Raw genomic sequence first — 55,307 nt, forward strand, 5'->3', positions numbered from 1 at the left:
TTCTTGGTTGCTGCTAGTCATAAACACAGTCGTATGCCTACCCGTTAGTTTAAGTGGGTGACTGTGTCCGGAGATTCAGGGGGCCGCTCCATACACCGACTGCCACGTCGACGCCGCGCGACTGACCAGCCTGCAGCAGACGCTGCGCGATCAGGGTGTGACGATCATTGGGGAGCCCGCCGCGCCATGATGAAGCCAAACAGCCTGCGCGAAGCCCTGACGGCCGCCGTGCCCTACCTGGCCGCGCACCCTGATGCGCTGCATGTCTTTGTCGATGAAGGAAACGTGGTCGGCACCAGCGCGCGGTCGCTCAGCTTCGAATACCGGTACACGCTCACGCTGATCGTGACGGACTACCCAGACAGCTCCGACACCGTCGTCGTACCCGTCCTGGCCTGGCTGCGCACCAACCAGCCCGACGCCTTCACCAACCCTGACAAGCGGGAAAACGCTTTCAAGTTTGAGGCCGAAATCCTGAACCACACTACCGCCGATATCTCCATCAAGCTGAAGCTGACCGAGCGGGTCACGGTAAAGGTGGACGGCAAGGGCTACCAGGTGGAGCACCACCCGGAGCCGGTCAACGAATACGACGACCCTGCTACGTGGAGGCCTGCGTGAGCAACCTGCACGAGCTGGACGCCTACTTGCTTGGCCTGCTGGGCAAATTGGAAGCGCCGCAGCGCCGCGCGCTGGCCCGCGCCATTGCGGTGGAGCTGCGGCGCCGGCAGTCCGCCCGGATCGCCGCACAGCGCAACCCGGATGGCAGCGCATACGAGCCGCGCAAGCCGCAGCTACGGCACAAGCGCGGCGGCATCCGGCGGGCCATGTTTCTACGGATGAGGATGGCCAAACACTTGAAGGCAAAAGCAACCTCCAGCGCAGCTACGGTCGAGTTCACCGACAAGACGCAGCGACTTGCCAAGGTTCACCACTTCGGCCTGCGCGATCGCGTCAACGCGAACGGACTGAAAGCCAAATATCCTGCACGGGAGCTGCTTGGTTTCAACGACGGCGACGTCGACCACATCACATCCCTGTTTCTTGCCCACGTCGTGGTGTGAGATAGGCCAGCCCGTCCGCTAGACTGATGGCAACTGCAACGCTCTTCGGAACAGTAGCCACTCAAACGGAGAAATCGGAATATGTCGAACAAGGACCTGGCACGACTTGCTGTGTTGATTGATGCGGATAACGCTTCAGCCGCCGTAGTGAAGGAGTTGCTTGAAGAGGTTGCGAAGTACGGCACGGCAACGGTGAAGCGCGCGTACGGAGACTGGACCACGCAGAACCTCGCCGGGTGGAAAGACCAGCTTCACCGGTACGCCATTCAGCCGATCCAGCAGTTCTCTTACACGCGCGGCAAGAACTCCACCGACTCCGCATTCATCATTGATGCCATGGACCTGCTGTACGCCGGAAAGCTCGATGGCTTCTGCCTCGTTTCCAGCGACAGCGACTTCACCCGCCTCGCAACACGTCTGCGAGAAGCCGGCAAGATCGTGTTCGGCCTGGGAGAGCGAAAGACGCCAGAACCGTTTATCGCGGCGTGCGACAAGTTTGTCTTTTTCGAGGTGCTCAAGAAGACAGACCAAGCGGTCGCGGGCGTTGCAGACGTTCCGGACCTAAAGGCGCTGCTCGTCCACGCAATCAACGAAACTTCGCGCGACGGCGGATGGGCACCACTCGCTGCGGTCGGATCGTTCATCGGCAAGAACAACGCGTCGTTCGACCCGCGCAACTATGGCTTCACGAAGCTGGGCGAATTGGTGCGCAAGCAGGCGTATCTCGAATGCAGGGAAACGCCCGACGCGTCGGGCGTAATACACCACCTTCACGTCAGGCTCAGGTAGCTAGCGTCCCCGCCAGCCGTCTAGGGATTCTGTTGGGGATACACCAGCAGTTGCCAGTGGATCTGGCCCATAGAAGGGTTGTGTTGCCTATGATTTTGAGGTGGCAGCGTGTGCCCGCCGGCAATCGCAATCTCATCGCCGCACGAGGTGCATCGATAGATGCCCGGATGCGGAGCCGGTGTGCCAGGTGCGTGCCTTGTGTCGAACGCTTGGTCATTGGACTGCGACAACCGCTGTCCATTTTTATAGAGTGCCATCTGATCCCCCATCGTGGTAACTGACCAGCAGGGTTATCGCGGTCTCAGCCAAAGCGCTTCCCCTGCACCAACGTGAATAGAGGCCCAAAATCAGGCCTCGTCCACGTCGTCAGGTGTAATTCCCGGAACGCCCTATTTCAAGGAAATCGTCGCATGGCGCCGGTCTGTATACCCTTAAGTAGCGGGGCTTAGGCATTCCGTTGTAACGCTGTGATTTACAACTACTACGGCGTGACCTCCACGCGCGCGTACGGCACTCTGCAGGCATGGACCTCGCAGAACTCGCCCGCCTCATCGAAAACTTGATCCGCATCGGCACCGTGGCCGATGTGCGCCACGGCAACCCGCCGGCCGTACGCGTGCGCACCGGTGGCATCACCACCACCTGGCGCCCGTGGTGCGAACGCCGCGCCGGCACCACCCGCACCTGGAGCCCGCCCACCAAGGGCGAGCAGGTCGTACTGCTCTGCCCCAGCGGCGACCCATCCAACGGCATCATCCTGTGCGCCATTCCATCGGACGCCAATGACGTGCCGAGCCATTCGCCCGACGAAACCGTCACGCTCTACCCGGACGGCGCGCTCACCAAGTACGACCACGCGGCCAGCCTGCTTACCGTGCAGGGCGTCAAAACCGTCTTCCTGGAAGCCGCCACCAGCGTGCTGGTGAAGTGCCCAGACACCACCTTCGACGGCTCCGTCACGGTCAAAGGCCTGCTGTCCTTCATGAACGGCATCGCCGGCCAGGGCGGCGACAACGGCAACGTCATCACCGGCGACCTGACGCACCAAGACGGCAAGCTCTCGTCCAACGGCATCGTGCTCGACACGCACCAGCACGGGGGCGTCCAGCGCGGCGGCAGCGATACGGACGGCCCGAAATGACCGGCATGAACAACACCACCGGCCGCGCCGTCGCCGACGTCGCCCATATCCGCCAGTCCGTACGCGACATTCTCACCACGCCGATTGGCTCCCGCGCGATGCGCCGAGACTACGGCTCGTTGATCCCCGAGCTGATCGACCAGCCCATGAATCCGGCCACCCGATTGCGCGTCATGTCGGCCTCGGTTTCTGCGTTGGTGAGGTGGGAGCCCCGCATCCGCGTTGCATCCGTTCGCTTGGCTGTGGACGCAAAGGGCAACGCTGTCGTTGATATCGAAGGCGACCGTATTGACGGGCCGCGTCCCGAATCGCTCGGCCCGGTCTCTGTGGCGCTCCGGGGCTGAACATGGGCGCAATCGACCTCTCACTGCTGCCAGCGCCCACCGTAGTGGAAGCGCTGGACTACGAAGCCATCCTGGCGGAACGCAAAGCGTATTTCGTCTCGCTGCATCCGGCCGACGAGCAGGATGCCGTCCGCGCCACGCTGGAGCTGGAATCTGAGCCCATCAACAAGCTCCTACAGGAGAACGCATATCGGGAGCTTGTTTGGCGGCGTCGGGTGAACGATGCCGCGCTGGCAGTCATGCTGCCCTTTGCAAAAAGCAAAGACCTCGACAACCTCGTCGCCAATTTCAACGTCAAGCGGCTCACCGTTCTGCCCGCTGATGACACGACCGTTCCGCCCACAGCGGCCGTCATGGAGTCCGACGAGGCGCTGCGTGAGCGTGCTCAAGAGGCATGGGAAGGCCTGTCCGTCGCAGGTCCGACCAAAGCGTACGAGTTCTATGCGCGCTCGGCCGACGGTCGCGTAGCAGACGCTCGCGCCACCAGCCCGGCCGGGGCAGAAGTCGTGGTATCGGTTCTTTCCCACATCGGCGACGGCAGCGCAGACGAAAACCTGCTGCGGATCGTGTACGCCGCACTCTCAGGGGAAGATACCCGGCCGTTGGCTGACCGCCTCAAAGTGCAGTCCGCAACAATTGTCCCGTATCGCATTCGCGCTACCGTGTACCTGGCGCCCGGTCCTGCAGCGGAACCCATCCTCGATGCAGCTCTGAAACAAGCAACCCGCTACACCACAGCACGACGCCGTATCGGCCGCGACATCAACCGTTCGGCCATTACGGCAGCGCTCCACGTCGAAGGCGTGGAAAAGCTCGTGCTGGACGAACCTGTCGCCGACATCCCGCTCGACCTCACGCAAGCAAGCTACTGCACGGGCGTGGAGATCATCAACGGGGGTACCAGTGAGTGACGCCCCGCTCCTGCCGCCCAACGCTACACCGCTGGAGCGCAGAGCCGCTTCAACCGGCCAGTGCATTGAGCGCGTACCGGTGCCGCTGCGCGATCTCTGGAATCCGGCCACGTGCCCCGCCGAGCTGCTTCCCTTCCTGGCCTGGTCTTTCTCCGTCGACAGATGGAACCCGGACTGGCCGACCGCCACCAAGCGCGCGGTCACATCCGCGTCGTACCTGGTGCATCGGCGCAAAGGAACCATCGGCGCCATCCGCCACGCGGTGGAACCGCTCGGGTTCGAGATCCGCGTCACCGAGTGGTGGCAGACGGAGCCGCCTGGGCCCCGTGGGTCTTTCAAGCTCGATGTGGAGGTCGGAGATTTCGGCATTGACGAAAGCACGCACGTCGAGCTGGAGCGCCTGGTCAACGATGCAAAGCCATGCTCGCGCCCACTGGTCGGCCTGCAAATCAGCCTCGTCACGCGCGGCGCAGACAGCACCAGTGCAGCCGCCTATCTGGGCGACACGTTGATCGTCTACCCCTACGCACCGCCAGACATCGTCGTCACCGGCACCACCCGGTTCTCAGGCGCGACGCATCACGTCGACACCCTTACCGTCATTCAGTAACCGCTATGTCCCTGACCTTCTTTGTCCTTCCAACCGTCGCAGGCGAGGCACGCGATGCCAACGCCAAGGCGCTCGGCCTGCCACGGCGCTACACCCACATGGCCGTGGGCGATGGCGGTGGCGCGCTTCCCACGCCTGACCGCAACCGCACAGCGCTCGTGGGTGAACACCACCGCGCTCCACTCAACGCCCTATGGCAAGACCCGGGCAACCCCAGCCAGTTTGTCGCCGAGCTGGTCATCCCTGAAACGGTGGGCGGCTGGTGGATTCGCGAGCTGGGTCTGTACGACGAAGACGGCACGCTTTGCTACTACGGCAACTGCCCCGAGACCTACAAGCCACAGATGGCAGAGGGCTCCGGCCGGACACAGGTCGTGCGTATGGCAGTGCTGTCCGGCTCTGGCGCCACTGTGGAATTGAAGATCGACCCAACGCTGGTTCTAGCCACACGGCAGTACGTCGATGAGGCCGCCGTCAAGCCGATTCAATTGCTGGCGGCCAACCAGTTGCTGCACATGGCCACCGTATTGCGATCCCTCTGCGACACAAACAGGCTCGTCCTGAAGAACCACTATCTATGAAAGGTGAAGCATGACTCTTGAACAACAACTGGCAGACGCCATCGCCGCACAAAATGCCCTGACACAGGTGGTCGCCGATAAGCAGGCGCAGATCGATGGAGCGACTGCAGCACAGCAAGCTGCGTTTGTGGCATGGATGAACAACGCGAAGCATCAGTTCGCATCGAACAATCTCCGCGCCCTATTTGTAGGCGGCTCGGAGAGCAAGTGGTACCCGGTCGTTTTTTCCCTACCCGCCCGCGTGCTTGGCCGCGTCAACATCGGCCGTGGCGTGCACAACGATGCGGAGAAGTACGGCCGCTTCAACGGCTCAATGAACTTCAGCCTCGATGTCGTCAGCGGTGAATGGGGCGGCGCGCCAGGGCGAGTCATCCCGATCAGCTACCAGTATTCCTTGGGCACAAACCTCGTGAATCCCTATGTCGCCGACTTTGGGGCAGATGTGTACGGCATGGCGCTCGTCGTCTATCTGTTGGGCCAGCGCACATACGACATCTCAACATCCTGGCAAGGGGACGTGACGGCCTACACGGCAGACAAAAACAATCTGATCTATTCCGCCGAAGGCGACGAATACGCGATCTTTCGAGACGCCAAGACGGCTGTCGCCGCGTCCATGCTTCCCAACAACTATCTCCGTGGAGGTTAATCATGCAGGCACCGAACGATTCCGTTGACTTCACAGATCTGAACGCAACACAGAAGGCCGAGCTTCTAAAACAATGGGAGTCTCAGCAGACCCAAATTGCCAAAGAGCGCTTGCGCATGCAAATCGAAGGCGTAGCTGACACGAAGACCCGTGAAGGCGTCATGTCAGATGTCGTCGGCATGATGTTTGTCGGACTGGCCGAGCTCGTGGTTGCGCTGTCGAAGGCGAAGAGCATTGCAGACGTCAATTCTGCGGTCCAGCCGCTCTTCAAGATCGGCAGTGCCGTCGATACGGCGGTGAAATCGGGGACATTGAAGTTGCCCTACATGGTCAAGGATGGCGGAGCACAGGGCGTGCTGGCTGACATGACGAAACTGTCGAATGGCATCGCTGCGGTCATCGCAGCGTCCGAGCCCCCCGCCAAATAGCGGTTCTGCGCGGGGCGTGCGCGCTCTTGTTGTAACACGCTCCCCCACAACACCCAGCGCGCGACACGCTCGCGCGCGCGCCGCATCCTACCGGGACGATTCAACGTCGGCCCATCCCGGAGGAATGCATGCCCACCGACTACCACCACGGCGTCCGTGTCATCGAGAAAAACGAAGGCACACGCCCCATCCGCACCATTGAAACTGCCGTCGTCGGCGTCGTGTGCACGGCCAACGATGCGGATGCGAACGCCTTCCCGCTCGACACGCCCGTGTTGCTCACCGACGTGCAAGGCAGCATCGGCAAGGCTGGCGACAAGGGCACGCTCGCGCGCACGCTGCAGGCCATTGCCGACCAGACCAGCCCGCTGACCGTCGTTGTGCGCGTGGCTGAAGCCAAGGCCGAGGGCGAAACCACCAGCAACCTGATCGGCACCACCAACGACCAAGGCCGCTACACCGGCATGAAAGCGTTGCTCGCCGCACGCAATCGCTTCGGCGTCACCCCGCGCATCCTGGCCGCTCCTGGGGTCGACTCGCTGCCCGTCGCCTCCGAGCTGGCCTCCATTGCGCAGAAGCTGCGCGCCTTCGCCTACGTCAACGCCGCCGGCTGCAACACCAAGGAAGACGTCGTCGCTTACCGCCAGAACTTCGGCGCGCGCGAACTCATGGTGCTCTGGCCCGACTTCGTCGGCTGGGACAGCGCCGCCAACGCCGAGCGCACGCTCTGGGCCACCGCCCGCGCTGTCGGCCTGCGCGCCAAAATCGACAACGAGACCGGCTGGCACAAGACGCTCTCCAACGTGCCCGTCAACGGCGTCACCGGCCTCTCGCGCGACGTGTACTGGGACCTGCAGAACCCCGCCACCGACGCCGGCTACCTCAACTCGCACGACGTCACCACGCTCGTCCACCAGAACGGCTTCCGCTTCTGGGGCTCGCGCACCTGCAGCGCCGACAAGCTCTTCGCGTTCGAGAACTACACCCGCACCGCACAGGTGCTGGCCGACACGATGGCCGAGGCGCACATGTGGGCCAATGACCTGCCCATGACGCCCTCCCTCGTGCGCGACATCCTGGCCGGCGTCAACGCCAAGCTGCGCAACCTGGTGCGCAACGGCTACCTGCTCGGCGGCGCAGCGTGGTTCGACCCCGCCGCCAACCAAAAAGACACGCTCAAGGTCGGGCAGCTCGCCATCGACTACGACTACACGCCCGTCCCACCGCTGGAAGACCTCACCTTCCGCCAGCGCATCACAGACCGCTACCTCATGCAGTTCGCCGACGCCGTCAACGCGGCTTAAGCGGCGCACCACACAGACAAGGAACCACGATGGCACTCCCACGCATCCTCAAACACTTCAACGTCTTCGCTGACGGCAACTCGCACGCCGGCGAGGTGGAAGAAATCACCCTCCCCAAGCTCACCCGCAAGCTGGAGGAATACCGCGCCGGCGGCATGAACGGCCCGATCGATGTCGACCTCGGCAGCGAAAAGCTGGAGCTGGAAACCACCTACGGCGGACTGATGCGCGACATCCTCAAGCAGTACGGCACCACCACCGTCGACGGCGCCCTGGTGCGCTTCGCTGGCGCCTATCAGTCCGAAGACACCGGCGCCGTTGATGCCGTGGAAATCACCGTGCGCGGCCGTCATACCGAACTTGAATTCGGCAATGCCAAGGCCGGCGGCAAAGAGCCCTTCAAGGTCAAGTCGTCGCTCTCGTACTACAAGCTCACCGTCAACGGCGAAGACTGGATCGAAATCGACCACGTCAACTTCATCGAGCGTGTGTTCGGCGTCGACCGCCTGGCCGAGCAGCGCAAGGCCATCGGCCTCTGATCCTTCACCTGCCGCACAACGCGGCACCCGCCACCTTCTGAGCCCTCACCACCATGGACCAACTCACCACCAACATCACCCTCGACACCCCCATCAAGCGTGGCGACCAGGTCATCAGCGTGCTGACGCTGCGCAAGCCCGGCAGCGGCGAGCTGCGCGGCGTCAGCCTCATGGACCTCATGCGCATGGATGTCTCCGCCCTGCATACCGTTCTGCCGCGCATCACCGCCCCCACACTCACCACCGCAGACGTGAGCAAGCTCGACCTGGCCGACCTGGTCAAGATCGCCACGGAAGTGACCGGTTTTTTGCTCTCGAAGCAGGACCGGGAAGACGCCTTCCTGACCGAGTCGAAGACGCCGCCGCAGACGTTGCAGTGATCTTTGGCTTCCGCCTGGAGGAGCTGTACGCGATGAGCATTACCGAGCTGATGGAGTGGCGCGAGCGGGCGCGTGAGCGCAGCGAGGCGCAGGAATGAGCGACGCCCGCCGCCTGCGCCTGGAGGTTGTGCTGCAGGCTGTCGACAAGGCCACGCGGCCTTTGCGCGGCCTGCTCAAGACCAATAACGATCTCGCCCGATCAATGAAGGCCACGCGTGACCAGCTCAAGCAGTTGGACACTCAAAACGCCAACATTGAAAGCTGGCGCAAGTTCAAAGGTCAGCTCAAGGCCAACAGCCAAGCTCTGGCGGACACCGCTTCAAAAGCGAACGACCTTCAGCGGAAGCTCAAAGAACTCAACGCCGTTCCCGCGCAGAAAAAAACTCTGGACGCACAGGTGCGTGCCAAAGAGAAAGAGCTGGACGGGGCAAGGAAGAATCTTGCTGACCAGATGAGCCTGCGGACGCACTACAACCCTGCGCTGGTGGACAAATACGCCAAGGAGGTCAGCCAGCTCACGGGCCATCTTAAACAGCTCAAGAAGGAAAGCACTGCGCTTTCCGACCTTGAGAAAACGTCTAAGCAGAAGCTGACCAAGGAGTTCGAGGCTGCCGTCAAGAAGACCAAGCAGCTCAAGGAGGAACAGGCACAACTGCGAACGAACCTGTCAGGCGTACGAAAGCGCATGGACGAGGCCGGCATCAGCACACACGGGCTCGCCAAACACCAGGCGGCGTTGCGCAAGAGCGTCAAGGATGCCAATCAAACGCTTGAGCAGCAGAAAGCCCAACTCAAGGCGGTGGCCGACCGCCAGCGCAGGCTGGCGGATGCCCAGAAGGCCGCCGACCGCATGCGCACGCACGCCGGCACCTTCGCCGCCGCCGGCGCCGGCGCGTCCGTTGCTGGCGCCGCCACCGCCGCTCCCATCTGGAAAGGCCTCGGCGAGTCCAAACACTACGAGCTGGAAAAGACCCGCATGGGCGCGCTCGGCCTGGGCGACGCCGCTACCAAAGAATCCATCGAGTTCGCCAAGCAGATGAAGGCCTACGGCGTCAGCCAGGTCGACAAGGCCGAGCTGATGCGCGACGCCCTGAGCACGTTTGCCGATGCGCACCATGCAGAAATGGTGCTGCCCACCCTCGCCAAAATGAAGTTCGCCAACAAGGCCGTCTTCGGCCAAGCGCAGGGGGCAGACAACGAACGCATGTTCATGGACCTGCTCAAGGTGATCGAGCTGCGCGGCGGGCTCGCCAGCGAGGCGGAATTCCGCAACCAGGCGGACATGGTTCAACGTGTCATCACCGCCACCGGCGGCCGTGTGCAGGCAGACGAATGGCTCAACGTCATCAAGCGCGGCGGCCTGGCCGCCAAGGGCATGGACAGCGAAGCCTTCTACTACACCCTGGAGCCGCTGGTGCAGGAAATGGGCGGCAACACCGTCGGCACCGCCATGATGAGCGCGTACCAAAACCTCTACCAGGGCAAAACCACCAAGCGCACGCTCGGCAACCTGGACCGCTTCGGCCTCATTGCAGACCGCAGCAAGGTCAAGGAAGACAAAGCCGGCCAGGTCTCTTTCATGGACCCCGGCGCGCTCAAGGGCGCCGATATCTTCCGCAAGGATCAATTCGCCTGGCTGGAGCAGGTGCTGCTCCCGACCCTCAAGGAAAAGGGCATCACCGAGAAAGACCAGGTGCTGGACGCCATCGGCAGCATCTTCTCCAACCGCACGGCCTCAAACCTGATGTCGCAGATGTACCTGCAGCGCGATCAGATCCACAAGAACATGCGGCTGAACAAGGGCGCTGCCGGCATCGACCAGCTCGACGCCGCAGCCAAAGGCCTGCCGCAGGGCAAAGAGTTGGAAATGCTCGCCAAGGTGCACGACCTGCAGAAGGAGATTGGCGACAAGGTCTTGCCTCTCTACGCGCGTGCCCTGGAATGGGTCGCCAATGCGGCCGACCGCGTGACGAAGTTCATGCAGGAGAACCCCGGCATGGCAAAGGCCATGGCGGTGGGCGTCGGTGTGCTGGCCGCAACCCTCCTCACCATTGGCCCGATCCTGCTCACCATTGCATCCGTGCTGTGGCCGCTTGCCAAGCTGCGCACCATCGTCGCGGCGCTGACCGGCGGCGCGCGCATGGGTGCAGGCGCCACGCAACTGCTCGCCGGCGGTTTCAATCTCCTCATGCGCTGCGCGGGTGGGCTCAGCAACAGGCTGGTGAAGCTCGGGACGATCTTGCGGCCGTTGATCGGCATCTTGCTGGACTGGGCATACAAGGGCGCAATGCTGTTTGGCAAAGGCATAGGCCTCATCACGCGCGTGGTGCTGTTCCTCGGTAACGCATTCGGCCTTGTCGTGCGTTGCGTTGGCGTTGTCGGCAAGGTGCTGATGTGGGTTGCCCGTCTCGCACTCGCCAACCCGCTGCTGGCCTTTATCGCCATCATCGCCGCCGGCGCCATCTACGTTTGGCAGAACTGGGAAACCCTCGGCCCCAATCTCGCCGCCCTGTGGCAGGCCATCAAAGACGCCTTCGGCCGCGCGTGGGACTGGATCAAAGAGAAGGCCAGCGGCATTGCCGACTGGTTCACCTCCACCAAAGACAAGCTGCTCGACGCCGGCCGCGCCATGGTCGACGGCTTGCTGTCCGGCATCTCGGAGCGCTGGGCCGCGCTCAAGCAGAAGGTCGGCGAGCTGGCGGACGGTGTTGCAACCTGGTTCAAGGAAAAGCTCGGCATTCACAGCCCAAGCCGCGTTTTCGCCACGCTGGGCGGCTTCACCATGGCGGGCCTCACCCAAGGCCTGGAAGACGGTCAGAACGGCCCGCTGCAGGCGGTGCACAGCTTGGCAACCAAGCTCACCGGCATCGGCGCGGGCATCGCCATTGGCAGCACAGCAGCGGTGGCCGCACCCATTTCTTTTGACACCCGCCCACCGCTGACCACCAGCGCGGTGGCCGCGGCGCCGGCTACTGCAGCCGCGCCTATCACCATCCACATCCACCCGCCCGCCGGCGCAGACCCGCAGGCCATCGCGCGCCTGGTGCGCGACGAGCTGCGCCAGATTGAAAACCAGCGAGCCGCCCGCCTGCGCTCGCGCCTTACAGACAGGGACTGACCATGATGATGGCGCTCGACCTGTTCGTGTTCAGCCTGGACACGGCGCCCTACTCCGAATTTCAACGCCAGGTCGGCTGGCGCCACCCGAGCAACAACCGCGTCGGCCGCCGGCCGTCGTACCAATTTCTCGGGCCAGACGAAGAAACCATCACCCTATCCGGCAAGCTGCTCCCCGAGCTGACGGGCGGCGAATGGACCCTCTCCGCCCTGGAGCTGATGGCCGACAGCGGCGATGCCTACACCCTTATCGAGGGCACCGGCCGCTACTACGGCCAGTTCGTCATCAACGGCCTGGACACCACCCGTACCTACTTCTTTCAGGATGGCGCCGCCCGCGCGTGCGACTTCACCCTCAAGCTGACCCGCGTGGATGATGGCCTGCTCTCCAAGGTCGCCAGCGTCGCAACTGGCCTGCTGCAATGACGGACAACACCGCAGCCGACCTGTCGCCCCGCCCCGCCTACCGCATCAAGGTCGGCGACAAAGACATCACCGGGCGCTTCCAGGGCCGGCTCATCACGCTCACGCTCACCGACAACAGCGGCTTCGAGGCAGACCAGCTCGACATCGAGCTGGACGACAGCGACGGCAAGCTCGACCTGCCCGAGAAAGGGGTACGCCTGTCGCTCTCGCTCGGCTGGGAAGGCGCCGGCCTGGTCGACAAAGGCACCTACAAGGTCGACGAGCTGGAACACACCGGCCCGCCGGATCGGCTCGTCATCCGCGCCCGCAGCGCCGACATGGACGGCGGCCTCACCACCCGCCGCGAAGACTCCTACGCCGGCAAGACCGTCGCTGAAGTTGTCCAGGCCATCGCCCTGCGCAACAAGTTCACCTGGCTGGTGGGCAAGAAGCTGGCCCGCCAGGTCATCACTCACGTCGACCAGACCGGCGAGTCAGACGCCAACTTCCTATCGCGCCTGGCGAAAGAGTTCGACGCCATTGCCACCGTCAAGAACGGCACGCTGCTGTTCATCCCCGCCGGCGAGCCGACCAGCGGGTCCGGCTTGCCGCTGCCCACCGTCAGCATCACGCGCGCATCCGGCGACACCCACACCTTCAGCGTTGCCGATCGGGAGAACTACAACGGTGTGAAGGCGCACTACCAGGACACGCGCGCCGGCGTGCGTGGCGAGGTGGTCATCGATGCTTCCAACGCCGTGGCGACGAAGGAGCAGCGGACCACCAAAGGGAAAAAGAAAAAGAAGAAGCCGGAGACGGTGCAGGCCAGCCCGAACCCGGACAACGTGAAGGTGCTGCGGCACACGTACGCATCACGGTCCAACGCCGAGCGGGCTGCGCGGGCCGAGTGGCAGAAGATTAAGCGGGGCGTGGCGACGTTCAACATCACGCTGGCGCGTGGGCGGGCGGAACTGTTTCCGTCGCTGCATGCGCAGGTCACCGGGTGGAAGCCGCAGATTGATGGGACAGGCTGGTCGGTCGGCCGTGTTGTACACACTCTGAACGACAATGGCTTTACTACTGCGCTGGAGCTGGAGATATCTGCCGAAGGCATGAAATAGCAACGTACCGAATCGAACGGTCAGCTACATTACACACCGTCGAAGTGTTTCGAGTTGGAATCATGCGATCAGGGGAGACACATGCTCGATTTTCGAACTACGGCTGCCGGAGTGGAACTTCACTATCACGCGGAGTTCGGTCCAAATCGGTGGGTTTGGGATGAGCTGAAGACGAATGGTGAAGCGTGGGTATCCCGAGTGTTCCTATTCCAACGCTCGGACCTCCTGAACCCGCCCACTCTATCGCAAGATTTTGATGCCTACGTTTATCGATTTCGATTTTGCACGATAGCGGATGGCTACATGCACATTCCTGGCAGGGTTCTGGACATTGACAACGACGTGCTCATTGACCGAGATGTCACTCTAAAACGAGCGATCTTTGCTGCCGAGCGCAACATCTCGATTTTCGGTCGACTGTCAGATCTACTCGAACACTCGGATCCCATCGTTATCGGTGGGAGTCGTCCGGGAACCATCCCACGAGAAGCTTTCGAGGAACTACTGAGACAGTTCCCCGGCAGCCACGAGCTCGATCTGTATGCCGGTGTCCGCGTTCAAGCCATCCTTTCTGAACACCTCGACGGCATGAAGGACGCACGAGGCCGCTACGAGCAGTATTTGAACAGGAAAGCGTCGCTGCTGAACGGCGCGAATCTGGATCTGAGCAACGTGACGGCGCTCGAGGGCCAGAAGTACGCTCTGATCCGCGACTTGATCGCTGACGCACTGCAGACGAAGACGAATCTGTCTGAGCGTCAATGGCAACAACTGATGTTGCCGTTCCTCGTCTTACTCTTCCCGAAATACATCAAGGTACTCCAGAACATCACTATCCATGACTACTACAGTGATCCAGGGAAGAAGAAGAATCGTTACGTCGACATCGGCCTCGTCGATGCAAACGGCAATCTCGACATCGTCGAACTCAAAAGGCCTTTTGACGAAAAAATCTTTTGCAGAGGCCAATACCGCGGCAATAGCGTCCCCACGTCAGAGCTGAGTGGCACCATCATGCAAGCTGAAAAGTACCTTTTTCACTTGTCGAAATGGGGCGTAAGGGGAGAAGAGATTCTTTCCCGAAAGTACTCTTCGCAGCTGCCGGAGGGTATGAAGATTCGTATTTCTAACCCAAAGGCGATCATCATCGTTGGACGAGATCAGATTGGAGGTACAGCCATGAACGGCAGCCAACTTCTCGACTTCGAATTGATCCGTCGCAAGTACGCAAACATGATCGACATCATTACGTACGATGACCTGCTGCGACGGTTAAACAACACCATTGCGGCCCTCACCGCTTAATTTAGTTCGGCCTTCAGGGCTCTGGGAGGGGGGTCAACTAACAGCAGCCAGCCACTGCGACGGTCGTCGTGACGACAGTCCTTCAGAGTGCCGAAGTATCATTCGTTGACCGTATCAATCACAGACTGCGCGCAGGAACGGAGGGGATGATGGCAATCCAGGTTGTTGATTTTGCTCGTTTGTCGAAAGTGTTCTATCCGGTTGCGTATCGCAAGATTCAAGGGGCTCGGGCCAAAGCAAAATCGTTCGTCTACTACACAACCGCTGAAGTTGCGGAGAGCGTTATCAAGTACCGACAGGTCTGGATGCGAAACGCTCTGTCAATGAACGACTATATGGAGATCGATCACGGTAGGGATTGCTTGCGCGATGCGCTTGAGAGCCGTGTAGGAGTTCGGATGAAGGCGGCACTTGATGCTGCGCACGCAGGAATTTGGGCGCAAAGTTATGACAAGTTCCGCACGATGCTGCCTGGTATCAAGCGAGATACCTACATCACCTGCGTTTCCGAGCATTTGACCAAGGAGAGAACCCTTGGGCGCCTCTCAATGTGGCGCGCCTATGGAGCAAAATCCGGAGTTGCGCTCGTTCTGAACAGCGAGGCAATTCTCTCCGAAGAAAGTGTAGTGGGAGCAGTGTCGAGCCCGGTCGAGTACCTGGACTCAGCAGGTTTCCGAAGGGCAATGGCGAACGTCGCCAGCGGGCTGCATGCCGAGCGCGACTTTCTAGCAACGATTCCTCGCCCGCTACTTGAACGGTACATTTTTGAGATGCTCCGGTACGCCGTCCTGTGCGTAAAGCATCCCGGTTTTGCAGAGGAGCGCGAGTGGCGCATCTTCGTGACGAATTTCCTGCAGCATAGTGATGTGTTGGAGCGGACCGTGCATACCGTAAGAGGGACGCCTCAACATGTTCTGAAGATACCGATGTGCAAATCGGTGAACTCGAAGCTGAAGCGCTCGTTCGCGGATGTTGTCCAAGGAGTCATAATTGGACCCTGTGCGTTCCCTGACATTGCTGCGCGCGCCTTCCAAGATCTGCTGGTTGGCGCCGGCATGGACCCTGAAGATGCATCCCGCCGGGTTTCCATTTCTGGCATCCCACTGCGACATTTATAACGCGCTCTCGTGCTGCGGTGGCGCGCGAGACGCAGCCTGTGGTGTGATGTTTCTCGCCAGCGATGTGCCAACCGCGCTCATTGGCTAGCGGCCAAAGCCGACCACTAATCGCAAATCATCGTTACACCCCCACCCCAGCCCCTTCAAGTTCGTCGACCCCCGCACTAAGCTCAACGTCTAACGCGTTGCCACACTCGTTGACCCACAGCCCCGCGACTGCGCCGTAGCCTCACCACGCGGCCCGCGCGCCGCTGTGGGAGATACGTAAGTGAGCAACAAGACGAACATCAAGCAAAGCATTTCCGCCGGCAATGGCAACGTGCAAATCGGCCAGGTCATCCTTTGCGGGTCGGCCACCCGCGCGCGTTGCCCGACTCCGCCGGCACCAGCCAAAGAACGCATGACCATCGAGCAGCGGGCAGAACTCACTCACATCGCATTGCAAATCGAATTGGCAGAGGAAGGCGCCGTAGACGCAGGCACCGTTTGGAAGGCCCTGTGCAATCACCTCAACGGGCGCGGCCTGGAGGATGTGCGAGACAACACCGAGTTGTCGCACGAGCAGTATTGGGCGGCTCGGTCTTACCTGGACGGCTGGTTATCCTGCGCCCGTGGTGAAAGCCTGCCGCGTACGGGCATGATTCGGGAGATTATGCGCATGTGGGGCATTCGCGGAGGTTTGCGATATTCAACGTTGGCGCTGTGCGAGCATCGCTTCGGGAAACGAACCCTGGCCGGCCTCACGGAATGGCAGCTTCGGGCCGCGCTGTGGGTTACCGTCGCCGACTGGCGAGCATCATTTCTCCCAACGTCCGAATAAGGCGACAGGGACAAATTAATACAAACGTGGGGTTCCCCAAAATCGATACATGTGCCAAGAATATGTGAATCTTGCACAGAAAATGGTGCGGGACCCCGAAAGGGTGGGTGAGTAACGCGAAGGCTAAGGTCGCTGGCAACGTGGACGTTCCTGTCACGCGCCGGCGTACAAATGCCATCGCATTCAAAAAATACTATTTTATGGCAACCAATCGACCCGTGAGTTTCGCAAACTTCATTTGTAAGTTTGGCGAAGAAACGAACCTCTTAGATGTAGCCGAGCAAATAATTCTGCCTGCATTCCTGAAGAGCAACGAGTTCAGGCCTCGTTCATTCAGTGACACGAGATACTTCTTCCACGAACCCTCACTGGTCAATTTGGGCACGGAGAGCGCACCTCAACTGGTTATCGCGGGACGATTAATTAAGGACACGACCCTGCGAAGAGAGCAGATTTTTTCTGAGGAAAAAGGGCTCATCAGAACATTGGGGTCTCTTGAGTCCTCCCCATCGGCAATCTTCGTTCTCATTCTCAATAACCATAAATTGGTATATTGCCCGGAGACTGCCCATGCACCGTCGCTAGCAAGCTTCCGAAGCACCGCTTACAGCTACATTCGCCAAGCGCAGAACAAGTTTATCAAGGATACTTATGAAGATTTGAATGCTCGACGAGAGGCTGAAATTGAGCAGGGGTTAAACCCCTCTCCCAAAGTCACCAAGAAGGATTTGTGGGACACGTACCCAATCCCCACACTTGATGTAGTTCCGATTCCTAGCGATCTTAGTCTCGCGGAATTTGTACGGCGCTACAGTCGACTAACATCGATCTCATTGCGCGTTCTACAAACAAACAGTGAGTTAGACAACAGCAAACTGATCGATGCGGCACGCACCACGGGTACAAAACTTGGCGCTACGAACACGCAGGTTACACATTCAGCCGGCAACAAGCAGGAGGGCCTCAATAGAACTGAAGCCGTTTCGCAGTTGCGAGCCGTTGCAACTACAGGCAATGTTGAGGTCAAGCTGAGTGGAATAGATCAATCCGGAAATAAGCTTGTTGGAAACAACGAGGAATTCAAGCTGCGTGTCTACGTAGAAAGCGTTTCCCGCAACATCAAGACGGCGGCGGCCGAACTGGTTGGCGCCTTGGATCGAGAGATCAAATCGAATAATATTAGACTAGCGGTTGATGCGGATGCGAGTGGAACGATGAGAAGAATCAAAAATATTTTCAAGGCGTGGAATGGCTGAATCAGGCTTTTCATTTAGCAGAGGGGACCTCGTAAAAGAGCGTTCCCTTCTTGACGTCTACAAAATTGCGCGACTGTCGCCGGCGAATGGCTCAAACGTCTTCGTCGCAACTGTTGCCTTCTTCATCAGCGCCACGTATAGCATCATATCTTTCTCTCACCCCGTCGATGTTTTATCGTTACTGCGTCAGATCACAGGGGATGCCATTGCCTTTGCTGCCAGCATTCTTGGTTTCTTGATCGCGGGATTCACCATTTTTGTAACAAGCAGGCCAAGCATATTCTACATAATGGCCAAGAATGAGTACGAGAGCACCGGAGTAAGCTATTTAAAATACAACCTTTCGGTGTTCTTGCTGGTATTCATTCATTACCTGCTTTTTTCTATATCGTGCCTCGCGATACGGGTTTTCTTCTCAACCAATGGACCAGCATCCGTCATACTCTCCTCCATACCAGTATCGCCAGATGCATTAACAATCATAAAATCATCTGGGATATGCATTACATTCCCAATCTTTACGGCGTGGCTGTTCTATATTTTGATGCTCCTGAAGTCGTTCATTTTTAATATTTACCACATCGTTCTAACAGGAATCGCACTTACGATCGACGATGATGGGAACGAAATCAAATAGATCTAGGCGCCTGTAGGCATCACTCGCCGCCGCAGGAGGAATTGAGGTCACGCTCTCAGAAGTTCGCCAAGAATTGCTCAATGATGGATAAACGGGGCATAGCAGAACGCTCCCCTTTGGTAACTTGGTGCAGTATTAATGGGGCACCATCCGATTGTTTGATCAAGGCAACACTGTTCGATAGTGGCTCGTATATCATATATGTGCCGCCAACAAATCCCACATAGCCCAAATGGGATGACTCAGTTGCGGTTAGCGTCGCTGCTGCACCACCTCGCTCGACCCAGACATCGCCCTCGCCCGCTTTAATTCTCATCGCGTCCACCTTCCCGACGGAGACGAGCCAAAATGGCATTAAAGCAGCCCACAGCACGACCGTCTGTCTAACCATTCTCCCCGGAAAATATCGAACGCAAAATTCAGTTCGAGATAACACCAAAAGAAACGGGATAAACAAAAGAGACCCAAAACTCCATGAGTTTGGACCACCTTTTATTTGTATTAGCGCAATAGCAACCAAAGCCGGGAGCACAGAAGCCCTATCGAGGAACGTAGAGTGCGGTGGCTTTCGGCCGGTTTCTCGGGCACCTCCCCGCAGGAGGGTAGAGTTAATTGCTTGCAAGAAGGTGCCGCCGAATATCCCGACCGTCGCCAAGGCCACGGGATAGATTGCAAGCTTTGCGAAATCCGTTAAGCCTGCAAACTGAAATACATTTATCCCAAAGCTACCCCAGAACGCCATTAGATAGCAGGCTGATACAAAGAATGAATAGGAGACAGCCAAGGTCGCCAACGGCAGCTTATTGGGTAAGCCTGAACCGCTGTACATCGAACCGTTACCAGTGCGGCGCCACTTCGGTCGCACAGTGACGCCATAGGCGTTTGTCATTTTGGATTCGCCTTTTTCTCTTTAACGTAGCTTCGCACCTGCACGTTGTTAGAGCCGCCAACAATCACCTGAGAGCGCTTGCCCGCCTTAATAGGCTGCGCGTCCGTCGTATCGCCCGAAAGCCCACCGATCAACGCGAGCACACCGGCCCGGCCGCGCGCATCCAGCTCTCGATAGCCAGCCACGACGACGCCTTCCTCTGCGGAGAGCAGCGACGGCACATGCTGCCCCGTGACCACGTAGAGCACGTCCACGCCAACGTCCGCCCAAGCACGGAGCGCACGCACATCAGGAGCGCTGGCGCAGCGGATGTAGTTGCTATAGGCGCCTAGCGAGACTCCGGCCGCTTCAGCCATCTGTGCTTGCTTCAGCTTCAGGCGCTTTCGCTCCACTTCGAGCCGCGCGCCGAAATCTTCGTAAATATTCATTTGTGACAATCCAAAATACAGATTTCTGTATATTTGGGCCATGCAAGATTTTCTTTCACGAGTATATCGACCATGCCCCGTGGAAATGTCGCAAAACGTCGCGCGCCAATTGGCGTCGTGACTGACAAGCCCGTCTATATCCGCCTGCGGCCGGAGGAGCTTGAAAAGTTCAAAGCCCGCGCCGTCACTGAAGGCCGCTCACTCGGCAACATGGGCCGCGTTCTCATCCTCAGCGCGCTAGCCCAGCCGAGCCCCAACAAGCTTAAGCAAGACGTGCCCCAACGGCACGCAACATCCGTTGTGGAGGATTGACCATGCACACCCAACACCGAATCGAACACGCCTTGCGTCGCAAGCTCTCCGGCCCGTCGCGGCAAGACGTGCAGCAGACCATGGGCTGGGACAAAGGCGCCATGAGCCGCTTCCTGAGCGGCGAGCAAGGCGTGCTGATCGACAAGCTGGATACGCTCGTTGGCGTGTGCGGCTACGTGCTTGTTACGCGCAAGTACATGGATGCCGTCGCCACGCTGGGCGAGGTCGGCATGTTCTGCGAATGCGCGCGCCAAGGGCTTGGTGAGTGCAGCCGACCGCAAGGGAGTGGGAAATGAAGCGCCTGCAAAGCCGCCTCGCCCGCTTGCGTGTACGCAGCGACCGTGCACACGCCAAGTTCGACCGCGCCTTCAAGTCGTGGGTGCGATTAGACGGTGGGCCCGAAAAACTCAATAAAGCCCTGGCTCTCCTCTATGCCAGGTATCCGAGCCTGACACTCAGGGCAATGAAGCAACGTCTTGCCTTGTTCGAATTCCAGCTTCGACTTACGACCTACGTAAGCGCACGCTGCACAAACGTACACACGCCTGTCGCGCTGGCCGGGTGGAAGTGGCTCGGTAAGGCAAAGGCCGCCCAGGGGCGTCTTAAACGGTTTGTATTGGGCGAGTTCGCCCTCGCGCTCAAGCAACTCGATCAACTGCTGTCTGAGCTCCACGTTTTCCTGCTCTGCAGTGGTTACTCGCTGCAAGAGCGCCGCATTCGCCTCTTGAGGAGCACGTGCCAACTTCAAGAGCTGCATACGCTGACGCTCAAACACGTCTTCAGCCTTTGCAAGTCCGGCACTATCTTTGGCCGCAAGAGCGGTTTTGGCAGCGGCGAACGTGCTGCCGATGTGACCGAGCAAGGTATCGATTTCCATGAGGGCTCCTCTGTTGATGATTCAAACGGTGTGAGAGCCAATGAGTCTATGGCCGGGGATGTCCCTCACCCACCCTCTGTAAAACAAAGCCACAAACAGGACCGCCCATGCTGATGACCTGCCCCCATTGCAAAGGCCGTCTGAAAATCCGCACCAGCCGCGAGGTGACGCTGCTCACGCGCGAGGCGTATCTGCAGTGTGAAGACGTGCACTGCGCCTACACGTGCGTGGCGATCATTTCGCAGGTGCGCACCATCGCGCCCAGCATGAAGCCGAACCCCCTGGCTTATCTGCCTGTGAGCACCAAACGGCCAGCGGCGGAAGACACGCGCCAACTGGATCTGCTCGGCGGCAAGTAGCCGCCCCTCTCTTTCCTCCCTTTTCCCCCTGTCCGACGGCGTGTCTCCCCCACGCCGGAGGGCGGCTTTTTGCCCATTTTTTGCGAGGCCCTTATGCAAACCAACGCTGTCCTGACCTTTGAGAACGTCGACTTCCAGGTAGTCGACATCCACAACACGCCATGGCTAAGGGGCCTGCAAGTTGCAGGTGCCTTGGGGTACAAGAATCCGAGCAAAGACCTTTCAAACCTGTACGAGCGCAACGTCGACGAGTTCACCGAAGACATGACGCAGGTGGTCGAGCTCGACACCGCCGGCGGCCGTCAGCCTGTTCGCATCTTCAGCCCGCGCGGCTGTTACCTGCTCGGCATGCTGGCCCGCACTGAGCGCGCCAAGGCGTTCCGCCGCTGGGTGCTCGACGTGCTGGAAGGCCGCCTGGTGCCGCAAGAGACCGGCCGCATGACCGTGCCGCAGCGGCTGGCAGCGCTGCGCTATCGCGGCACCCTCGCCAAAGAGCTTGCCAACGCGCGCACCGCTTCGCTCGCGGTGGAGCTGTACGCCAACCTGCAGCACGTCTCCCGGCTGCTGGGCATGCAAACGCAGCCCATCGGCGTACTCGCGCCGATCGCGCGTCAGAACAGCCTGCAGGGCATTGCGTAAGGGCGCCAGCATGAAAACCTACCTCGTCCGCGTCGCCGCCGGCGGCCGTCGCCTGTCGTTCCACACCATCGCCGCATCCAGCACCGACGCACTCATGACCGTGTTGCGCACGGCTGAAGCGCTCGGCCTGGCCGCACGCGCCGGCTCGGCCCGCCTGGTCGGGAGGCTCGCATGAACGTCCTGCAGCTCGTTGCCATGTTCGCCACGCTCGCCGTGCAGGCCGCTGCCGTGGGCTTCCTCTTCGCCTGGCGCAGCAAGAACGACCCGACCGTCAACGGCTACACCGCGCCGCCGAAGCCCTTCAACGGGCTTGCGCGTGTGCTGCTGTGGCTTGCTGTGGTGTGCATCGGCGGTGCGTTTGTCACCACGGGCCTGATGGCCTACGGCGTCTTTGCGGAGGCCGAGTAATGCTCGCCCTGGTCAATCTATGGATGCTGCTCACGGCTTTCGTTTCCGTGGCGCTGCTCAACTACAGCCCGCGCACGCAGCGTTGGGGCGCTGTCGTCGGGCTGCTGGGCCAGCCTGCGTGGCTGTACCTCACCCACGTCACGGGCGAGGCCGGCATGTTCACCGCATCGGTGTTCTTTGCCGTCTGCTACGGGCGCGGCGTGTGGCTTGGCTTCTTCTCTCGGAGCGCCCGCCATGCCTGAGCCGGTCGTCACCGATGTGGATGTGCGCCGGATGCACCGCTTCCTGCGCCTGACCACCCCTTACGACGCCATGCCGCCGCCGCTGCGCGCCGCTGTCACCGCCGCCGCAAAGGCGATGGCAACGGTGCGCGAGCGCCGCCGCGCCAACCGATCCACCGTCGACCTCAAGCGCCGCGCCGCCGGCGATGTCGACGACTGACCCATCCCCCTGATCGCAATGAACCTCGACCTCTCCTCCGCCCTTGCGTCGCGCCTGGTGCGCGACTACGGTTTCAAGGAACGATCGAACAAGCTGGAGAACGGCACATGCCCCTCCTGCGGCAAGCGCTCGCTGTGGGCGTTTGCAGATGCGCCCTGGGTCGTGCGCTGCAACCGGCTGAACAACTGCGCGGCTGAATTCCACGCCAAAGAGCTGTACCCCGATCTCTTCGCCTCCTGGAGCGACCGTTACGTCAAAACGCCCGAAGCGCCCCACGCCGCAGCCGATGCCTACATGCGCGACGCACGCGGCTTTGACCTGGCGCGCGTGGCGGGCTGGTACACGCAAGAGAGCTACTACAGCCACGAGCTGAAGATCGGCAGTGCCACCGTTCGCTTCCCCTTGAGCGAAGGCCGTTACTGGGAACGCATCATCGACGAGCCCGAGCGCTTTGGCGACCGCAAGGCCACGTTCAGCGGGTCATACGCCGGCACCTGGTGGCAGCCGCCTACCCTGCCGGCAAACCCCAAAGAGCTGTGGCTGGTGGAAGGCATCTTTGATGCCATCGCGCTGATGCATCACGACGTAGCCGCCGTCGCCACGTTCTCCTGCTCGCACTACCCGACCGCCGCATTGGCCGCGCTGGCCGAGCAATGCGCCGCCGGCGGCCACCGTCGCCCGCACCTGGTGTTCGCGCTCGACAACGACCCCGCCGGCCGGCGCTACGCGCTCAAGCACATCGAGCGCGCCCAAAACGATGGCTGGTCAGCATCGGCGGCGCTGCCCAAGCAGACCGGCCGCGCCAAGCTCGACTGGAACGAGCTGCACATGCGCGACCGCCTTTCGGCCGAAGACCTGAAGGAATACCGCTACCTGGGCGACCTGTTCACCGCGCCCACGCCGTCCGACAAGGCGCGGCTGATGTACAACCGCACCGGCGACGCGCAGTTTCCGTTCGAGCACCGCAGCCGCCTCTACTGGTTCAAGCTGGAGCTGGACGCTTTCCAGCGCGAGACAACGGCCGTGCGCGAGGCCAACATCTGCGAGAACGACGAGCAGATACGCGAGCAGGCGCTGCTGCGCGCCGGCGTCGTGCAGCCCATCGCCAACTGCCTGCCCACGGCGCTCTACTACCAGGCCAGCCCGCAGACGGATGAGTCCTGGTACTACTTCCGCGTCGCCTTCCCGCACGATGGCCAGCCCATCAAGGCCACCTTCACTAGCGCGCAAATCGCCAGCAGCAGCGAATTCAAGAAGCGCCTGCTGGGCGTTGCGCCCGGCGCCATGTACACCGGCAGCGGTCACCAGCTCGACGGCTATCTCGCGCGCCAGCTCGCCCGCATCCCGACCGTGCAGACCATCGACTTTGTCGGCTACACCAAGGAACACGGCTGCTACGTCTACGGCGACGTGGCGGTCAAAGGCGGCAAGCTCTTCCGCCTGAATGACGAAGACTTTTTCGACATCGGCAAGCTCTCCATCAAGACCATCAGCCAGGCTGCAACGCTGTCGCTCTCCACCGACGTGCAGGGCATGCAGACGACCTGGCTGCCGCTGCTGTGGCAGGCCTTCGGCGCCAAGGGCCTGGCCGCGCTGGCGTTCTGGTTCGGCAGCCTGTTCGCAGAACAGATCCGCCAGGAGCACAAGAGCTACCCGTTCCTGGAGCTGGTGGGCGAGCCCGGCGCCGGCAAGACGACGCTCATTGAGTTCCTCTGGAAGCTCTGCGGCCGGCGCGACTACGAAGGCTTCGACCCGAGCAAGTCATCGCTCGCGGCCCGGGCCCGGAACTTCGCCCAGGTGGCCAACCTGCCCGTCGTGCTCATCGAGGGCGACCGCGGCGACGAAGGCGCGAAGCAGCGCGGCTTTGATTGGGACGAGCTGAAGACCGCCTACAACGGCCGCAGCACCCGCGCGCGCGGCATGAAGAACGGCGGCAATGAAACGTACGAACCGCCCTTCCGTGGCGCCATCGTTATCAGCCAGAACGCCGAAGTCAGCGCCAGCGACGCCGTCCTGCAGCGGATCGTCCATATCTACTGCGACCGCTCGGCACAGACCTCATCCACGCGCGCCGCAGCCGAAGCGCTGGAGCGCATCCCCGTCGAGGATGTGTCCGCCTTCCTGCTCGCCACCGTCATGGCCGAGGCCAAGGTGCTGGAAACCTTCGCCGCCCGCGTGTCGGTCCACGAACAGGCACTGATGGCCCGCCCCGACATCAAGACCGTGCGTATCGCCAAGAACCACGCCCAAATCATGGCCATGGTCGACAGCATGTGCCAAGTGCTGCCGCTCACCGACGAGCAGCACACCGCCGCCCTGGACGAGCTGGGCCGCATGGCCGCTGCGCGCCAACAGGCCATCAGCGCGGATCACACATTGGTACAGCAGTTCTGGGAAGTCTTTGACTACATCGAGTCCGACGATGATGACCGGCCAATCCTCAACCACGCGCGTACCAGGGATGTCATCGCAATCAACCTGCAGCACCTGGAACACATCGCGGCAGAGCGCCGCGTGCACCTTCCGCCGTTGGCTGACCTCAAGCGCGTGCTTAAGACCTCACGCCACCGGAAGTTCATCGACATCCGATCCGTCAACAGCGCCATCAACGCGCAGTTCAACCGCGACAACTTGCACGCCCCCAAGCGGCCGGAAACGGTCAAATGTTGGGTGTTCACGCAAGATCGCCCCAAAGCTAAAGGAGCCACTGCATGACCCGGCAAGTTAGATTGCTCGACCTGCCCGCCGACGGCTATCTGCGCCTCAAGCAGATCATCGGAGACCGAAAAGCCAACCCACCGGTGCCACCAATCATCCCGGTATGCTCTTCCACCTGGTGGAACGGTGTGAAAGAAGGCCGCTTCCCCCAGCCCACCAAGTTAGGCCCGCGCACCACTGTGTGGCGCGTATCTGACATTTACGAGCTTATTTACGGCCGTGGGGGCAACACTGGGGGCAACTCCAAACGGCGCGCCTAAGAGAATGGCTTAACGGTGGGGCTTTGCGGGAGTTATGTGACTGCTGTACGTCCCACCATCTGATGATGTTGAGGAGCAACCAACGTTGTTGTGCCGTTAAGCATAAAGTGGCCATTTGGACAGGTTATGGTTCTTTACCTGATCGGCCACGCTATGCTTTATCGACACGGCGCACGTTGACGGGCGGGTCCTCAGACGGTCGCAAAGCGACGGGCAAAAAAAGCCGGCCAATGGCCGGCTTTTGTCTTGAACTCTTACGCTTCGGTGACCTTCAGTCCGCCTCCATACGATCCCGCGCTTCCTGCAGCAAGGTGATCACGCCTTTAACGCTGCCAAGCACGGCACTCCGCAATGGATAAGGGAGATTCCAAAGCTGCCTATTCATCTTTCTACAAGGCTATGGCGCTGGACAAGCAAATTGCGGGCTCGTTCAGAAGAAAGTTCTTGCGCACTTCGGACGACTACGTCTGCACGGTTTCACACGATGCGCGGTACCGCAGTAACTCAGTGCAGCGAAGCCAATAGCGCATATGATCGGCAATCAGCAAGCGATCAGAATGCCGCCTTACCTATCGATGCGCCACCGTCAACAAACAAGGTTTGCCCAGTGATAAAGCCCGCATCCTCGGACAAGAGAAACGCCACGGCCGCTGCCAATTCCTCGGGCCTGCCGAATCGCTTCATCGGCACCAAAGACAGAAAGCGTTCCTCTGCCTCGCTACCCACGGGCGTGTTCTGGCGGAACAGTTCGGTTTCGGTGGGCCCAGGCGCGACCGAATTCACGGTGATGCCAGTTTGCGCGAGCTCCAGCGCCCACGTGCGTGTAAAGCTCATCATTGCCGCTTTTGATGCGGCGTAGGCCGTCCGGTTGGCAACCCCGAGAACCACCAAACTGGAAAGGTTCACAATCCGGCCCCACCCTCGCTCACGCATGCCTGGCACTAAGGCCTGCACTGTTTGCACGGCCGAGATGAGGTTGTGTCGGAAGGACGTTTCGAGGTCGTCCAGATCGACAGCCTCCAAGGCGGCCAGCCGGACGAATCCCACATTGTTGACGACGCCATCAAAGGCGTAGCGGTCTACCAGCTTGTCGAGCGTTTGCGCCGTCGCATCGCGATCGGTCAAGTCCACCGAAATCAATGTGCCTGGGAAGCTCGGATCGTCAGCCTTGCGCGCAAGACCAACGACCTGATGACCATCGGCAGCGAGCCGGTGGGAAAGTGCCCGACCGATGCCTTTGCTCGCTCCGGTGACCAAGAATGTACGTTTTTGCATTACGAAAATCCTGCAGAACTAGGGGTTAGCTTGTGAGACCCACCGAAGAGGTCAGCCCCACTTGGAATTCAGGATGACCGTGCACAGGTTCGTGCGCTGGAAGCTCGGGTCTTTGTGAGCCAGAAAATCGTCGTTGAACGTGCCGAATGTGGTGGCTGGTCGATGCTTCATGCCTTCGTAGAAGGCGTCGATCATGTTGGCGGCGAAATCGCCCCCACGCGGATAGGCCGTGACCACGAGTGCCCGCTGCTCTGCCGTGAGCGCCTCGAAGTCTCGTCCCGCCACATCCAATCCCGCTCCGGCCTGCACCAATGCGATTTCACCGCCCATGTGTTCGGGAATGCCCGGTGTGGTATGCAGAGCTACTGCAGCCCATACCTTGGCTACGTCAGCCTCGGAAACCTGATGGCTGCGCAAAAAATCGCGGGCCGCATTGGCACCGTCCACTTCGAACCTGAGTTCACTTTTCTGATAGGCCTGTGTCAGGCCAATGTCGTGGAACATGGCGGCGACGTAGAGCAGCTCGGGGTCGAAGTCGACGCGTTTTTGTTTCCCCAACATTGCCCCCCATAGGAAGACGCGCGTGGAATGGTTGAACAGCAGCTCGCTTTCGGTATCACGAATAAGCTGGGCTGCTTCACGCGCCAGTCGGCTGTCAGGGATCACCACGCCGATGATCTGCCCGGTGCGCATTGCTTTATCGTGCTTCATGGGGTCACTCCGTCTGTGAAGAACACGTGCCGCCGAGGGTCGACTGTCCCGGTCCGGCCAACCTGGAGGGTGGATGGGACGAAAGAGACGATCCGCTTCTGTACAACACGAAATTACGCTTCCCATGGAGCATCGGACAGGCCCAAGATTGCGAAATCTCGATGTACTATCCGGACCATGGCAACGCCTATTTCTATTGGCCTTGATCGCAGGACGCGTGTCTCACTGTCGATGCAAATCTACGGTTCGATTCGAGATGCGATCGAGTCAGGCCAGCTCACTGCAGGAGCCCGGCTCCCCTCTTGGTCGGACTTGGCCACTCAACTGGGCGTGTCACGTGGCACCGTACGGGCTGCTTATGAGCGTCTGATTGACGAACAATTTGCGGTCGGGCTAGGCGCAGCGGGAACTCGCGTAGCGGCGCGCCCCGTGCAGGCGCCGAGCAAATGGTCGCCCGAGGCGCCACCCCTTCCGAACCTGTTCAACGACTTCAACACAGCGCCTTTGGTGTTTCAGATGGGCGTTCCAGCGCAAGACGCGTTTCCCTTCAAGCTCTGGTCGCGCATTCAGGCGCGGGCAGCACGACGTGCGGCCGCTGCTCCGGTCGCATATCCGGATCCGCGTGGTGATCCCGATCTGAGACAGGAGATTGCGGCGTATCTGGCGGTCTCGCGCGGAATCCGGTGCAGCCCATCCCAAGTTTTCGTCACAAATGGATTCTCGGGTGCCCTAAATCTCGCAATTCGCGGCCTGCAGGTTGAGGGCAAGCACGCATGGATGGAGGAACCCGGCTTCCCGCTCACCCGCACGGCGCTGAGGTTGGCGGGCATGACGGTGGCAGGTGTCCCGGTGGACGCTGATGGCTTGGATATCGACGTTGGGAAACGGATCGCGCCTAAAGCCGCCCTCGCAGTCGTTACACCAGGCCAACATGCACCGTTTGGGATGACTATGTCGCTGGCCCGACGGTTGGCACTGCTTGACTGGGCAGAACAACAGCGCGCCTGGATCATCGAAGACGATTATCTTGGTGAGCTGCAGTTGAAAGGACGCGCTGCACCTGCGCTCGCCTCGCTCGATCAGCATGGACGCGTGCTCCACATTGGCACTTTCAGCAAGACGATCTCGCCCGCACTGCGACTGGGGTTTCTCGTCGTTCCGCCCGTAATGGCTTCCGCCTTCGGCGACATCGCAGCCTGCCTCGCTCCCGCCCCCGCTGCGGCGGTTCAGCACGCCGTGACCGAGTTCATGCACGACGGCCACCATCTTCGCCATCTGCGGCGGATGAAACGTCTGTATGCGGCTCGACAGGACGCTCTAGTCCGTTGCTTGGGTAGTCTCGGCTCGGAATTCATCAATGTGCACGCCGCTGCAGGCATGACTGTCGTGGCCGCCCTGCCCCCCTCCGTATCGGATATCGATGTCGCCGCTCGGGCGCGCACTTTCGGGCTGGCCCCGGTACCTCTCTCGCCGTGGTACACGCGCAAACCGGCAGTGCAAGGGCTCCTGCTCGGCGTAACCAATGTGAATGAAAGAACGCTGACGGCCAACTGTTCTCGCCTGCTGGAAATCGTTCGCGGGCGCCACTAGCGGGCCAAAAATTCCTGCCAAGTCCTCCGACTTGGTACATCAAGAATGTTCATTCCTGGTGCTTTTTACATGCCCTCCTGCGGCACGACAATGCATGGGCACACAGGAGTCAGCCCCCATGAACATTCCATCAGCCCTCGGAGTTGCCTGCGCAGCAATGGCGTTCGGCATCGCAACGCCTGCAGCAGCACATGACACGGCGGAGACCGTCACGCCAAACTTTCGGCACGTCATTCCGAACATCCCGGGAAAGTCGTTGATAGCGGTCGTTGTCGACTACGCACCTGGCGCAGCGTCTGTTGCTCACAAGCATGCGGCGTCGGCTTTCATCTACGCATACGTTGTGTCAGGCGACATCGAGTCACAGGTGGATGACGGCCCAAAGCGCGTCTACCACGTGGGCGAGAGCTTCTTTGAGGAGCCCGGCGCCGTACATCGCATAAGCCGCAATGCAAGCGACTCACGCCCTGCAAAGTTGCTCGCTGTGTTTGTCACGGACAGCGACGACAAAGCCCTGACCACACCCCTCAAATAATGCGCCGTCATAAGGAGTCATGCCATGAGCAAACGTCTTGACTATATCCAGGTCGCGCCTGCGGGCATCAAAGCCCTTGGCGGAGTCTATGGCTACGTCATGCAGAGTGACCTATCGCCCGTTCTGGTCGACCTGGTCTACCTTCGTGTCTCTCAAATCAACAACTGCGCCTATTGCCTCGACATGCATACTCGGGACCTGTTGGGAAAAGGCGTGAAGGTCGAAAAGCTGGCCCTCGTGCAGGCCTGGCGGGAAGCGGGCAACCTGTTCGACGAGCGCGAGCGCGCAGCGCTGGCGTGGGCGGAATCGGTCACGCTGGTGGCTCAAACGGGCGTGCCGGACTCAGCCTTTGAAGCGGCGCGCGCCGTGTTCAGTGAGCGCGAATTGGTAGATCTGACGATCGCCGTCGGCATCATGAACACCTACAACCGCATGGCAATCAGCTTCCGAAACACGCCTCAGGCCGTTGTGGAGCAGTAATAGGCTCGGGTCAACCCGCAAGTCTGTACGCTGAGGAGAGGGCCAATATCAGCAGGACTTACAGCGTCATCCAATCAAAATCGAGCTCGCTCGCCTTCACGATGGCGTACCAATGTTCCCTGCTGCCGGCGCCCTCTCCCCCCTTAAAAAATTTGCTTGTTTGTCCGCCCCACGCTCTACCGCAACGAAAAGTTAGCGTTTGTACTTATCGAACCCACGGGACAACGGTTGCGGGTGCTCGACAACGTCTGGCAAACGCACGCGCCTAGTTGGCTTTTCTACCGAAATATTTTTGACTCATCGTTCCAGAATTCCTATACTCGGCCGCATGGCCAGACCAAAAGAATTCGACGTTGATCGCGCGCTCGATGCCGCGCTGGAAGTTTTCAGAGAGCATGGTTTCGACGGTGCCTCTTCGGGCATGCTCGCCGATGCAATGAAGATCGGGCGCCAGAGTATCTACGACACATTCGGGGACAAGTGGCAGTTGTACCTGTCTGCGTTACGGCGCTATGTCGATACCGAGATCACCGCCCACGCAAAGGCTCTGAGAAGCGAAACGCGTGCGCTCGATGGAATAAAGGCAGCGCTGCGGCGGGTCGTTCAAGAGGCTCATCAAGGCTGCCTGGGAATCAACTCCGTCTGCGAGTTCGGCAGCCGACAACCCGAGGTCAACGACATCAATGCCGCCGCCGACCATTCGTTGCGCCAAGTTTTCGTGGCATGCGTTCGCGAGGCGCAGCTTGCCGGAGACCTGCTGTCCGAACTTGACCCAAACTCCGTCGTCGACTTTCTGGTTGCATGCATTACCGGAATACGCGTTGCGGCGCGGGGCGGCGCGCAGCGGGCCCAACTTGAAGTCATGGAACGGCTCGCAATCCGTGCTTTGCGCTGATTTTTTTTACCAATTCTTGAACGATTGTTCCAAAAAAGGAAAGACATGAAAGCTATCAGGATGACCGGCGTCGGCGACGTCCATGTTCTCAAGTACAGCGATGAGCCAGATCCCCGTCCCGGTGAAAACGAGGTGTTGATCGATGTCCGCGCTGCCGGGGTCAACTTTATGGACATCGGCATCCGGCGCGGCATGAAAGGAGGCGCCTACAAGCCCACCATTCTCGGCGTTGAGGGTGCAGGCCGAGTCATCGAAATTGGACCGGGCGTGGTCGACTTTCGTCCCGGCGACCGCGTCTCTTGGGTTTACGTTGCTTCTAGCTACGCCGAGCGTGTCGTTGCAAACGTCAATTCGCTGGTGAAGATTCCTGACCACATTGACGATCTGACAGCGGCAGCGGTGATGATGCAAGGCCTCACGGCGAGCCACTTCGCCACTGACTTCTATCCCGTGCGGCAAGACGATCTCGCCCTCGTTCATGCAGGGGCAGGAGGTCTGGGACTCATCCTGACCCAACTCATTAAGCTTCGAGGGGGCAATGTGATCAGTCGCGTGTCCAGTTCCGACAAAATCGGTGCTGCGGTGGCCGCCGGCGCAGATCACGTCATCGTCGATACTGAAGGCTCCTTCGCGGAGGAAGCGATCCGCCTCTCTGGAGGTGTAGGCGTCGACGTCGTTTTTGATGGGTCAGGACCGAAGACGTTTCAAGGTTCTCTTGCCGCGCTTCGTCCTTCGGGCACCCTCTGTTGGTTTGGGCCCGTTCTTGGTGGACCAGGCCCTATCGAGATCATGAGCCTGCCCAAGAGCGTCAAGATCGGCTATGCGGTCTTCTCCGACCACATCCCCACGCCAACCCTACTTCGTCGCCACACCAATCAACTCTTCGAATGGATCGGCGAAGGCCGCCTCAACGTGACGATTGGTGGCCAATATCCGCTTTCGGAAGCAGCACGCGCTCACGCCGACATGGAAAACCGGGCGACCATCGGAAAGCTATTGCTCATTCCGTAAGGCGATTAACGGTTGCGGCAATTGCCGCGTGCCACGCCTTTAACGCTGCCAAACACCTGTTGCGGGACACGCCGCGCACCGGCCCTTGTCAACGGCATATAGCGACGGCTGGGCCGATTGGCACATGGTTTCATGCGGCACGCACACCTACCTTCTCTTCACGGCAACGGATGACGACACACGTGCGATCGCTATCTCGCATTTTGCGCGCATGGCTTCGTTCAGATTGACGTTGTCGACCGACTCCCAAACCAACGTCAGGAAGAGATCGATCATGGACATCGCACAAGCGACTGTTATTGGTGGCAACCTGGTTGCCATCATCAAGCGGGACTTCTACAACGGCGGCGCATTCACCGCCATCGGCGGGCTGCCCGTCACCGGGGCAGTCAGGCTGGACAACGGCATCGGCAACGCTGTGCCCAACTCCACGCTGGGCACCCACGAACACAACAGCGTGACCGACGTCGTCATCGACGTGAACAGCCGCTTGCTCCAGCTTGGCGACAACGCCATCAAATTCGCCCTTGCCCACGAACTGGGCCACGCCTTCAGCGAAAAGCTGGCGGCAGACCTGGGCTACGACCACAAGCGACCGCTGGACGGCCCGCGTACGGAGATCATTGCGGACCTGGGCGCCGCATACCTGCTGAAGCAAGCCGGGGTGAGCTGGGACGATATCTGCAACGTTGCCAACAACGGCGTTGCGACCGGCATCTTCAACGCCGGCTGGTCTGGTGACCACCCGCCCGGTGCCAAGCGCGCCGAGTGTGTGAAGAGCCTGGCGGAACTAATGAAGGCCGGCCATAGCTTCAAGGACGCGTTGAAGGGATTGCTGTTGAGCCTTGAGGGGTATGGGCAGGGGCACTAGGCTGTGAGCGTAGTGCCGAGGAATTGAACCGAGGGTAAAGGCCGGCGCCTAGGGTGCCGGCTCTTTGTGGTTGAGGTTGGTCGATCGGCGCGCCATCCCGCAAGATAGGCAACCCTCTTTTGTCTGCAGGGCCACCAATTTCAGCAGTGGTATCGCGGGCAACGACCTACTGCAGGGTTTTAGTCCGACCGGTCTCTTCAACGAAGAAGGCCGAAGGCGCCACCGCCTCGATATCAAACCCCTTGTCCCAGAGAATGTCCCCTGCCTGCACTTCCAGCCGAATACTCAACCAGTCGGCCACTCGGCGGCATGCCTCTTCACGCTTGGCGGCACTGAAACTGGCGTAGCTGGATATCTCCGCGCCCGTGAAATGGAGCGCAAGCGTGCAATTTGCCTGCAGCCCGTAAGGGCTACGGGTCGTCCATTCCGCTTCGACGTCGTAGCCGCCGGCTTTTGTGTGGAATGTTCTGACAAATGCACTTCGCGGTAGCGTTGCTGCGACCACGGCGCCCAATTCCCGTTCGGCAGCGGCGCCGGTCTCTTCGACTTGTGCGTTCAGCATTGCGTTTCCCCCGGGGTTCGAAGCTGGACCAGTATCGAAATTCCCCGAGCGTACCCGCCGCGTTGGCCAAAATACTGACGTGGATCAATTATTGGGCGTATCGGCGGTGGGCTCGTGTACTACTGTGGCTTCTGCAAACGATCCGTCACACGCGAAGAGCTACGTGCCGCGAAGATACCTGCGTATCGGGTATCTGACCCGGCAACATGAAGTTCCGGGAGCGGCTGCCGATAACACTATTGTTTCCCCTCCCGCCCCCCCCCGCACGCCTCATGTCCAACAACACCCCCAACCTCGGCTGCACCACGTGCCGGAACGGTCACCTTTGCCTTTCGCGTGGCTTGAACACCCGCGAGGCGGCCTTGGTGGAGGACATCGCACATCGAAAGATCAGGGTAAAGAGAGGCGAGTCGATTTTCCGTTCCGGCGATGCGCTGGACGATATCTATGCGGTCAAGTACGGGACGTTCAAGCTGACGCTGGGCACCGCCGAAGGCCGGGAAATGATCGCAGCGTTCTACCTGAGCGGCGACATATTCGGCACGGACGGCTTCGAGTCGGATACCCGAACCTCAACGGCAATCGCGTTGGAAGACTCCGAGGTATGCGCCATATCGTGGAACAGCCTTGCCGAATTGGCACAACGGGAAGGCGCGATTCAACAACTGGTTACGCAGATCTTCAGCGCGCGCATCGGCCGCAAACAACGGCTGATGCTCTGCATCGGTTCGATGCGCTCGGAAGAGCGTATCGCCATGTTTTTGCTCGACCTTTCTGAACGCCTGCGGGAACGGGGCTTTTCCAATCGACACATCATCCTTCGCATGAGCCGCGAAGAGATTGCCGAGCACCTCGCCATGACACTCGAAACCGTGAGCCGGATCTTCAGTTTGCTCGCGCGCGAAGGCATCTTGCGAGTGGACCATCGCGAGATTCAGATCCTCGACGTGCAAGGGCTGGAGACGGTTGCACAGGCGGGCGTTCAAAAGCGCCCGGTTCTCTAGCCTCCGCTGAACGAAGCAGGCGGCGAAAGCGCTTTCGCTCGTCGATCATTCGCGAGCATCTTCCATGCGCCCAAAGGCAAATGGGCGAGGCACGCTGCCTTGGCAGAAATAGTCGCATTGCAATTCAGCACATCCTGAAAACGCGCGGCCATTCAGCGCCTCGCGCGATGTACTGGCGGAATCGCTAGACATTGAACTCAAACATTCATACCGTGATGCTATTGGGATGCGCCGCGCAGAACGGCGCGCCGCCTGCGGGAGAAGGGGGAACACAATAACGAGGGGTCCCATGGAATTGATCGTCAAAGCACAGAGAGGCCACGTCGAAATACGCACACAACGACGAACCGACGGCAGATGGGCGAGCGAGTTTCGCTATGCGCCCACCGGCAGAGCACCATTGGAGTGGCAGTCTGCGTGTTCGCCTGAAGGCTTCATCACCGAAGGCATGGCATTGAGCGCGGCGATTCTGCTCGGCAAGCAGACCGCTGAAGAAACCTCCGCCTCCCTGCCTGCCGCTGCATAGGCAGCCGCCCACACGGAAGCGGCATGGCACCCAACGACACCGCCGCTTCCCGCTACCCGCTCTGCGCCGCGCCATCGGCTGCGCAAGCTCCGCCGTCGACCCGGCCTGGGAAAGCGACTGCACCATTGCCCTGGCGATCGAAGCGCCCCCTCAAAAAAAAAAAGGCCAAGCTGGGACGCGCTTGGCCTCGGACAGACGAGAAGGTCAGCTCTCGCCCTGGGTGCCGCAACACGAGCGTGGACGGCACGGGCGACATCCTGCGGCCAATCCGGGCGGCCTGGAATCCGCCGGAAGAGCTAAGGCAAATTCGCGCTATCGCAGCAGGAAAAAATGCCACGACGAGCCACGTCGATGGCCACGGCAGGCCGGGGCCATCAAAGGTCGAAATAGCGTTGGCCGTCAATGATCGAGAACCGCTTCGCCGTTCTGCCGCCGCTGCATCGCTGCCCGGGTCGTCAGAACTTCATCGAAAAACGCATCGCTGTATGCGGGCATCGATCCGAACTCGGCCGCCAGCGGGATCGCCTCTTCCAGGCTTGCGTTGAAGGCGTCGAGGGCCGCCCGGGCGGCGGCAGGCGGAAGATACGGCAATACCGCCTCCCGAAACTTCATCAGCACCACCATGCGCGCCGCAATGGCGCCCATGGACTCCAGGTTCTTTCGCAGAACGGCTTTGACCTGAATAAGCTCGCCTGTGTCTTCCGGTTCGGGCGTCATGGCTGTCTCCTCCCTGTCGCAAGGCTGCTCGCCGTTAAAGGCGCTCACCAACTCAACCGCTTACCTCAAGTTAAGTGCGACTCCTGCTTTCACACACGGGATGGAGGCGAGCGGAGTTGATCCTGCTCAAGCTCAACTCAGCTGCTGCGCGCACACCGTAGTGGAGGTGGAGAGCAAAGCCGATGCGGTGGCGACGTTCTACGCGCCCAAAACAGACTCCCCACCACCATGGAATTGCCTCAAGCAGGTGCCACGGCAACGCGGCACCGAAAGGATGGGGAGGCGATTGGGCGACCGACGCTCGTCCAGGGAAACGCTGCCCTATACGGGCTTGTTCCCCAAGGCTTCGAGGGCTGTCAACAAGACGTTTGCCTGTTCCAGCAACGCATCGTGATACTCCGCCGGGACGGCCATGTCGTCCGTCAATGACATCGACTCTTCGATGCCACGCCGGAAGGCAGGCGTAATGGCCTTGAGTTGCTTGCCGTCGCACTGCAGGAAGACCGCGCCCACAAACTGGTAGAGCACCGCCAGGCGCCCACTGAACCGCAGTACGGTTTCAGCGGTTGTCCGCGTAAAGTCCTCCGTTGCCGCGCCGCATGTTCCTGGGCCGTACATCATCGCTGCTGCGTCCATCAGAAGGCCTCCCATTGGTCGGCTGAGCCCGCTGCCATTGCAGGTTGCACCGCGGACGCCAAGCGTTCAGAACCTCGCCTGGTGCTGACACTCGACTTGCGCGCCACGGAGCCCTTAGGCGCCGGCATGCCATGCAGCGCCCCGCTGCTCATGGCCAGCCCGCCATCGTCGGCAAGCCTGAAAACGGACACAGCCTGCTTGAGCTTGATCGCCTGCTCCTCTAGCGAATGCGCGGCCGCAGACGCCTCTTCCACGAGCGCGGCGTTTTGCTGGGTGGCCTCATCCATCTGGCTCACCGCCTGATTGACCTGTTCGATGCCCTGGCTTTGCTCCTCCGAAGCTGCGGCAATCTCGCTGACGATATCGGCGACCTGCTTGATGGCCTGTTTTACTTCTCCGATGGTGGCGCCGACATCGGTCGCTTGCCTGGCGCCATCCTGGATCATGGCCACAGACGACCCGATCAGATCCTTGATCTCCTTTGCGGCTGCAGCCGAGCGTTGCGCCAGGCTGCGCACCTCACTGGCAACCACCGCAAAGCCACGGCCTTGTTCGCCGGCGCGCGCGGCCTCCACCGCCGCGTTCAGCGCGAGGATGTTCGTCTGGAATGCGATGCCTTCGATCACACCGGTGATCTCGGAGATTCTTGTAGAGCTGCCGCTGATCTGCTCGATCGTGCCGACCATGCCTTGCATGGCATCGTTGCCCGCGTCGGCTACGTCGGTAGCGCGCGTGGCGAGAGCGTTCGCCTGCTTGGCGGCATCGGCGTTCTGCCGGACCGTCTCGGTAAGTTGAGCCATCGTCGAAGCGGTCTGCTCCAAGGACGCGGCTTGCTCTTCGGTGCGCTTCGAGAGGTCGGTATTGCCTTGCGCAATCTCGGTGGACGCAGCAGCAACGTTGTCGGCGTTCTGCCGGACCGTACCGACCACGCTGGCCAGCGAATCCTGCATGGCCTTCAGGGCCGACAGCAGCGGACTGAATTCGTCGCGTGCCATGTCGGCATGTGTTGCGATCAGGTCGCCGTCGCGCACCCGTTCTGCAACACGCTGCGAGACTTCTACACGCTGACGCAAGGAACGTCCCGTGAACCACGAGAAAGCGACAAGTCCCACTGCAATCGCCAGCACCAGGCCATTGAGCTGACCCCGCGTCTGCGATGCTGCGGCAGTAATGCCCGCCACTTCATCGGTGAGGATGCCCTCTTGCCGCTTCTTCTCGGCGTCGAGCCATGCCTGCATGCGATCCAGCGCAGGAATGGTTTCAGTCATGAGCATGTGGAACGCGTCGTCTCGTTGCCCCGCTTGGATGAGCTTCAGGTTGCGCTCAACAAAGGGCCACGTGACCTTCTGAAGGTTCAACCAGTTCGCTTCAAAAGCGTCACGGTCTGCGGCCTTGGTCAGTTCCTTCAGGAACGCGGCATCGTTCTCGGTAATCTGCTTGCGTCGCGCGTTGATTTGCTCAACCGATTGGCCCACGTCTTCGGGCGTCTTCACCAACATGGCATGGCGGATCTGCAGCAACACCCGCGTCACGCACTGCTCGGTACTGGCGATGCGCTGCAATTGGAGCACGCGGACACGTCCAGCGGTGTCGGCAAGCGCCGCCACGTTGGACAGCTGAACCCAAGACGCCATGGCCAGTGCGGCCAATGCGCCAATCAAGATGAAGGAGAAAAAATAGAGTCTCTTGGTGAGACTGAATCTCGACAGAAGTTGCATAGCGCTCCCCAGCAAAACAGCGTTTTTGTGTAAGGGCGCAACGCATGACGGTTGGCCCGCAGGTCCGTTGGCCTGCGATGCCATCTCTGCAAGACCCAGGCCAGAAGCAGCCAAGCGCAAGCTGACAAAGGACGTCCACGTAGTGGCCCGCCGCCGTGAGTCGAACACAGCGACCAACACGGCAGCCGTCTGCTCGAGCAACGTTCCACCCTGGAGCAGCTGTGGAAAAACGCAACATTGAGCACCGGTCCTGTCGCCGGCAATCAAGCGTCAAACCCTTGACGTAGATCAAGAAACGTTCGTACGCGGTTCTAAGGTTTCCGCAGCAGGCGTCGATTGGAGCAGCGGTACACCGCGATCACGCGTTACGAGACGCACGCCACCCTATTGAGATGCGCGTCGATCCAGCACCGTGACTCCGTCGAATCCCAATCCCGCTCACAACGGCCGGCGCGTGTGGACGGCGCCCCGCCGGGCCGTCGGTCCCGCAGTCGGACAAAACGCATAACAGAAAAATCCGCATGAGCCGGCCCACCCTGAAATTCCAAGCTGCTTTGCTGGCCAGCCTCATCGTGGCCACCCTGATCTGCATCGCTTTCCTGGCCGAACGAACGAAGTTCCGGTCAGACATTCAGGTATTGATTCAGAAGCACCAACAGGCGCTGGTAAAGGATGCCGCGACCGACCTCCGTCAGCGCATGGACGCGTACCTCGACATTGTCCAGCGCACCGCAGGCCAGACCCGCAGGGTCCACTTCGCGTCTATGCAAGACGCTCGCAAGTACTTTGCTTCCATCGCGCCCACTGCCGGGATGTTTGATGGCGTGTTCCTTGTCGGCATGGACGGCAAGGTGACAGCCGTGTCCCCTTACGTAGAGCAGGTGGTCGGTCTGGACGTTCATGACCGCGACTACTTCAAGCAAGTCGTTGTCGTCGGTCAGGCCACCATCTCCGCACCGCTGCGCAACCGAATCGGAGGCGCGCCAAACATCGTCTTCGCCGCACCCGTCTTGAATGAAGCGGGTCACATGGTTGGCGTGTTCTGCGCATCGCTGGGGTTGCTTCGCCCGAACTTTCTGGGCGACATGCGGAGTACCCGCATTGGCGAGCACGGCTATCTATTCGTTGTTCAGCGGGGCAATGCCCCGGTATTCGTCATCCATCCAGACGACGAAAAGCTCCTCGCCAACACCACAGCGGAGCCGGACATCGCAAAGGCGCTTGCCGGCCAACCTCTGGATGAGGCAGCGCCGATGATCACGCTGGAGAACGTCATTGCCACAGGATGGACGTTGGGGTCGGTCATCCCCAGGGCCGAAGTTGATGCCCCCTTTGCCGTCATGCGACACCGCCTGGGGTGGGTTTCCCTTTGCCTGATTGGTCTGGTCGCGTTGTCTGTGTGGAGCGGCATGCAGTGGCTTCTCAGGCCTTTGCACCGTCTGCACGTCGCTTTGCGTCGGCCCGACCACTGCGAATGGGATGGGCTCACTACGCTCGATATCGGACGCGCTTCTCCCGAAATCGACTCCATCGTGCGGAGCCTGCGCGCCCTCATGGGTCAGGTCGTACAGCAGAGGGCCGAACTCGAAGCGGTCAACGACGCATCACCGCTCGGATTCTTCCGGACACGCAATGACGGCCGCACGACCTATGTCAACGACGCGTACTGCCGCATTCTCGGCCTGTCGAAGGAAGATGCGCTTGCAGATTCCTGGCGTGAAAGGCTCTCACCGGAAGACAAGGAGCGCGCAGAGAACGCGTGGGATGCCTCGAGAGAAGCGGGCCTGCTCTTTCGCGACATGCAGCGCTTCTCCATACCGGGCGAACCGGACCGCCAGATATCCGTGACGGCTGCCCCTGTTGTGGTGGACGGGAAAGCCGAAGGATATGTCGGCGTCATTGAAGACATCACACAACGCGTTCGCGCCGAAGAGGCGATTGGCGCGCTGATGTCCATTCTGGAAGCCACGCCGGACTTCATTGCCCAAACAGACCGGTACGGGCAACTGACCTACATCAACCCGGCGGGTCGAGTCTTCGCGGGCATTCCGCCCGACAAAGCCGTCAGCGAAACGACCATTGCCGACTACCACCCGCCCCAGACGTTACAGCTGCTGAAAGAGGTCGCCGTGCCCACCGCGCTGAGATCGGGCATGTGGATGGGCGAAACGCTCGCATACAACGCCGAGCGAGAAGTCGTTCCTGTGGCCCACACCGTCATCGTTCACCGCGATGCCACCGGCAAGCTTGACCATTACTCCGCGCTCATGCGGGACATCCGTGCCGAAAAGGCAGCGAAAGAAGCCATCCAGCGCAACGCAGAGACCTTGCAGACCATCACGGACGCAATGCCGGGGCACGTGCTGTTCGTGGGCGCAGACGGCCGATACGAATTTGTAAACGCCGCCTATGCAAGCGAGATGGGCATGCCACGTTCGAGTCTTGTCGGCAAGACCGTTGCCGAAGTCGTGGGCCTGGCCGCGTATGAGCGCCTGCGCGAGCCATTGGAGAAGGCGCTGGCGGGAAGCCCGCAGAAGTTCGAGCGCGAGGAGCGCATCGGGTCCTCGCTCACATACCGGGAAGTTCAGTATGTTCCGCAGTTCCGGGCCGACGGCACCGTCATCGGTGTGCACATCCTTGTCACGGACATCACCGCCCGCAGGGAGAAGGAGATCCGTCTGAAAACCCTGTCGATGACAGACCATCTCACGGGTCTGATGAACCGCGCTGGCTTTGACAACCAGATGGAGAAAGCGCTTTCTTCCGGCAACCGCCGCGAGCTGGGCGCCCTGCTGCTCATCGACCTCGACGGGTTCAAACGCGTCAACGACACTTACGGCCACTCAACCGGCGACGAGGTGCTGCGCGCATTTGCCGACCGGCTGCGCACAGTCACACGTCCGTCCGATTTTGTCGCCCGCTTCGGTGGCGACGAATTTGCCGTCATCGTCGGGCCGGTGAACGACGAAGCGTTGCACAGGCTGGCTGGCCGAATCGTTTCGATCGGCGCGCGGCCCTACAAGTTTGGTGAAGTCGTCATTGAACTGGGGTGTAGCGTTGGCGTGGCACGACTGAGCCACAACGTGGAGCGGGCCGTCGTGTTTGCCGCCGCAGACGAGGCGCTCTATCGCGCCAAGGGCCACGGCAAAGCGCGCTACGAATTCTCCGACGACGTTCCGATCACAGAAGCCGTACCGGAGTGCGGCGGCCCTCGTTGAGCACCGACAAAAACTGAATCGGCCGCGGTGGCAACCGGCGTCGCGCGCACATGCCGGCGCGGCATCTGCGCAATTGGAAGATAAGGCTGGTGTCCGCTTCGCTATTTAGTTGATCAGGCGGGCAGTGCGCCTTATACGCTGAAGATACTCAACGTCGATGCTCGAGCAGCTCGGCAATATCAACCGCCTCAGAATTCGGACACGTCCATCCGTGAAAGCTTTACAACTCTCCTACATGGCGAGCGCTGTACTCGCGCTTACCCTCGCGGGCTGCGGCTCGTCCGCCCCGGTCGTTTCCGGCAGCGTCTTACTGGGCGCCGTGGCGAACGCGAAAGTCGCGATCTACGCACTGAACCCTGACGGCAGTGCGGCGCCAGAGCCGCTCGCCACCACCATGACCGCGAGCGACGGCACGTTTTCGCTGTGGCAAGCGCTGCGCTATCCCGTGCTCGTCCGGGTAACGGGAGGCACATACGAAGAAGAGGCGACCGGCGCAAGCGGGAACCTTTCGGGTGAAGTCGATGCGGTCTACTTGTCTGAGCCGACGCGGATGGTTGTCTCTCCGTGGTCGAATGCCGTGGTCGAAGATGCCCGCAGCGCGGGTGGCCTGACTCCCGACAACGTCGCCGCCGCTTTGTCGCGCGTGAACGCCCTGGCAGGCAACATCGACGTGCAGCAGACCCTGCCCACGTTCGTGGAAACGGGCGGCACGTCGGACGTGACGCCTGGCGCGCTCATGGCGCTGGCCCTGGGGGCCGAATCACAAAGCCGCACGTCTGCCGGGATATCAGTTGCCGAGAGCACTGCAAACATCGTCGCGCAGGCGGCCAACGGCGACACACTAAGCGACTGCCACGCCGGCGCGGGCGACGTAGCCGCTGACGGCACGGTGAGTGCGCCGGCCGCTGCGAACTGCGCCATCACGGTAGGGGCTGCCGACTATATCGGCGGGACGCGTAACCGCTCTGGCATCACGTCTGTTTCGAAGCTGCGCGCCATCATCCCGGGCCAGCCCTCGGCCATCACCGTGAGCAGCGCGGCCTGCCACGACCGCAACGCGCTCCTGGGCGAAGCGTCCCCCCTGTTCGAAAGTCGAAAGAACGACGTGCAGGCGCAGCTTGGCAACGGCGTGACCGTCGCCAATTGGGCGAACTACGCAAATGGGGGGACGTGGGGACCGCATGCCGCCGTATACGGCGCGATTTCCGCGGCGTCGTGCAATGCCGACGTTGCGACGTTCCAGCGTGAACTCGTGATGGCCGTGGAAAACTACTGGGTGGACCAGGGCCTGAACTATTGCCACCACCACATCCCCGGCTGGCTCCCGCCCGCAAGCCCGGCGAAGTTCCGCAATTCGTCATCCGGAAGTACATCTGGTGGTGATAGCTCCGGCATGACCTGTACTGCAAATCGCAGGAGCGACGGCGCGCAGAGTCTCGCTGCCCTGACACATGCCGAGGTCAAGTGGCTAGGGGTCGATTGCTCGGACTTCACATCATGGGCATACAACTTTGCGGGCGTCACGCAAAAGGACGGCAATCTCGAAACCGGTATCGGCACGCAGGCATGTTCGACCGGCGATGACCCGCTGGTGGGCAAGGAGCAGGCGGGCGTCCTGCTCGACATCAACCAAGGCAACATCGCGAGCCTCGTTGGTCACCTGCGGCCGGGCGACCTTCTGTACATCACGCAGACCGCGCCGCAGCCCGGGAACGCCACGCCTTCGAACATCGCGAACGGCTACATCGTCTCCCACGTCATCACCTGGACGGGCAAACGATTCAGCGAACTCAGAAATGGCCCGGACGGCAACCTGTTCGACCCGGCCACCGCTGGAGAACGCGGCTCGCGCCTGGGTGCCGACATTGGTTCTTACTTGAAGAGCGCAACGGCCGGTCAGAAGGTACTTCCGTCTGAACTGGGAAGTGTCGACAAGGACCCATGGATGATCATCGACAGCCATTTTGCGGGCCCGGCATATCGTCCGTTCGTGATTCCCACCGCAGCGATGAAGGCGGACTGGTACGTCGAAAATCTCTCGCACGTGCGCCGCATCATCGACGCGGACTCCGCGCGTACAGATCCGATCCTCTCGCCGCTGATCATCGGTAAAGAAGCCACTGCGAACGGCGATTACGGGAAGGTCCTGACATTCAGTTCACCGCAGTCGCGTGCCTCGACCGGCGCCTACAAACTGATCTATCAACGCCCCAAGAAGAACGCGATTCCGACCTGCTATCGAGTGGGCACCGCTGCGATTACGCAGTAAGCAGGTGCGATGGGGTTGCCGGTTCGCTACCGGCTGCAGCGGCCCTGACGCGGGCTCCGGGATGGACGCCCACAACGTCCATTACCGGCCCGCACGCGATGGCACCGAGCCCTTCCCGCCGTCGCCTGCGATGGACCGTCAGGCCCGTTGCAAATCAGCGCCTGGATGGAAGATGCCCCCAGGTACGGCAACGCAGATATCGAAGCCCATCTCGCTGTCGCCAGTCTCCTCTGCACCTTCGAGCGCCCAGTTCGCCCAATCCTTCAATCGTCTGCACGTACTTGCACGCGCCTCCATGGGCTGGTGGAAGTAAGCCTGCAACATCGACTCCGTCAGGTGGAACGAAAACGAATTCACCTGCTTGGCGCCTTGCGGGCCTTCCACTATCCACCACGCATGAACATCTATTCCGTCTAGCTCGTCGCCTTCCAGTCGCAAGACGGCCCGACGGGGCAGCGTCTCGGTTAGCGCATCTTGGAGTTCACGTAGACAGGTCTTCTCGGCTTCGCTGATCGTCTCGCGCATAAGGCCTCCGCATTTCCGCGCACCCACATTGACGGGCCGCCATTCGAAGGTAGCTCCTGCGTAGCCGCGTGCGTTGACGGCGCACAACGAACCGATGTTTAGCGGAGGAGCGTCAAATGGCGGACCGAACTTCCGCTCACGTCAGCGGCGGCAGGGATGCCCCTCGATAGAGCGAAAAATCGTGCTCCCGGTCCTGGCGGCCAACCTGAATGGTGTCTTGCTCATCCACAAAGAAGGCGTTTGGCACGGCCAGCACCAGGTCGTAGCCGGTGTCTGCGCGCTCTCGGCCCTGGATTTCCAACTGCCCCACCAGCCATTCGCTCATGCGCCGGCAGATTTCCTCCCGTCTTGGATGGTTCAACCGGCAGTACGCCCTGGCCTCCACCAAGCTGAAATGCAGTTTCAAGGTGCATTCCTGCCGATTGCCGCGGGCTGTCGGCATCGTCCACTTCGCAGCCACGTCATAGCCGCCGCAGGCGGCCCTTGCGGAACTGACAAGCGCGCCTCCGGGCAGCGCACGGGACACCGAGGATTCCAGTTCCCAAAGCGTGGCGGCGACCACCTCATCTGGTTGTTGCTCAAGCATGACGTTCCCCGTTCTTAGCCTATTGGATGGCTTCTCTGATAGGACCCACGGTACGTCGATGCTGGCCTTCGCTGGCTGACACAGATCAACTTCCGACCGGATCGGCAGGCACCGCGGATGGGGGCGTTCACCAGCGTTCAGCCGTCCAGGATCTTTGCAACCGGCGCTTATGCCCCGCGAACCGATCGGGCGCCAAACGTCGTTTTTTCCCACCATTGAAGAAACGGCCAGGTACGCCCCAGCCACGGGGCCCTGGGCGCCGCAACCAGTCGGCCAGCCGGCCTGGCATGCCGGCTGCTTACGGCACGGGGGCGCAACCGGAGGCCACGCATGCATCACGCATTACGAGTAACACGACAAGCAGCCGCGGGTTGGCTGCTCTTCCTGATATCGACGACGGGCAGCGGGCTTTCGCTCGCGCAGCCCACGGAGCCCCGGTCGGCATCGCCCGACGCCGCTCAAGCCGCTCAAGCCCCTCAACCCGGCGAAGCGAAGACGGCAAAGCACTCCTTGTCGCGATATCCGGACACCATGCCGGCCTCCGCACCGCAATCGCCTTCCCCGCAGACCACGAACCCGCCCGCAGGACTACGCGAGCCCGGTGGCAGCAATGATGCGTCGGGCGCCAGTGCCGCGGCGGGCCCCGGAGGGCCTGCGGACATGCGCGGCGAGCCTGTGCGCAAGCAGCCATTGCGTTAATGTTGTCGCGGGAGCCAGATCGGGGCATCCAATGAGAGCGAGCGATGACCAGTGCAGCGGACTTGATCGTGACAACGCCCAGCGGCCTGTACTGTCCTGCAGGCGACTTCTACGTTGACCCATGGCGGCCGGTCGATCGCGCCGTCATCACGCACGCCCACAGTGACCACGCTCGCGTCGGGCACCGGCATTACCTGGCTGCCGCTCCGGGGGAGGGCGTGCTGCGCGCGCGGCTGGGTGACGACATCCCCCTGCAGACGCTGCCGTACGGGGAATCCATCGTCCACCACGGCGTCCGGCTGAGCTTTCATCCGGCGGGGCACGTGCTGGGCTCTGCGCAGGTGCGGCTCGAATATGGCGGCGACGTGTGGGTCGTGTCCGGCGACTACAAGGTGGAGGCTGACAGCACCTGCACGCCGTTCGAGCCGGTGCGATGCAATACCTTCATCACCGAATCCACCTTCGGGCTGCCGATCTACCACTGGCGGCCGCAAACCGAGATCTTTGCGCAGCTCAACGCATGGTGGCGCGGCAATGCCGACGCGGGCCGGGCAAGCGTCGTGTTCTGCTACGCCTTCGGCAAGGCGCAGCGCATTCTTTCAGGGCTCGATACCGGCATTGGGCCCATCGTTTCGCACGGCGCCATGCTGCAACTGGATGCCGCCTATCGGCGCGCGGGCGTGGCACTGCCACCCACGCAACTCGCTACTGACGTGCCGCGCGCGGACTTGCGACGCGCGCTCGTGCTGGCACCGCCCTCCGCACAACGCACGGCGTGGATGCGCCGTTTTGGCGACTACGCCGATGCCTTTGCCAGCGGCTGGATGCAGCTGCGCGGTGCACGTCGGCGGCGCGGCGTCGATCGCGGCATCGTGCTGTCCGATCATGCCGACTGGCCCGGCCTGCTGCAGGCCATCGACGCCACGGGCGCCACGCGTGTCTATGTCACGCACGGCCAGGTCGCGCCAATGGTGCGTTGGCTGTGCGAACGCGGCCTGGATGCGCGCGCCTTCGCCACCGAGTATGGCGACGAGGGCGAAGAAGGCAATGCCGCCGAAACAGGAGACACGCCCCCGTCCGGCGAGCCCCACGACACGCCCGCGTCATGAAAGCCTTCGCCGACCTGTACGCGCAGCTCGACGCCACCACATCGAGCAACGGCAAGCTGGCCGCACTGGTGGCCTACCTGCGCACGGCGCCCGATGCCGACGCCGCGTGGGCGGTCTACTTCCTGGCCGGTGGCAAGCCGCGCCAGCTGGTGCCGGTGCGCGTGCTCGCCAGCTTTGCGCAGACCACCTCCGGCCTGCCCGAATGGCTGTTTGACGAGTGCTACCAGGCCGTGGGGGACCTGGCCGAGACCATCGCCCTCGTCCTGCCCGATGCAGATCACGCCGACGACGCCAGCCTGACCGAATGGATGGAGGCCCGCCTGCTGCCGTTGCGCGGGCAGCCGCCCGAAGTGGTGCTGCCGCGCCTGGCGGAGCTGTGCCGCGGGCTCCCGCTGCATGCGCGGCTGGTGTTGATGAAGCTGATCACGGGGGCGTTTCGCGTGGGGGTGTCAAAGCTGCTGGTCACGCGCGCGCTGGCGGAGGTGGGCGGCACCGACCCCAAGCACGTGGCGCAACGGCTGATGGGCTATACCGACATCGGCCAGGCGCCCACCGCCGAGCGCTATCGCGCGTTGCTGGCCGATGCCAGCGTCGATGGCCACGCGCTCGATACCGGACACCCCTATCCGTTCTTTCTCGCGCACCCGCTGCAGGCTGACCTGGAGGCCTTCGACACCCTGCTCGGCACGCCTGCTGAATGGCAAATCGAATGGAAGTGGGATGGCATCCGCGCGCAGCTCGTGCGTCGCGCCGACAGCGCATGGCTGTGGTCGCGCGGCGAGGAACTCATTACCGATCGCTTTCCAGAACTGTCCGCCATGGCGGAGGTGCTGCCGCCAGGGACCGTGCTCGACGGCGAGATCGTGGTCTGGCAGGCGGGCCGCGTGCAGCCGTTTGCCCTGCTTCAGCAGCGTATCGGCCGCAAGACGCTGAATGCACGCGTGCTGCGCGATGCGCCGGCCGTGCTGCTGGCGTATGACCTGCTGGAATGGCAGGGGCAGGATCTGCGTGAGCGCCCGCAGAGCGAACGGCGCGCGCAACTCGAACGCGTGATTGCGGAATGCATCCATCCGGCGCTGGAGCTGTCACCTTTGCTGCAAGGCGACGACTGGCAGCATCTTGCCCAGCAGCGCGAAGCGTCGCGCGAGCTTGGCGTGGAGGGGCTGATGCTCAAGCGGCGCGACGCGCGCTACGGCGTGGGCCGCACCAAGGATGTGGGCGTGTGGTGGAAGTGGAAGATCGATCCGTTCTCGGTCGACGCCGTCCTGATCTATGCACAACGCGGCCACGGCCGGCGCGCGAGCCTGTACACCGACTACACCTTCGCCGTGTGGGATGCGCCGCCCGATGTGCCCGAGCGCAAGCTGGTGCCGTTTGCCAAGGCGTACTCCGGCCTGAGCGACGCAGAGATCCGTCAGGTCGACGCGCTCATCCGCAAGACGACGGTGGAGAGCTTTGGCCCCGTGCGCAGCGTGGCGCCGACGCTGGTGTTCGAACTGGGCTTCGAGGGCATTGCGCGCAGCCCTCGGCACAAGAGCGGCATCGCGGTGCGGTTTCCGCGTATGCTGCGCTGGCGACACGACAAGCCCGTCGCAGAAGCCGATACGCTGCAGACGCTGGAAAGCCTGCTACCGCCGTCATGAACGCACCCGCATCGCCCGATCTTGATACGTGGTTTGCTGCGCGTGGCTGGACGCCCATGCCGTTCCAGCGCACCGTGTGGTCGGCCATGGCGCGCGGCGAATCGGGCCTGCTGCATGCCACCACCGGCGCGGGGAAAACCTATGCAGTGTGGCTGGGGGCGTTGCAGCGGCTGGCGCAGGCGCGCGGACGTGGCGGCGCACCGCCGTTGTCGGTGCTGTGGCTCACGCCCATGCGCGCGCTGGCGGCCGACACCACCCGCGCATTGACCGAAGCGGCACAGGCACTGGCGCCGCACTGGACGCTCGGCTTGCGCACCGGCGACACCGGCAGCGCCGAACGCGCCGCGCAATCACGCCGCTTGCCCACGGCTCTGGTGACCACACCCGAAAGCCTGTCGTTGCTGCTTGCACGCGCCGATGCTCGCGAGGCCCTGGGCTCGGTGCGCGTGGTCGTCGTGGATGAATGGCACGAACTCGTTGGCAACAAGCGCGGCGTGCAGGTCCAATTGGCGCTGGCCCGGCTGCGCGCGTGGTCGCCGGACCTGATCGTGTGGGGGCTTTCTGCCACGCTGGGCAACCTAACGGAAGCCATGGACGCGCTGGGCGATGCAGGAACGCCCACCCCCGGCACGCTGGTGCAGGGCCACCTGCCCAAGCGCATGGAGATCGATACGCTGCTCCCCGACGGCGTAGGCCGGTTTCCATGGGCCGGGCATCTGGGCATGGCGATGCTGCCGCATGTCTTGGAAGAGCTGGAAAGCGCCCGCACCGCGCTGGTGTTTCTGAACACGCGGTCGCAAGCGGAGCTGTGGTATCAGGCCGTCATCAACGCGCGGCCGGAATGGGCTGGGCTGATTGCGTTGCATCACGGCTCGCTGGACCGCGCAACGCGCGACTGGGTCGAGACCGGCCTCAAGCAGGGCCTGCTGAAGGCCGTGTTCTGCACGTCCAGCCTCGATCTCGGAGTCGACTTTCTGCCCGTGGAACGCGTACTGCAGATCGGTTCGCCCAAGGGCGTGGCGAGGCTGTTGCAGCGCGCGGGGCGATCTGGCCACGCGCCCGGCCGCCCTTCTCGCGTGACGGTGGTGCCGACGCACAGCCTTGAACTCGTGGAAGGCGCGGCCGCGCGCACAGCAGCCATGTCGGGCCAGGTGGAAGCCCGCACCTCGCCGCATAAGCCGCTGGACGTGTTAGTGCAGCATCTGGTGACGGTGGCGCTGGGCGGTGGCTTCGTGCCCAACGCGCTGTTGGAGGAAGTGCGCCGCGCCTGGGCCTACCGCGACTTGCGCGACGACGAATGGCAATGGGCGCTCGACTTCGTACGACAGGGCGGCCACTCGCTCACGGCGTATCCCGACTACCACCGCGTCGTGCCCGATGAACACGGCGTCTGGCGCGTGCCCGACGCACGCCTTGCGCGGCGACACCGCATGAGCATCGGAACCATCGTCAGCGATGCAACGATGACCGTGCGCTGGTGGCACGCCTCCGGCGGCGGCGCGCTGGGGTCGATTGAAGAAGGTTTCATTGCGCGGCTGCGCCCCGGGGACAACTTCCTGTTTGCAGGCCGCCTGCTGGAGCTGGTGCGCGTGCAGGACATGACGGCCTATGTGCGGCGCGCCACCGGCAAACGCGCTGCCGTGCCGCGCTGGAACGGCGGTCGCATGCCGCTTTCCACCGAGCTGGCGCACGCGGTGGTGGCGCAGCTTGATGCGGCAGCACATGCCCGCTTCGACAGCCCCGAAATGCAGGCCGCGCGCCCGCTGCTGGAGTTGCAGGCGCGCTGGTCTGCGCTGCCCACCACGGCAACGCTGGTGGCCGAGACGCTGCACTCACGCGAAGGCTGGCATCTGTTTCTCTACCCGTTTGCCGGGCGGCATGCGCACCTGGGCCTCGCGAGCCTCCTCGGCTGGCGCGCGGCCAATCGCACGCCGGCGACCTTCTCACTGGCATTCAACGACTACGGCCTCGAACTGCTGTCGGCCACGCCCATCGACTGGCCGGCGCTGCTGGCCAGCGGCGAACTCTTTGCCACGCACACGCTCATGCACGATGTGCTGGCCAGCCTCAACGCCGGAGAACTGGCGCAACGCCGCTTTCGCGAGATCGCACGTGTATCGGGCCTGGTGTTTCAGGGCTACCCCGGCGCGCACAAGAGCGCGCGCCAGTTGCAGGCATCTTCCGGCCTGTTCTATGAAGTCTTCCGGCGCCACGACCCGGGCAACCTGCTGCTGTCGCAGGCAGAAACCGAAGTGCTGCGCCAGGAGCTGGACCTCGACCGCATCGAAGCGGCCCTCATCCGCATGCGCGGCTTGCGTCTCCAGCTTTGCGCACTGAAGCGGCCTTCGCCGTTCGGCTTTCCGCTGATGGTGGAACGGTTTCGTGAGCAGCTTTCCACCGAGAAGCTCGCCGATCGGATCGCACGCATGCTGGCCGAAGCGGAGCGCGCCGCCGGCCCCGAGCCCACTGATCCGGATGCGGCCACACGGCCGGAAATCGAGACAGATGTACAAGCTGCGCTGCGCCTGACAGAATCGCCCGACACAGCCGGCAAATCCAGCCGCCGCCCGCGCCGGCCACGCAAGACATCGAAGCCGCTGCCACTGTTATGACCTCTTCTTCGGACCTCGCCATCCAATGCGCGGGCGAGACCGTATGGCTCCTGCCCGAACGCGCGCTGTGGTGGCCCGTGCAGCGCATGCTGATGGTGGCCGACGCGCACTTCGGCAAGGCGGCGACCTTCCGCGCGCGCGGCGTGCCGGTGCCGGCCGGAAGCACCAGCCAGGCGGTCGCCCGCCTGGACGCCATGCTGGCCCGATTGCCGGTCGCGCATATCGCGTGGCTGGGCGACCTCCTGCACGCGCGCGAGGCGCACGCCGCCATCGATGCACTCGCCGCCTGGCGCGCACGCCACGCCGATGTCGCGTGCACGCTGGTCCGCGGCAACCACGACCGCCACGCGGGCGACCCACCTGCGGACTTGCGCTTCAACGTGGTCGAAGAGCCTTGGGGGATTGGCCCCTTCGCGCTATGCCATGAGCCGCAGGTGGTGCCCGGTCGCTACGTCATTGCCGGTCACGTGCACCCGGGCGTCGTCATCAGCGGACCGGCTCGGGACCGCCTCCGGCTGCCGTGTTTCCGGTTTGGAACAAGCGGCGCCCTCCTCCCCGCATTCGGCGAGTTCACCGGCTTGTGGACCGCGCCGGCTGCGCCGGGAGAAGCGCTCTTTGCTGTCGCCGATAACTGCGTCTGGCCGCTGCGCAGCTAGGGCGCATCCTTCCTGCAAATGTAAATGTGCCCGCCCCGCCTTCGTCAGGGTTTCAGCACCACCTTCACACACCCGTCCTGCTTGTCACGGAAGGTCTTGTACAGGTCGGGGCCATCCGCAAGCGTGCCGCGATGCGTCACCACGAACGACGGGTCGATCTCCCCGCGCTCGATCCGCTCGAGCAGCATCGGCAGATACCGCTGAACCGGTGTTTGCGCCATCCGGAACGTCAGCCCGCGATTGATGGCTGACCCAAACGGCACCTTGTCCAGCAACCCGCCATACACGCCGACGATCGAGACCGTTCCGAAGTTGCGGCAGCACTGAATGGCCTGCCGCAACACGTGCGGCCGATCCGTACCGAGCGCGGTGGCGACTTTGATGCGGTCGAGCACGGAGTCGAAGCTGGCGGTCGTCTCGGGCTCCGTGCCCACTGCATCGATGCAGGCATCGGGGCCGCGGCCCTGCGTCATTTCGTTGAGCGCCTCGTGCACATCGCTGGCTTTGAAATCGAGCGTCTGCGCGCCGGCCGCGCGGGCCATGGCCAAGCGCTCGGGCACCGTATCGATGGCAATCACGCGTTCCGCCCCGAGGAGGAAGGCGCTTCGGATCGCGAATTGCCCGACGGGCCCGCAGCCCCACACGGCGATGGTGTCGCCGGGCTGGATATTGCAGTTCTCGGCGGCCATGTAGCCGGTCGGAAAGATGTCGGACAGGAACAACAGGGTCTCATCGTCCACACCCTCCGGCACGCGAATGGGCCCGACGTCTGCATACGGCACGCGCAGATATTCCGCCTGGCCGCCGGCATATCCGCCCAGCAGGTGCGAGTAGCCGAACAAACCCGCCGGCGAATGACCCCACAACTTGGCGGCCTTGGCGTGGTCAGGGTTGGTTCGCTCGCATCCGGAATAGAACCCGCGCTTGCAGAAAAAGCACTCGCCGCAGGAAATGGTGAACGGCACGACAACGCGGTCGCCCACCTTCAGCTTGGTGTTTTCGGGCCCCACTTCCACGACTTCGCCCATGGTTTCGTGGCCGACCACATCGCCGCTTTCCATGCCGGGCATGACACCGTCGAAGAGGTGCAAGTCCGAACCGCAGATGGCGCACGCCGTGACCTTGATGATGGCGTCACGGCCGTGTTGGATCGTCGGGTCCGGAACGGTATCGCAGCGGATGTCGTGTTTGCCGTGCCAGCAGAGCGCCTTCATCGCAATCTCCTTGTGGATTCAGTAGTGGCCCGACGCGCCGCCGAAGCCATGCCGAGCGCCGTCGCGCCGGTCTTCAGAATCAGGGCCGCTCACGCGTGAGCAGCAAGCGCGCCTGTTCCATCCCATCTCGAATGGCCTCGCCTTCGGTATGCCAGCCGCGCCACGTCTGGGATATTTCGCGAATTTCGAAGTGCCGCTCGCCGTTGGCCACAGAGATGCGCGGCACCCAGACGCCCTGCGCATCCTGTTCTGCGATCACCGTAACGGTATGGCCCGCGCACTCGAACCGCGCCGGGCCTTCGTGCGTTGTGTCGTCTGCCATCACCGCCTTCCGTTCAGGAAAGGATGCGGCGGTGTGACCCCTGAATACATCGGCGCAACTTGTTGTGCGCCCGCCCCGAACACGCCGGCAGGTACGCCGCGGGCGAGCGAATACATGGCAATCACGGCAAGGGTGAGCGCCGCGATTGCAAGCAGTTCTTGCATATGCATGAGCGTCTCCATCTTTGTTCGAGCTTGAAACGGCCGGTGCCTGGCGCAGACGCAATGTCCAGGCCCGAGCAGCGCAGCACCCGGGCCTGGAGGCGGTGGTCACGCCTTCGTTTCACCAAGCTCCGCGCCCGTGGTCGGATCGACAGCCGGATCCGAAGCCAGACGCGCCTTCATGGCCTCGAGCGTTTCCAGTTCGGCGTCGGTCAGGTTGACCGACGCGTTGCCGTCACCGCCGTCAACGGGCATCGGCGGGTCCGAGACAAGCTCAAGGCCGGTGCCGCTATTCCAGGGTGCCTGCACGATCGGACCACCGCGCGACATCTTGAAATACGCATCGCTGAACTCAGGCACCGGCGGCAGTTTGCCCGGGGGGAAGTTGCCGTTAATGGCATAAAGCGCCTTCTCGAACGACTTCTGGTGCGCGACTTCGCGCGTCATGAGAAATCCCAGCGCATCGCGCACACCGGGGTCGTCGCTCACGTTGATCAATCGTTCGTAGATGATCTTGGCGCGTGCTTCGGCCGCGATGTTCGAGCGCAGGTCCGCCGTCGGCTCGCCGATCGAATCGATGTAGGCCGCGGTCCACGGCACGCCCCCCGAGTTCGTCAATGACGGCCCACCGCCATAGAGCACCTGCGTCACATGGCTGTCGTTGCCGGCGCCATTGAGCTTGCGATACAGCTCCGCCTGCTCATCCACCGCTTCCGCCAACTCCCCCTTGGCACCGCGATTGAGCATGGCGACGATGGTGCCGATGATCTCCAGGTGGCTCAGCTCTTCGGTCGCGATGTCGTAGAGCATGTCCTTGCGGCCAGGATCCTCTTCTGCAACAGCTTGCGTGAAGTAGCGCATGGCGGCAGCAAGCTCGCCCTGCGGGCCACCGAACTGCTCCAGCAGCAGGTTGGCCAGGCCAGGATCGGTTTCGCTGACCCGAACGGTGTACTGCAATCGCTTGTTGTGCATGAACATGGGTGTTCTCCGGGAATGAGTGTGTGCCGTCATGGCGCATCCCTCTCCGCAACACCCATTCCATCGCGCCCCGCACGCTTGTCCCGCAAGCCATCAGGTACGAGGGTTGCGGAGGGCCCCACCGCCACCTCTCCCGGAGATTTCATGGACGACAGTCTCGCGCTTGACCGCGACAGCTCCTCTGCTTCGAACGGCGTCGTTGCCCACGCGCGTGAAGCGCTGGAAGGCCGGCGACGTGGCTGGCGCACGTTCCTCCCGTTTGTCGGGCCGGCCGTGGTGGTTTCGGTGGCGTATACCGACCCGGGGAACATCGCCACCGGCATTGAAGCCGGCGCGCGGTACGGATATCAGCTGCTCTGGGTCGTGCTTGCATCGAGCCTGGTGGCGATGTTGTTCCAGATGCTCTCCGCACGGGTGGGCATTGTGACGGGCCAGAATCTCGCGCAACTCTGTCGCACGCAGTTGCCCGCACCGGCCGGCCTTGGCATGTGGCTGATCAGCGAGCTTGCCGCCATGGCCACCGACCTTGCGGAGTTCGTCGGTGCCGCCGTCGGCATCGCACTGCTGACCGGCATGCCCTTGCTGTACGCCATGGTCGTCGCGGGTGTACTGACCTATCTGCTGCTGATGCTGCAGGCGCGCGGGTTCCGCCATATCGAACTGATGATTGGCGCGCTGGTCGCCGTTATCGGTATCTCTTACATCATCCAAGTGTGGATCTTGCCCGTCTCGTGGGGGGCCGCGCTGCGGCAAACCTTCGTTCCCACGGCGCTGCCGCCCGATGCGTTCATGCTGGCGGCCGGTATTGTCGGGGCCACGGTGATGCCTCATGCGCTCTTTCTGCATTCGGGGCTGGTCAATGGGCGTGTGCGCCCGCGCACTGCGTCGGAGACGTCGCAACTGCTCCGGTATTCCAACCGCGAGGTGGTGGCTG

62 protein-coding genes (1 of these 62 running past the window's edge) are annotated in these 55,307 nt (G+C 61.9%); 48 read left to right on the forward strand and 14 right to left on the reverse strand.

What is annotated here, in order from left to right; genetic code table 11:
- The first annotated feature begins 186 nt into the window (after positions 1–186).
- The 22 genes from R2669_RS14795 to R2669_RS14900 all read left to right on the forward strand — a co-directional run bounded on the left by R2669_RS14795 (position 187) and on the right by R2669_RS14900 (position 18,519).
- On the forward strand, positions 187–621 hold the full coding sequence (locus R2669_RS14795; protein WP_316900881.1) for a phage tail protein: 435 nt from the start codon (positions 187–189) through the stop codon (positions 619–621).
- Entirely contained in the window at positions 618–1,064 is a 447-nt protein-coding gene (locus R2669_RS14800) for a phage virion morphogenesis protein (protein WP_316900883.1), read from the forward strand. The genes R2669_RS14795 and R2669_RS14800 overlap by 4 nt, the downstream gene beginning before the upstream one ends.
- Positions 1,065–1,145: 81 nt before the next feature.
- Positions 1,146–1,853: an NYN domain-containing protein gene (locus R2669_RS14805; RefSeq protein ID WP_316900884.1), complete on the forward strand. Its 708-nt coding sequence runs from the start codon at positions 1,146–1,148 to the stop codon at positions 1,851–1,853.
- A 523-nt stretch (positions 1,854–2,376) separates the two neighbouring features.
- On the forward strand, positions 2,377–2,994 hold the full coding sequence (locus tag R2669_RS14810; RefSeq protein WP_316900886.1) for a phage baseplate assembly protein V: 618 nt from the start codon (positions 2,377–2,379) through the stop codon (positions 2,992–2,994).
- Complete coding sequence (locus tag R2669_RS14815; protein ID WP_316900888.1) at positions 2,991–3,338, forward strand: GPW/gp25 family protein; 348 nt, start codon at positions 2,991–2,993, stop codon at positions 3,336–3,338. The genes R2669_RS14810 and R2669_RS14815 overlap by 4 nt, the downstream gene beginning before the upstream one ends.
- Before the next feature lie 2 nt (positions 3,339–3,340).
- Entirely contained in the window at positions 3,341–4,249 is a 909-nt protein-coding gene (locus tag R2669_RS14820; protein ID WP_316900890.1) for a baseplate assembly protein, read from the forward strand.
- A complete protein-coding gene (locus tag R2669_RS14825) occupies positions 4,242–4,859 on the forward strand; it encodes a phage tail protein I (RefSeq protein WP_316900892.1) in 618 nt (205 codons plus the stop codon). The genes R2669_RS14820 and R2669_RS14825 overlap by 8 nt, the downstream gene beginning before the upstream one ends.
- A gap of 5 nt (positions 4,860–4,864) precedes the next feature.
- The gene (locus R2669_RS14830; protein WP_316900894.1) at positions 4,865–5,440 is read left to right on the forward strand and encodes a phage tail protein; all 576 of its coding nucleotides are present in this window, start codon (positions 4,865–4,867) and stop codon (positions 5,438–5,440) included.
- A 10-nt stretch (positions 5,441–5,450) separates the two neighbouring features.
- The gene (locus tag R2669_RS14835) at positions 5,451–6,089 is read left to right on the forward strand and encodes a hypothetical protein (RefSeq protein WP_316900896.1); all 639 of its coding nucleotides are present in this window, start codon (positions 5,451–5,453) and stop codon (positions 6,087–6,089) included.
- 2 nt (positions 6,090–6,091) lie between these two features.
- Positions 6,092–6,517 (forward strand): hypothetical protein, encoded by a 426-nt coding sequence (locus tag R2669_RS14840; RefSeq protein ID WP_316900897.1) that lies wholly within the window; start codon positions 6,092–6,094, stop codon positions 6,515–6,517.
- A gap of 128 nt (positions 6,518–6,645) precedes the next feature.
- The gene (locus R2669_RS14845; RefSeq protein WP_316900898.1) at positions 6,646–7,821 is read left to right on the forward strand and encodes a phage tail sheath protein; all 1,176 of its coding nucleotides are present in this window, start codon (positions 6,646–6,648) and stop codon (positions 7,819–7,821) included.
- Positions 7,822–7,850: 29 nt separating this feature from the next.
- Complete coding sequence (locus R2669_RS14850) at positions 7,851–8,360, forward strand: phage major tail tube protein (protein ID WP_232040528.1); 510 nt, start codon at positions 7,851–7,853, stop codon at positions 8,358–8,360.
- 53 nt (positions 8,361–8,413) lie between these two features.
- A complete protein-coding gene (locus R2669_RS14855) occupies positions 8,414–8,740 on the forward strand; it encodes a phage tail assembly protein (RefSeq protein WP_260784592.1) in 327 nt (108 codons plus the stop codon).
- Positions 8,737–8,838, forward strand: coding sequence for a GpE family phage tail protein (locus tag R2669_RS14860; RefSeq protein ID WP_037027209.1), 102 nt, complete (start codon positions 8,737–8,739; stop codon positions 8,836–8,838). Before R2669_RS14855 ends, R2669_RS14860 begins: the two co-directional genes overlap by 4 nt.
- Entirely contained in the window at positions 8,835–11,858 is a 3,024-nt protein-coding gene (locus R2669_RS14865; protein ID WP_316900902.1) for a phage tail tape measure protein, read from the forward strand. Before R2669_RS14860 ends, R2669_RS14865 begins: the two co-directional genes overlap by 4 nt.
- Positions 11,859–11,860: 2 nt before the next feature.
- Positions 11,861–12,283, forward strand: coding sequence for a phage tail protein (locus R2669_RS14870; RefSeq protein ID WP_316900904.1), 423 nt, complete (start codon positions 11,861–11,863; stop codon positions 12,281–12,283).
- Entirely contained in the window at positions 12,280–13,383 is a 1,104-nt protein-coding gene (locus tag R2669_RS14875; protein ID WP_316900906.1) for a phage late control D family protein, read from the forward strand. The genes R2669_RS14870 and R2669_RS14875 overlap by 4 nt, the downstream gene beginning before the upstream one ends.
- Before the next feature lie 81 nt (positions 13,384–13,464).
- On the forward strand, positions 13,465–14,688 hold the full coding sequence (locus R2669_RS14880; protein ID WP_316900908.1) for a Shedu immune nuclease family protein: 1,224 nt from the start codon (positions 13,465–13,467) through the stop codon (positions 14,686–14,688).
- Between the two features lie 146 nt (positions 14,689–14,834).
- On the forward strand, positions 14,835–15,806 hold the full coding sequence (locus R2669_RS14885; RefSeq protein ID WP_316900909.1) for a DUF2971 domain-containing protein: 972 nt from the start codon (positions 14,835–14,837) through the stop codon (positions 15,804–15,806).
- 268 nt (positions 15,807–16,074) lie between these two features.
- Positions 16,075–16,626 (forward strand): hypothetical protein, encoded by a 552-nt coding sequence (locus R2669_RS14890; RefSeq protein ID WP_316900911.1) that lies wholly within the window; start codon positions 16,075–16,077, stop codon positions 16,624–16,626.
- Between the two features lie 107 nt (positions 16,627–16,733).
- Positions 16,734–17,882 (forward strand): hypothetical protein, encoded by a 1,149-nt coding sequence (locus R2669_RS14895; protein ID WP_316900913.1) that lies wholly within the window; start codon positions 16,734–16,736, stop codon positions 17,880–17,882.
- Positions 17,875–18,519 (forward strand): hypothetical protein, encoded by a 645-nt coding sequence (locus R2669_RS14900; protein ID WP_316900914.1) that lies wholly within the window; start codon positions 17,875–17,877, stop codon positions 18,517–18,519. The genes R2669_RS14895 and R2669_RS14900 overlap by 8 nt, the downstream gene beginning before the upstream one ends.
- Before the next feature lie 55 nt (positions 18,520–18,574).
- Here R2669_RS14900 and R2669_RS14905 read toward each other — a convergent pair whose 3' ends face one another.
- Both R2669_RS14905 and R2669_RS14910 read right to left on the reverse strand, forming a co-directional pair.
- Entirely contained in the window at positions 18,575–19,408 is an 834-nt protein-coding gene (locus R2669_RS14905; RefSeq protein WP_316900916.1) for a hypothetical protein, read from the reverse strand.
- Positions 19,405–19,836, reverse strand: a complete 432-nt coding sequence (locus tag R2669_RS14910) for a helix-turn-helix domain-containing protein (RefSeq protein WP_316900918.1) — start codon at positions 19,834–19,836, stop codon at positions 19,405–19,407. Before R2669_RS14910 ends, R2669_RS14905 begins: the two co-directional genes overlap by 4 nt.
- 117 nt (positions 19,837–19,953) lie before the next feature.
- Here R2669_RS14910 and R2669_RS14915 point away from each other — a divergent pair, with 117 nt between their 5' ends.
- The 11 genes from R2669_RS14915 (at position 19,954) to R2669_RS14965 (ending at position 25,850) form a co-directional block, all read left to right on the forward strand.
- Positions 19,954–20,148: a hypothetical protein gene (locus R2669_RS14915; RefSeq protein ID WP_316900920.1), complete on the forward strand. Its 195-nt coding sequence runs from the start codon at positions 19,954–19,956 to the stop codon at positions 20,146–20,148.
- A gap of 2 nt (positions 20,149–20,150) precedes the next feature.
- A complete protein-coding gene (locus R2669_RS14920; protein WP_316900921.1) occupies positions 20,151–20,444 on the forward strand; it encodes a DNA-binding protein in 294 nt (97 codons plus the stop codon).
- A complete protein-coding gene (locus tag R2669_RS14925; protein WP_316900922.1) occupies positions 20,441–21,139 on the forward strand; it encodes a hypothetical protein in 699 nt (232 codons plus the stop codon). The genes R2669_RS14920 and R2669_RS14925 overlap by 4 nt, the downstream gene beginning before the upstream one ends.
- The gene (locus R2669_RS14930) at positions 21,133–21,384 is read left to right on the forward strand and encodes an Ogr/Delta-like zinc finger protein (RefSeq protein WP_316900924.1); all 252 of its coding nucleotides are present in this window, start codon (positions 21,133–21,135) and stop codon (positions 21,382–21,384) included. Before R2669_RS14925 ends, R2669_RS14930 begins: the two co-directional genes overlap by 7 nt.
- A gap of 93 nt (positions 21,385–21,477) precedes the next feature.
- Positions 21,478–22,023, forward strand: coding sequence for a BRO-N domain-containing protein (locus tag R2669_RS14935; RefSeq protein WP_316900926.1), 546 nt, complete (start codon positions 21,478–21,480; stop codon positions 22,021–22,023).
- A gap of 10 nt (positions 22,024–22,033) precedes the next feature.
- Positions 22,034–22,198: a hypothetical protein gene (locus tag R2669_RS14940; RefSeq protein WP_316900928.1), complete on the forward strand. Its 165-nt coding sequence runs from the start codon at positions 22,034–22,036 to the stop codon at positions 22,196–22,198.
- Entirely contained in the window at positions 22,195–22,431 is a 237-nt protein-coding gene (locus R2669_RS14945) for a hypothetical protein (protein ID WP_316900929.1), read from the forward strand. Before R2669_RS14940 ends, R2669_RS14945 begins: the two co-directional genes overlap by 4 nt.
- A complete protein-coding gene (locus R2669_RS14950) occupies positions 22,431–22,673 on the forward strand; it encodes a hypothetical protein (protein ID WP_316900930.1) in 243 nt (80 codons plus the stop codon). The genes R2669_RS14945 and R2669_RS14950 overlap by 1 nt, the downstream gene beginning before the upstream one ends.
- A complete protein-coding gene (locus tag R2669_RS14955; RefSeq protein ID WP_027681322.1) occupies positions 22,666–22,872 on the forward strand; it encodes a hypothetical protein in 207 nt (68 codons plus the stop codon). Before R2669_RS14950 ends, R2669_RS14955 begins: the two co-directional genes overlap by 8 nt.
- A gap of 18 nt (positions 22,873–22,890) precedes the next feature.
- The gene (locus tag R2669_RS14960) at positions 22,891–25,587 is read left to right on the forward strand and encodes a toprim domain-containing protein (RefSeq protein WP_316900932.1); all 2,697 of its coding nucleotides are present in this window, start codon (positions 22,891–22,893) and stop codon (positions 25,585–25,587) included.
- The gene (locus tag R2669_RS14965) at positions 25,584–25,850 is read left to right on the forward strand and encodes a helix-turn-helix transcriptional regulator (protein ID WP_316900934.1); all 267 of its coding nucleotides are present in this window, start codon (positions 25,584–25,586) and stop codon (positions 25,848–25,850) included. Before R2669_RS14960 ends, R2669_RS14965 begins: the two co-directional genes overlap by 4 nt.
- Before the next feature lie 552 nt (positions 25,851–26,402).
- On the opposite strand, the gene R2669_RS14970 is transcribed toward R2669_RS14965, so the two are convergent.
- A complete protein-coding gene (locus R2669_RS14970) occupies positions 26,403–27,125 on the reverse strand; it encodes an SDR family oxidoreductase (RefSeq protein WP_316900936.1) in 723 nt (240 codons plus the stop codon).
- A gap of 51 nt (positions 27,126–27,176) precedes the next feature.
- On the reverse strand, positions 27,177–27,836 hold the full coding sequence (locus R2669_RS14975; RefSeq protein WP_316900938.1) for an HD domain-containing protein: 660 nt from the start codon (positions 27,834–27,836) through the stop codon (positions 27,177–27,179).
- A gap of 177 nt (positions 27,837–28,013) precedes the next feature.
- Between R2669_RS14975 and pdxR the strand changes: the two genes are divergently transcribed.
- The 6 genes from pdxR to R2669_RS15005 all read left to right on the forward strand — a co-directional run bounded on the left by pdxR (position 28,014) and on the right by R2669_RS15005 (position 33,218).
- On the forward strand, positions 28,014–29,426 hold the full coding sequence (pdxR, locus tag R2669_RS14980) for a MocR-like pyridoxine biosynthesis transcription factor PdxR (protein WP_316900939.1): 1,413 nt from the start codon (positions 28,014–28,016) through the stop codon (positions 29,424–29,426).
- A gap of 118 nt (positions 29,427–29,544) precedes the next feature.
- The gene (locus R2669_RS14985) at positions 29,545–29,961 is read left to right on the forward strand and encodes a cupin domain-containing protein (RefSeq protein WP_316890820.1); all 417 of its coding nucleotides are present in this window, start codon (positions 29,545–29,547) and stop codon (positions 29,959–29,961) included.
- Positions 29,962–29,985: 24 nt separating this feature from the next.
- Positions 29,986–30,441, forward strand: a complete 456-nt coding sequence (locus tag R2669_RS14990) for a carboxymuconolactone decarboxylase family protein (RefSeq protein ID WP_316890819.1) — start codon at positions 29,986–29,988, stop codon at positions 30,439–30,441.
- A gap of 328 nt (positions 30,442–30,769) precedes the next feature.
- Positions 30,770–31,336, forward strand: a complete 567-nt coding sequence (locus tag R2669_RS14995) for a TetR/AcrR family transcriptional regulator (protein WP_147213896.1) — start codon at positions 30,770–30,772, stop codon at positions 31,334–31,336.
- A 45-nt stretch (positions 31,337–31,381) separates the two neighbouring features.
- A complete protein-coding gene (locus R2669_RS15000; RefSeq protein ID WP_316900942.1) occupies positions 31,382–32,347 on the forward strand; it encodes a quinone oxidoreductase family protein in 966 nt (321 codons plus the stop codon).
- Between the two features lie 274 nt (positions 32,348–32,621).
- Complete coding sequence (locus R2669_RS15005) at positions 32,622–33,218, forward strand: hypothetical protein (RefSeq protein WP_316900944.1); 597 nt, start codon at positions 32,622–32,624, stop codon at positions 33,216–33,218.
- A gap of 166 nt (positions 33,219–33,384) precedes the next feature.
- Here the strand turns inward: R2669_RS15005 and R2669_RS15010 are convergent, their stop codons facing one another.
- Positions 33,385–33,780, reverse strand: coding sequence for a hypothetical protein (locus R2669_RS15010; RefSeq protein WP_147213893.1), 396 nt, complete (start codon positions 33,778–33,780; stop codon positions 33,385–33,387).
- Positions 33,781–34,052: 272 nt separating this feature from the next.
- Between R2669_RS15010 and R2669_RS15015 the strand changes: the two genes are divergently transcribed.
- Together R2669_RS15015 and R2669_RS15020 are read left to right on the forward strand one after the other, a co-directional pair.
- On the forward strand, positions 34,053–34,784 hold the full coding sequence (locus R2669_RS15015; protein WP_147213892.1) for a cyclic nucleotide-binding domain-containing protein: 732 nt from the start codon (positions 34,053–34,055) through the stop codon (positions 34,782–34,784).
- Between the two features lie 289 nt (positions 34,785–35,073).
- Entirely contained in the window at positions 35,074–35,310 is a 237-nt protein-coding gene (locus tag R2669_RS15020; protein ID WP_147213891.1) for a hypothetical protein, read from the forward strand.
- 399 nt (positions 35,311–35,709) lie between these two features.
- Here R2669_RS15020 and R2669_RS15025 read toward each other — a convergent pair whose 3' ends face one another.
- The 3 genes from R2669_RS15025 to R2669_RS15035 all read right to left on the reverse strand — a co-directional run bounded on the left by R2669_RS15025 (position 35,710) and on the right by R2669_RS15035 (position 38,381).
- On the reverse strand, positions 35,710–36,027 hold the full coding sequence (locus R2669_RS15025) for a hypothetical protein (RefSeq protein ID WP_147213890.1): 318 nt from the start codon (positions 36,025–36,027) through the stop codon (positions 35,710–35,712).
- 321 nt (positions 36,028–36,348) lie between these two features.
- Positions 36,349–36,663: a hypothetical protein gene (locus R2669_RS15030; protein WP_147213889.1), complete on the reverse strand. Its 315-nt coding sequence runs from the start codon at positions 36,661–36,663 to the stop codon at positions 36,349–36,351.
- Complete coding sequence (locus tag R2669_RS15035; RefSeq protein WP_316901471.1) at positions 36,663–38,381, reverse strand: methyl-accepting chemotaxis protein; 1,719 nt, start codon at positions 38,379–38,381, stop codon at positions 36,663–36,665. The genes R2669_RS15030 and R2669_RS15035 overlap by 1 nt, the downstream gene beginning before the upstream one ends.
- 521 nt (positions 38,382–38,902) lie before the next feature.
- Here R2669_RS15035 and R2669_RS15040 point away from each other — a divergent pair.
- Positions 38,903–41,599, forward strand: coding sequence for a sensor domain-containing diguanylate cyclase (locus R2669_RS15040; protein WP_316900947.1), 2,697 nt, complete (start codon positions 38,903–38,905; stop codon positions 41,597–41,599).
- Between the two features lie 157 nt (positions 41,600–41,756).
- Entirely contained in the window at positions 41,757–43,868 is a 2,112-nt protein-coding gene (locus tag R2669_RS15045) for a hypothetical protein (protein ID WP_316900948.1), read from the forward strand.
- A gap of 138 nt (positions 43,869–44,006) precedes the next feature.
- Here the strand turns inward: R2669_RS15045 and R2669_RS15050 are convergent, their stop codons facing one another.
- Positions 44,007–44,393, reverse strand: coding sequence for a hypothetical protein (locus R2669_RS15050; protein ID WP_147213886.1), 387 nt, complete (start codon positions 44,391–44,393; stop codon positions 44,007–44,009).
- Positions 44,394–44,529: 136 nt separating this feature from the next.
- On the reverse strand, positions 44,530–44,979 hold the full coding sequence (locus tag R2669_RS15055; RefSeq protein WP_316890812.1) for a hypothetical protein: 450 nt from the start codon (positions 44,977–44,979) through the stop codon (positions 44,530–44,532).
- 743 nt (positions 44,980–45,722) lie between these two features.
- On the opposite strand from R2669_RS15055, the gene R2669_RS15060 reads away from it, so the two are divergent.
- Genes R2669_RS15060 through pdeM form a run of 4 tightly spaced genes read left to right on the forward strand, consistent with a single transcriptional unit; the run spans position 45,723 to position 51,698 of the window.
- On the forward strand, positions 45,723–46,787 hold the full coding sequence (locus tag R2669_RS15060) for a ligase-associated DNA damage response exonuclease (protein WP_316890811.1): 1,065 nt from the start codon (positions 45,723–45,725) through the stop codon (positions 46,785–46,787).
- A complete protein-coding gene (locus tag R2669_RS15065; protein ID WP_316900950.1) occupies positions 46,784–48,430 on the forward strand; it encodes an ATP-dependent DNA ligase in 1,647 nt (548 codons plus the stop codon). The genes R2669_RS15060 and R2669_RS15065 overlap by 4 nt, the downstream gene beginning before the upstream one ends.
- On the forward strand, positions 48,427–51,042 hold the full coding sequence (locus tag R2669_RS15070) for a ligase-associated DNA damage response DEXH box helicase (protein WP_316900952.1): 2,616 nt from the start codon (positions 48,427–48,429) through the stop codon (positions 51,040–51,042). The genes R2669_RS15065 and R2669_RS15070 overlap by 4 nt, the downstream gene beginning before the upstream one ends.
- Positions 51,039–51,698 (forward strand): ligase-associated DNA damage response endonuclease PdeM, encoded by a 660-nt coding sequence (gene pdeM, locus R2669_RS15075; RefSeq protein WP_316900954.1) that lies wholly within the window; start codon positions 51,039–51,041, stop codon positions 51,696–51,698. Before R2669_RS15070 ends, pdeM begins: the two co-directional genes overlap by 4 nt.
- 44 nt (positions 51,699–51,742) lie before the next feature.
- Here pdeM and R2669_RS15080 read toward each other — a convergent pair whose 3' ends face one another.
- The 4 genes from R2669_RS15080 to R2669_RS15095 form a co-directional block, all read right to left on the reverse strand.
- Positions 51,743–52,912, reverse strand: a complete 1,170-nt coding sequence (locus tag R2669_RS15080) for a zinc-dependent alcohol dehydrogenase (protein WP_147215282.1) — start codon at positions 52,910–52,912, stop codon at positions 51,743–51,745.
- A 79-nt stretch (positions 52,913–52,991) separates the two neighbouring features.
- Complete coding sequence (locus tag R2669_RS15085) at positions 52,992–53,234, reverse strand: DUF6566 family protein (RefSeq protein WP_147215284.1); 243 nt, start codon at positions 53,232–53,234, stop codon at positions 52,992–52,994.
- Entirely contained in the window at positions 53,234–53,404 is a 171-nt protein-coding gene (locus R2669_RS15090; RefSeq protein WP_186829290.1) for a hypothetical protein, read from the reverse strand. Before R2669_RS15090 ends, R2669_RS15085 begins: the two co-directional genes overlap by 1 nt.
- Positions 53,405–53,503: 99 nt before the next feature.
- On the reverse strand, positions 53,504–54,373 hold the full coding sequence (locus R2669_RS15095; RefSeq protein WP_316900956.1) for a manganese catalase family protein: 870 nt from the start codon (positions 54,371–54,373) through the stop codon (positions 53,504–53,506).
- A 144-nt stretch (positions 54,374–54,517) separates the two neighbouring features.
- Here R2669_RS15095 and R2669_RS15100 point away from each other — a divergent pair, with 144 nt between their 5' ends.
- Positions 54,518–55,307 carry the 5' portion of an Nramp family divalent metal transporter gene (locus R2669_RS15100; RefSeq protein ID WP_316900958.1) on the forward strand. Its footprint extends 506 nt past the window's final position, so only the first 790 of its 1,296 coding nucleotides appear in the window; the start codon lies at positions 54,518–54,520; its stop codon lies off the right edge, out of view.

It is taken from the genome of Ralstonia edaphi, assembly GCF_958350185.1.
In the GTDB taxonomy this organism is placed as follows: domain Bacteria; phylum Pseudomonadota; class Gammaproteobacteria; order Burkholderiales; family Burkholderiaceae; genus Ralstonia; species Ralstonia edaphi.

Coding starts and splice junctions, on each gene's coding strand:
- R2669_RS14925 (WP_316900922.1), top strand. CDS start 20,441: ATGAAGCGCCTGCAAAGCCGCCTCGCCCGCTTGCGTGTACGCAGCGAC.
- R2669_RS14900 (WP_316900914.1), top strand. CDS start 17,875: ATGGCTGAATCAGGCTTTTCATTTAGCAGAGGGGACCTCGTAAAAGAG.
- R2669_RS14835 (WP_316900896.1), top strand. CDS start 5,451: ATGACTCTTGAACAACAACTGGCAGACGCCATCGCCGCACAAAATGCC.
- R2669_RS14930 (WP_316900924.1), top strand. CDS start 21,133: ATGCTGATGACCTGCCCCCATTGCAAAGGCCGTCTGAAAATCCGCACC.
- R2669_RS15025 (WP_147213890.1), bottom strand. CDS start 36,027: ATGACGCCCGAACCGGAAGACACAGGCGAGCTTATTCAGGTCAAAGCC.
- R2669_RS15080 (WP_147215282.1), bottom strand. CDS start 52,912: ATGAAGGCGCTCTGCTGGCACGGCAAACACGACATCCGCTGCGATACC.
- R2669_RS14840 (WP_316900897.1), top strand. CDS start 6,092: ATGCAGGCACCGAACGATTCCGTTGACTTCACAGATCTGAACGCAACA.
- R2669_RS15040 (WP_316900947.1), top strand. CDS start 38,903: ATGAGCCGGCCCACCCTGAAATTCCAAGCTGCTTTGCTGGCCAGCCTC.
- R2669_RS14815 (WP_316900888.1), top strand. CDS start 2,991: ATGACCGGCATGAACAACACCACCGGCCGCGCCGTCGCCGACGTCGCC.
- R2669_RS14865 (WP_316900902.1), top strand. CDS start 8,835: ATGAGCGACGCCCGCCGCCTGCGCCTGGAGGTTGTGCTGCAGGCTGTC.
- R2669_RS14810 (WP_316900886.1), top strand. CDS start 2,377: ATGGACCTCGCAGAACTCGCCCGCCTCATCGAAAACTTGATCCGCATC.
- R2669_RS15015 (WP_147213892.1), top strand. CDS start 34,053: ATGTCCAACAACACCCCCAACCTCGGCTGCACCACGTGCCGGAACGGT.
- R2669_RS14965 (WP_316900934.1), top strand. CDS start 25,584: ATGACCCGGCAAGTTAGATTGCTCGACCTGCCCGCCGACGGCTATCTG.
- pdxR (WP_316900939.1), top strand. CDS start 28,014: ATGGCAACGCCTATTTCTATTGGCCTTGATCGCAGGACGCGTGTCTCA.
- R2669_RS15035 (WP_316901471.1), bottom strand. CDS start 38,381: ATGCAACTTCTGTCGAGATTCAGTCTCACCAAGAGACTCTATTTTTTC.
- R2669_RS14845 (WP_316900898.1), top strand. CDS start 6,646: ATGCCCACCGACTACCACCACGGCGTCCGTGTCATCGAGAAAAACGAA.
- R2669_RS14935 (WP_316900926.1), top strand. CDS start 21,478: ATGCAAACCAACGCTGTCCTGACCTTTGAGAACGTCGACTTCCAGGTA.
- R2669_RS14795 (WP_316900881.1), top strand. CDS start 187: ATGATGAAGCCAAACAGCCTGCGCGAAGCCCTGACGGCCGCCGTGCCC.
- R2669_RS15010 (WP_147213893.1), bottom strand. CDS start 33,780: ATGCTGAACGCACAAGTCGAAGAGACCGGCGCCGCTGCCGAACGGGAA.
- pdeM (WP_316900954.1), top strand. CDS start 51,039: ATGACCTCTTCTTCGGACCTCGCCATCCAATGCGCGGGCGAGACCGTA.
- R2669_RS15085 (WP_147215284.1), bottom strand. CDS start 53,234: ATGGCAGACGACACAACGCACGAAGGCCCGGCGCGGTTCGAGTGCGCG.
- R2669_RS14920 (WP_316900921.1), top strand. CDS start 20,151: ATGCACACCCAACACCGAATCGAACACGCCTTGCGTCGCAAGCTCTCC.
- R2669_RS15030 (WP_147213889.1), bottom strand. CDS start 36,663: ATGGACGCAGCAGCGATGATGTACGGCCCAGGAACATGCGGCGCGGCA.
- R2669_RS14880 (WP_316900908.1), top strand. CDS start 13,465: ATGCTCGATTTTCGAACTACGGCTGCCGGAGTGGAACTTCACTATCAC.
- R2669_RS15050 (WP_147213886.1), bottom strand. CDS start 44,393: ATGCGCGAGACGATCAGCGAAGCCGAGAAGACCTGTCTACGTGAACTC.
- R2669_RS15090 (WP_186829290.1), bottom strand. CDS start 53,404: ATGCATATGCAAGAACTGCTTGCAATCGCGGCGCTCACCCTTGCCGTG.
- R2669_RS14905 (WP_316900916.1), bottom strand. CDS start 19,408: ATGACAAACGCCTATGGCGTCACTGTGCGACCGAAGTGGCGCCGCACT.
- R2669_RS15020 (WP_147213891.1), top strand. CDS start 35,074: ATGGAATTGATCGTCAAAGCACAGAGAGGCCACGTCGAAATACGCACA.
- R2669_RS15095 (WP_316900956.1), bottom strand. CDS start 54,373: ATGTTCATGCACAACAAGCGATTGCAGTACACCGTTCGGGTCAGCGAA.
- R2669_RS14885 (WP_316900909.1), top strand. CDS start 14,835: ATGATGGCAATCCAGGTTGTTGATTTTGCTCGTTTGTCGAAAGTGTTC.
- R2669_RS14940 (WP_316900928.1), top strand. CDS start 22,034: ATGAAAACCTACCTCGTCCGCGTCGCCGCCGGCGGCCGTCGCCTGTCG.
- R2669_RS15045 (WP_316900948.1), top strand. CDS start 41,757: ATGCTCGAGCAGCTCGGCAATATCAACCGCCTCAGAATTCGGACACGT.
- R2669_RS14970 (WP_316900936.1), bottom strand. CDS start 27,125: ATGCAAAAACGTACATTCTTGGTCACCGGAGCGAGCAAAGGCATCGGT.
- R2669_RS14805 (WP_316900884.1), top strand. CDS start 1,146: ATGTCGAACAAGGACCTGGCACGACTTGCTGTGTTGATTGATGCGGAT.
- R2669_RS14995 (WP_147213896.1), top strand. CDS start 30,770: ATGGCCAGACCAAAAGAATTCGACGTTGATCGCGCGCTCGATGCCGCG.
- R2669_RS14955 (WP_027681322.1), top strand. CDS start 22,666: ATGCCTGAGCCGGTCGTCACCGATGTGGATGTGCGCCGGATGCACCGC.
- R2669_RS14820 (WP_316900890.1), top strand. CDS start 3,341: ATGGGCGCAATCGACCTCTCACTGCTGCCAGCGCCCACCGTAGTGGAA.
- R2669_RS14960 (WP_316900932.1), top strand. CDS start 22,891: ATGAACCTCGACCTCTCCTCCGCCCTTGCGTCGCGCCTGGTGCGCGAC.
- R2669_RS14830 (WP_316900894.1), top strand. CDS start 4,865: ATGTCCCTGACCTTCTTTGTCCTTCCAACCGTCGCAGGCGAGGCACGC.
- R2669_RS14875 (WP_316900906.1), top strand. CDS start 12,280: ATGACGGACAACACCGCAGCCGACCTGTCGCCCCGCCCCGCCTACCGC.
- R2669_RS15070 (WP_316900952.1), top strand. CDS start 48,427: ATGAACGCACCCGCATCGCCCGATCTTGATACGTGGTTTGCTGCGCGT.
- R2669_RS14945 (WP_316900929.1), top strand. CDS start 22,195: ATGAACGTCCTGCAGCTCGTTGCCATGTTCGCCACGCTCGCCGTGCAG.
- R2669_RS15005 (WP_316900944.1), top strand. CDS start 32,622: ATGGACATCGCACAAGCGACTGTTATTGGTGGCAACCTGGTTGCCATC.
- R2669_RS14975 (WP_316900938.1), bottom strand. CDS start 27,836: ATGAAGCACGATAAAGCAATGCGCACCGGGCAGATCATCGGCGTGGTG.
- R2669_RS14985 (WP_316890820.1), top strand. CDS start 29,545: ATGAACATTCCATCAGCCCTCGGAGTTGCCTGCGCAGCAATGGCGTTC.
- R2669_RS15000 (WP_316900942.1), top strand. CDS start 31,382: ATGAAAGCTATCAGGATGACCGGCGTCGGCGACGTCCATGTTCTCAAG.
- R2669_RS14910 (WP_316900918.1), bottom strand. CDS start 19,836: ATGAATATTTACGAAGATTTCGGCGCGCGGCTCGAAGTGGAGCGAAAG.
- R2669_RS14990 (WP_316890819.1), top strand. CDS start 29,986: ATGAGCAAACGTCTTGACTATATCCAGGTCGCGCCTGCGGGCATCAAA.
- R2669_RS14870 (WP_316900904.1), top strand. CDS start 11,861: ATGATGATGGCGCTCGACCTGTTCGTGTTCAGCCTGGACACGGCGCCC.
- R2669_RS15065 (WP_316900950.1), top strand. CDS start 46,784: ATGAAAGCCTTCGCCGACCTGTACGCGCAGCTCGACGCCACCACATCG.
- R2669_RS15060 (WP_316890811.1), top strand. CDS start 45,723: ATGACCAGTGCAGCGGACTTGATCGTGACAACGCCCAGCGGCCTGTAC.
- R2669_RS15055 (WP_316890812.1), bottom strand. CDS start 44,979: ATGCTTGAGCAACAACCAGATGAGGTGGTCGCCGCCACGCTTTGGGAA.
- R2669_RS14855 (WP_260784592.1), top strand. CDS start 8,414: ATGGACCAACTCACCACCAACATCACCCTCGACACCCCCATCAAGCGT.
- R2669_RS14850 (WP_232040528.1), top strand. CDS start 7,851: ATGGCACTCCCACGCATCCTCAAACACTTCAACGTCTTCGCTGACGGC.
- R2669_RS14950 (WP_316900930.1), top strand. CDS start 22,431: ATGCTCGCCCTGGTCAATCTATGGATGCTGCTCACGGCTTTCGTTTCC.